Genomic DNA, 57,478 nt, shown 5'->3' with positions numbered 1-57,478 from the left:
ACCGCTGGGGCCGTTTTATTCGGAATCTTCTCATTGGTCTACTTCCACAGTGCCTTAACCGGCATGTCCATGCTGGTCGGAATTGCTTCCGGGCTGTGCTGGTCAGTTGGTCAATTTGAACAATTCCAGTCCATGAAGTTCATTGGGATTTCACGGACTGTGCCCATCTCCACCGGGTTACAACTCGTGGGGACGGCGCTGGCCGGGGTCTTACTGTTCCACGAATGGAAGACCACTAAGATGATCACGATGGGCACGATTGCCGTTATCGTTTTGATCATCGGGGCTGCCATGACGTCCTTGCGTGACAAGCGCGCCGCAGCCGGTTCGAGTCAACCCGTTGAAGCGGGTCGGGGCTCAGTTGCCATCGTGATTTCTACGATTGGTTACGTGCTGTACACGGTTATCGTGACGGCATCTGGCTTGGACTCCAAGACGATTCTCTTCCCACAATCTTTGGGAATGATCTTAGGTGCCTTGATTTTCGTGATGTTCTCTCGCCAAAAAGTTTGGCACAAGGCAACCGCCAAGAACGTCATCACCGGTTTGGTCTGGGGTATTGGGAACTTCTTTATGTTCATGTCCATTCCAACGGTCGGCTTGGCCATCAGTTACTCCCTGGCACAATGTGGGATCGTTATTTCCACGTTCGGGAGCATCTGGTTACTGGGTGAAAAGAAGACTGGACGCGAAATGGTCTACATCACAATTGGCTCTCTGTTAGTTGTTGCTGGTGGGGTTACGCTCGGTTTAATGAAATAGTTATAAGGGACGGCTAACGTGGGTTGGCGTCCCTTTTTATTTTCTTAAAAAGTGTGGACTAGACCATTTACTTTTAAGGGGAATGCGTTATAATGGACTAGTCAAAACAATAAAAGTGAGGTTATCTAAATATGGCACATATCGCCTTCGATCGTTCCAAACTTGATCCGTTTATTCATGACAACGAACTTGGAGAAATGCAAGCGCTTGTCACCGCTGCAGACTCTGAATTACGCCAAGGTACCGGAGCCGGTAGTGACTTCCGTGACTGGTTGGCACTGCCCCATGATTACGACAAGGAAGAATTTGCCCGCATCAAGGCTGCAGCAAAGAAGATTCGTTCTGATTCTGAAGTCTTGATCGTGATTGGTATCGGGGGCTCTTACCTGGGTGCCAAGATGGCCGTGGACTTCTTACACGACACCTTCTTTAACTACTTACCAGCAGAAAAGCGTCAAGGACCCCAAGTCTTCTTCGCTGGGAACTCAATCAGTCCGGACTATGTTCATGACCTGATCAACTTGATCGGTGACCGTGACTTCTCCGTGAACATCATCTCGAAGTCTGGGACCACGACGGAACCTTCCATCGCCTTCCGGATCTTCAAGGACATGTTGATCAAGAAGTACGGTGCCGATGGGGCCAAGAGCCGGATCTACGCCACGACTGACAAGCAACGGGGGGCTTTGAAGACTGAAGCCGACGCTGCTGGTTATGAAACGTTCGTCATTCCTGACGGCGTTGGTGGCCGTTACTCCGTCTTGACTGCCGTTGGTCTGTTGCCAATCGCCGCTTCTGGCGCTGACATCGACGAATTGATGAAGGGGGCCGCTGACGCCCAAGACGCCTACACCAACCCTGATTTGACGAAGAACGAAGCTTACCAATACGCTGCCTTACGGAACATCTTATACCGCAAGGGTTACACCACTGAATTGCTGGAAAACTACGAACCACGTCTGCAATACTTCGCAGAATGGTGGAAGCAATTGATGGGTGAATCCGAAGGGAAAGACCAAAAGGGTATCTACCCATCATCCGCGAACTTCAGTACCGACTTACACTCCTTGGGTCAATACATCCAAGAAGGTCGCCGGAACTTGATGGAAACGGTCATCACCGTCGACAAGCCACAAAACGACGTTGACGTGCCTAGCGAATCAGATGACTTAGATGGCTTGAAGTACTTGGAAGGCAAGCAAATGAGCTTTGTCAACACCAAGGCTGGCCAAGGGGTCGTCTTAGCCCACACCGATGGGGGTGTCCCTAACATGGGCGTCCACATCCCTGACCAAACGCCATACACGTTGGGTTACTTGATCTACTTCTTCGAAGTGGCCGTTGCCATTTCTGGTTACCTGAACGGGATCAACCCATTCAACCAACCCGGTGTTGAAGCTTACAAGGTGAACATGTTCGCCCTGTTAGGCAAGCCTGGTTTTGAAAAGTTGGGTAAGGAATTAAACGCTCGGCTCTAAACTTAAAACTTAAATGAAAGCATCGTTGCGAATTTCGTGGCGGTGCTTTTTTGCAGCCGTGATGAAATTGGCTTACCGGTCTAGCCCTGAACGTCTAACGACCCATCAGTAGCCGTTTTAGTGTCCTAGGACGCGTTTGCCAGGTGAAAACGTCTGACTATACCATTTTTCACATGCGACGCTCTCACGGCGATTTTAGACGCTATTCTGGGCTGGTGGTGAGGGAGAGTGGATTTTGAACAAGTGGACCGGTGAATTGTGAATAGATACGCGAAAGATAAAATCCGTGGGTCTTTGGTAGGGTAAATTGCCAAGGACCAACGGATTTTTACGTTGAAAATAAAAAAGTTGCTATTTTATTTAGCGGATTAAGCCAAACGACATAATGTGACATCCCCATCGTGTATGATTACGAGTGTCTGGTGAAACGGTACCCAGACAGTTGTGCCGGCAATCGGGGGAACCCGAATTGTCGGGCGAAGGAGGATGTACATATGGATATAGTGAAAGGCGGACTCGCCGGCTTGCTGGTCGCGTTGAGCTTAGGCGGGGCCTTAGCCACGGTATCAACGACGGCCCAGGCCAAGCCACAGCCAGTCCAGGCCACAGTGACGGAGGTCAATGGCCAGAAAGTTGTCATGTATAACGGCAAGCAATACACGCTGAAGCAGGGTGTTGAGCTGGGCCTTACCAGTGATAGCAGCGTTAAGGCCAAGGAAAATCGCTGGACGTATAAGCTGACGAATGTTAAGGCCAAGCGAACCAAGTCTGGCAAATCGGTCAAGGTTAGTGGTAAATTGACCGTCACCAACATTCCGTTGAGCGTGTTTACGCCGGCTAAGAACGTGCAAATCGTGACGGCTAACGGCGTCAAGCTGGCAAAGGTCACGAAGCAGTTAACCTTTAGTCAGGTCGTGAAAACCAAAGCTAAGAAGCTGACGCTACAGGCGGGCTACAACGGCAAGGCCAAGGGTCACCAGGCATTTTTCGTTTTATCGGCCAACAAGAGTTTCAAGGTCAAGGCTTACAAGTAACACCTAATCTAAGTGAGAACAACAAGTTCTAGAAAGTGGGATCAGAATGAATAAATTGATGAAGACGGGGCTGTTAGCCGCCCTGAGTATTGTGTTAGTTGCCCCGAGTTTGACGACACCAGCCAGCGCGAAGAGCAAGGTCAAGGTGTTGTCGACCAGTAAGGTTGCCCACAAGACCTATCACGGGAGCATGGGAAATATTTACAGTAGTGCCAAATTGACGCACCGCAAGTACAAGATGAGCAAGTACCGTTATACCACCTGGACCGCCACCAAGAAGGCCGTTATCAAGAATCACGGTAAGAAGGGGACGCTGGCCTACATTAAGTCCGGTAGTAAGTCTGGTTGGATCTACAAGAAGTACCTGCGTTCTGGGAAGGCACCATTTAACAAGCAGAAGCGGTTGAATGATACCTATACGGCTTACTTGAAGGCATTGATGCCAGTTAATCGTACTGATAAATACACCCCAACTGAACGTAGTTACGATGCATTGGCAAGTTCAATCGAGAACAGTTGGGGAGATAATGGTTACAATGGTGAAGACGAGGTCAAGGTAGCAGCTAAAGATAAAGACGCTTTGATTAACGCGTATGCTGTGTTCAAAAACCGTTTCTCTGGCTCCCAACGGAAGAACTTAGATGCCATGGCTAAGCAGTTAGATAATCTGGAACCCATTACGGATAACTTGGATGAAGTTGGCTCAACTATGGGAACGTTTGCCCAAGCCTTGAGCACGGCCGTTGGTGATTTGAGCTAGGAAAGTTATCATCTTCTGGGATAGTTTGATCACATGCAAAGGAGCAAAACCAAAAATGAAGTTAATGAAAATCGTCAGCGTAGTGATGGTCGCCACGACCATGGGTACCGCGGTCGTGGTTGCCACACCAGGCGTGACGGCAGACGCCAAGGCTAAGAAGTCGTTGAAGACTTTCCCGAAGTCCTTGCGGCGTACCTGGTATCACTATGAAAAAAATGATAACGGGAAGTTCACGTACAGCAAGCTGACCTTTACCGCTAAGAGCCTAACCATGAAATGGGCCGGGTGGGGAACCACCAAAGTCAACAAGGCGGATAAATACGTGCTACACCAATACAACCCAGCTAAAAAACTGCAAAAGGGCAAAGATAGTTGGATCTTTGCTTATAAGGCCGGTAAGTCGACTAAAATGGGCGGTTGGAACACCACTAAAAGTGCAATGACGGCTAAGGATGCCCTTTCAAGCTACAAGGTCGTCACGGCTAAGGTGAACGGCAGGAAGGTTAAGGTGCTGCATGATAAGCATTTGACTTCGTTACCCGTTGATATCCCGTACTACTACACCAGTAAGCAACTGGCTAAGCAAACGAATCCTAAAGGTTACAACTACACCAACGCATATGGCGCGAAAAAATAGGCTGTAAAGCCATTGCCACTTTCACCTCCAGAGAAAGTGGCAATGGGGGCTGTTGGCTTGTGAGCTGATGGTGAAAGGGGATGTTCCCCGACTGCGGTCTTTCTACACAAAAGTTCCCTGGAGTCGGGGGATGTTCCGGAAATCAAGAAAAATACGTCTGGTTATTTGTCCTCTAGGGCAGGTAGTCAGGCGTATTTTAGGATCGACAGCTTTGAGCTGTTTGAAGACAAGAAGGGCAATGTCATGCAGGAAGTATCAAACAACTAAACCAATCAAGCACGATTGTTATTAGTTGATGAGAATCGCGGCAATTCGTTTACAAGACCCTGAGTCAGCAGGTATACTACCGGTAGTCGTTAAGACGCAAGTGAGAGGGGCGAGAGCCGTTGACCGATGTGTTCAAAATTGTTAATTGGTTTAGAGTGACCAGTAATGCAGAGATGCGAACGATTCAAGCCGATGAGTTAACACAGATGAAGGTCATGAAGCTGCTATATTACGTTCAGGGAACGTATTTAGCGGCTTATGGTGAAAAGGCTTTTGCCAAAGACATTCTCGCTTGGCAGTTTGGACCGGTGGTGCGTGAGGTCTACGAGAAATATCAGGGCCGACGGGGAATCGTTGGGAATCTAACTGACGATACAACGGCAGTCGATGACTATCAGAGTATTTCTGAATATTCCCAATTAGGTATCGTATTGGCAGCTGTATGGACAGCCTTGGGGGACCAATCAGCAACTGAGCTGATGCGGCGAACACATGAGGAACGGCCGTGGCTGGAAACACCTCAAAATACCGTCATCAGTCCTGAGCTAATGAAAGACTTCTTTATTGCTGAGGTTGTTGCTCAGTGACCAAACTTCGGTTGACATCCAAGTACGAGAAGTCTGCGAGAAAAAAGGTCGAGTTGCGAAAGCGAAAAATTCTTAACTTTGAGCCGGATCGATTGGCGTTTAACTTTTCCTTCATCACACGAGATAGAAAGTATGGCTTTGATGGTAAGGGATTTACCAAAGTCGTCAAGGGCCAAATGTTTGATAAAATGGTTCGACTCTCGTCAGAACGCTACAATGCGATTCTTGGATGGCCTAAACGACTTGGATTAGAAAATTTGCCGGAGAAAGAAGTTGCGGTAGCTGTTCATCCTGATTTTACGCGATCGTTACGACACTTAGACTGTCTACCGGGTTTTTGGATTTTTCGTATTTCAGATACGGGACGAATTATTGGGAGAATTCAGGAGAAAACGTTTTATATTCTCGCTGTGGACACAAAATTCAAATTATATAAGCATTAAAAAATGGACCAACTCGTTTAACGGGCTTGGTCCATTTTAATTAGCACTAAGAAGCCACAGAAGCCGAGCTGGCCACCACAGTAAAGTGGGTGACCACAAATTGTTTACGTTGGTTCAGATGCCCATAAAGCGCAACCTGTGCCCCAGAAGTAGCCTGGTACAGGAAGTTCAACCCGTGCTGATGAATCAAACAGTTGTGAACGTTACCGACCTCGTCGACAACCTTGGCAAAGATGAGTAGGGGACTGAGCTTGAGGACTTTCGGGTCAGCCATTATTTTTCCGTTGAATGCGCGTTGTTCCATGATCATCACCTCAAATAGCATTATACGAACAAACGTTCGATAATGCAAGCAGAAATTTTTTCAGCTGATTGCGATTAAGAAATAGCAAATTTTAGCCGCATTCACTTGTTCAAAGGTGAACAGAATAAAATTCTACCGCTCGCCTTTGCTAAGATAGAATTGCCAGTAAAAATGGTAATACTTAGAAAAGGTGGGTGTCAATTTTGAATGGATTTATCGGTGAGTTTTTTGGGACCATGGTTTTAATCCTTCTCGGAGCCGGCACGGGTGCTGGGTTGAACCTGAATAAGTCCTATGCTAAGGGATCAAGTTGGCTGTTTGTCTGCACTTCCTGGGGATTGGCCGTGACGATGGGGGTCTATGTGGCCGGCGCATTGGGTTCAGATGGACATTTGAATCCAGCCGTCACGATTCCATTTGCCCTGTTTGGTCTCTTTCCCTGGTCACATGTTTTGCCTTACTTAGCCGGTCAATTTCTCGGTGCCTTTGTGGGTGCGGCAATCGTCATCTTGCAATTTGCCCCCCACTTCAAAGCCAGCAAGGGTGAAGCGGAAGGGAACACGGTCGGCATCTTTGCAACGCGGCCAGCGATTAAATCGCCATTTTATAATTTTATTTCTGAAACGGTTGCGACCTTTGGGTTTGTCTTTGTTCTGCTGAACCTCGGGAACTTTACCCAAGGACTGAAACCATTCATCGTCGGAACACTGATTCTGGTCATTGGGACTGGCCTCGGGACGACCACGGGCTTCGCGATTAACCCTGCCCGTGACTGGGGTCCACGGTTGGCATACACGATTTTACCAGTGCCAAATGGTGGCAGTGGTGAATGGTGGTATGCCTGGGTACCAATGTGTGGCCCACTGTTGGGTGGCACGATTGCGGCAGCGATTAAGGTTGCCCTTTGATGTAATTAGGTTAGACAGACAGAAAACTATCCATCGGCAGTTACTTACCGGTGGATAGTTTTTAATTTGGCTAAATTACGGATTAAGCGGCTGAACCCGAACATAATTTACGAGACGCGACTCGTATAGATCCATTGAATCACCGCGTTATTGGCACTGACAATATTGCTGGATGGCTGCGTGGGTTGATGGCAGTTAACCGTGTAGAGCCAACCCCGCGACCCGGAATCTGTTAAGGGCCCAATTTGGTTGACATAGGGGTAGCCATTCGTGGTCTGCATGGAGAAGTCACAGTCTAATTGTTTGAAGTAGCGGCGGGAAATATCAAAGATGGTATCTTGATCGTTCCAAGTTAAATCACGGGGAATGGTCAAGACCTTTTGAACGGCCGCGTGGCTTCGACGATAGGCCAGGGGGGACATGCCAGTCGCACGTTTGAAGACTTTGGAGAAGTAACTATTCTGGGCACAACCGACTTGTCTGGAAATGACGCTGACTTTATTGTTGGTGAGCATTAAGTATTTGCAAGCGATGGCGACCCGTTGGTAGTTGACATAGTCGATGAAATTTACGTGAAGGTACCGCTTAAAAATCCGACTGAGATAGGATGGCGAGAGGAAAACGTTCTGTGAGACTGATTCCAGGGAAATCGGATTACGAATATTGCTTTGCACGTAGGCCAGAATGTCATCAATGCTCGAGGTCTTCTTGATGGTCAGGGGATGCGTGCGATTGGTGGCCGGCTGTTGATCAATCCGATTGAGGGTTGGTTTGAACAACAGAGCAAATTTTCTCATCTGAGAGACGCTATGGGCACTGAGTGGGTTGAGAATCTTTATGTGGGTATGCAGTAACTTTCCTAAAGTATCGTTGGAGATGCTCTCTATGTAAGTCTTGGCCAGGTGGGCACGTTCTTGGGAGACCCCGGTCGCGTCACAGATGACAAAACCGATGATATTGTCGGCAGCAATTACCGGAAACAGGAGGGTGATTGCCGAATCCTTCAAAATGAGATTGTGTTCAACCTCACTTATCCCGTGATAAACGTGACCATCTTTTAATAACGTATCGCTGAAGTCATAAAAGGAGGTCCTTATTTGACTTATTTTTGAAAATAGTTGAATCGAATCAGATAATCCAGTGTAATCGATAGTGACGGGAGTACTAATAGGCATAGTGATCTTCCTTCCGAAGGTATCCAAGTTTCGAAAACATTATTAGTAGAATCTTATCTATGGGTAATTTTAAACGGGTTATCAAGAAAATGCAAGGAAGCGCTTACAATTTCGTTTCATTCTTGTCATTTTGGAAAAAACTTACCTTTTATCAGTGAATTATTGCATACTTTGTGAATTTGTTCATTAAGATAATGACGGTCGACTTCTCTATAATGAAGGTGTTTTAAGAATAACAGGCAGCTTCAAACCGAATTGAAGCGGCTTGATTCTATACTTTATGGGAGGTCTCACCTTATGGAACAAGAAGCATTAGGAATGATTGAAACCCAAGGGTTAGTCGCTTCAATCGAAGCAGCCGATGCGATGGTTAAAGCTGCCAATGTATCCTTGGTTGGCCAAGAAAAGATTGGTCACGGGTTAGTCACGGTAATGGTTCGTGGAGATGTTGGTGCGGTTAAGGCATCTGTTGACGCAGGTGTTTCAGCAGCGGAAAACATTGGCGAAGTTGTTTCCAACTACGTCATTCCACGTCCACACACGGATGTTGAGAAGCTGTTACCTAAGCAAGCAACTGACGCAGCCAAATAAGGATTAGTGGTTGATAAAGATGGCAGAAAATAATGAAGTGATTCAGAAAGTTGTTCAAGAACTTTTGAAGCGCGGTATCAATATCGATCCTAAGGAAGCAATGAGTTCGTTGGGAGGAAAGAAAATGGAAACCAAGGACCTTTTGAACTCAACGAGTGTCGTTCCTGAGTTTGTCGGGACCCGAGAAATCGGGGACACCATTGGGATGGTGATTCCAAGTGTTGATCCATTATTACTTGATCAATTGCATGTATCCAAGAAGTACCCCGTTTTGGGGATTCTAAGTGCCCGCTCTGGTGCGGGTCCTCACATCATGGCCATTGATGAAGCGGTTAAGCAAACGAATACCGAAGTTATTGACGTTGAATTACCTCGGGATACCAAGGGTGGCGCTGGCCATGGTTCCTTGATCATTGTCGGTGGTAACGACCCATCGGATGCCCGTCAGGCGATCAATGTGGCGTTGGATAATTTGAGCCGGACGTTCGGGGATGTTTATAACTCCGCCGCCGGACATTTGGAATTCCAATTCACTGCCCGGGCTTCAGGTGCCTGCAACTTTGCTTTCGGTGCACCTGAAGGTAAGGCTTACGGCCTGATTTGTGGGGCACCTGCCGGAATTGGTGTTGTGATGGCCGATACAGCCGTCAAAACAGCTTCCGTCAACGTTTTATCATTCGCGTCACCAGGTCACGGAACGAGCTTCTCAAACGAAGGCATGGTTCACATTAGTGGTGAATCAGGTGCCGTTCGTCAAGCTGTCATGGCCGGACGTGAAGTTGGTTTGAAATTATTAGCCGAATTAGGCGATAAGCCAGTCAATGATTTTCCATCATACATTAAGTAGTTGGGAGGATGATTTTAATTGAAGCGGCAAAAACGATTTGAAAAGCTTGAGAAGCGTCCAGTACATTTGGATGGATTTGTTAAAGAATGGGACGATGAAGGTCTGGTTGCGATGCACAGCAAGAACGACCCAGATCCAAGTCTCAAAGTTGAAAACGGTGTCATTACCGAACTCGATGGCAAGAAGCGCGAAGACTTTGACTTAATTGACCAGTACATCGCTGAATATGGGATTAACATTGCCAACGCTGAAAAGGCTAACGCAATGTCCTCACAATCCATTGCGAAGATGCTGATTGACCCCAACGTTTCTCGTTCCGAAGTTGCCAAGGTCACGACGGCATTGACGCCAGCCAAAGCTTCCGATGTTATCAATCAATTGAACTTCGCTGAAATGATCATGGCGGTTCAAAAGATGCGTCCACGGCGGACACCATTTACCCAAGCACATATTACGAACACGTTGGATAATCCAGCAGAAATTGCGGCCGATGGTGCCGAAGCTGCCTTGCGTGGCTTCCCTGAACTTGAAACGACCACGGCGGTTGCCCGTTACGCCCCATTAAATGCGATTTCATTAATGGTCGGGGCGCAAGCTGGTCGTCCCGGGGTTATCACCCAATGCTCCGTTGAAGAAGCGGTTGAACTGGGATTAGGGATGCGTGGTTTCACGGCCTATGCTGAAACGATTTCCGTTTACGGGACTGACAAAGTCTTCACTGATGGTGACGATACGCCTTGGTCCAAAGGCTTCTTGGCTTCCTGCTATGCTTCACGTGGCTTGAAGATGCGGTTCAGTTCCGGTTCTGGTTCTGAAGTGCTGATGGGCTACACCGAAGGGAAATCCATGCTCTACCTTGAATCTCGTTGCATTTACATCACAAAGGCTTCTGGTGTTCAAGGCCTGCAAAACGGGAGTGTTAGTTGTATCGGGGTTCCTAGCGCGGTTCCAAGTGGTCTGCGTGAAGTCTTAGGTGAAAACCTGATGTGCATGATGATGGATCTGGAATGTGCTTCCAGTAACGACCAAACGTTCTCACACTCTGATATTCGTCGGACTGAACGGATGTTAGGCCAATTCATCGCCGGGACTGATTACATCTCTTCTGGGTATGCCGGTGAAGAAAACTCTGACAACACCTTCGCAGGTTCTAACATGGATGTCTTGGACTACGATGACTACGAATCCATGGAACGTGACTTAGCGGTTGACGGTGGGATTTTGCCAATCACTGAAGATCAAGCTATCAAGATCCGTCAAAAGGCTGCCAAAGCGGTTCAAGCGGTCTTCGATGGTTTAGGATTACCAGAAATCACTGATGAAGAAGTTGAAGCTGCAACCTATGGGAGCACGTCAGACGATATGCCAAAGCGTGACATGACCCAGGATATCAAGGCAGCGCAAGACCTGATGGATCGTGGCGTCACGGTTTCCGACATCATCAAGGCGTTGGATGACCATGGTATTGACGATACTGCCCAAGCCGTCTTCAAGTTGGCCCAACAAAAGATCTGTGGGGACTACCTGCAAACCTCTGCCATCTTCGACAAGGATTGGAACTGTATTTCTGCGATCAACGATAACAACGATTACATGGGTCCAGGAACTGGCTACCGTGTTTGGGAAAACAAGGACCAGTGGCAGAAGATCAAGGATATTCCTTGGGCCTTGGATCCTCAAAAAGTTGACTTCTAGTATCAGGTAAGGAGGTAAGTTCAGTGAGTCAGGAAATTGATGAAACTTTACTCAAGAGCATTGTTCGCGATGTTCTTGGAGAAATGAAGAGCGCTGATACCCCAATTTCATTTAAGGGCGGGGAAGTTGCAACGGACGGCCCCAGTCAAGAAAGTAGTGTCGATTGGTTCAAGCCAATGGGCGTTGCGAAGCCAGGACGGTCTAAGAACGAAGTGGTCATTGCCGTTGGACCTGCATTTGCAACGGTCATGACCCAAACCATCATCAAGCAATCACACAAGGATGTCTTGCGGCAACTGATTGCCGGGATTGAAGAAGAAGGCTTGAAGGCCCGGGTCATGAAGGTTTACCGGACTTCAGACGTTTCCTTTATCTCAGCCGAAGCCGATAAGCTCTCCGGTTCCGGAATCGCCATTGCGGTGCAATCCAAAGGGACGACCATTATTCACCAGAAGGATCAAGATCCACTGAATAACTTGGAATTGTTCCCACAAGCACCTGTTCTGACGCTGGATACGTTCCGGGCAATCGGGAAGAACGCGGCTCAGTATGCGAAAGGCATGTCCCCAAGCCCAGTACCAACGGTTAATGATCAAATGGCTCGGCCACGTTACCAAGCACTGGCAGCTTTGATGCACATTAAAGAAACGAAGCAGGTTGTGGTTGGTAAACCAGCTGAAGAAATTGATGTGAACTTTAATTAACAAGTACGTGATTGGAGGCAGTATTGATGAGTAGTGAAGTAGACGATTTAGTTGCCAAAATTATGAAAGAGTTAAACGGCAACGGTGGGACAGCGACTAAGGCACCAGCTCAAGACACGACTAGTGCTGATCCTGATTTGACGGCCAAGGACTTCCCACTGTTCAAGAAGCACCCAGACTTAGTTAAGTCACCATCTGGCAAAGAATTGAAAGCGATTACGTTCCAAGACATCGTGGATGGCAAAGTGGATTCGAAAGAATTACGGATTGCTCCATCAACGTTGAGAATGCAAGGGAAAATCGCTGCTGAAGCCGGTCGTTCACAGATTCAAAACAACTTCCAGCGAGCAGCTGAATTGACCAGTGTACCAGATGATCGGTTACTTGAAATGTACGGGGCTTTGCGGCCATACCGGTCTTCCAAGCAGGACCTGTTAGACATTGCCGATGAACTGGCAGACAAGTACCACGCACCCATTTGCTCCAACTGGTTCAAAGAAGCCGCAACCAACTACGAGAAGCACAATAAGCTGAAGGGTGACAATTAGACAAAGGTAGGGGTTTTAGCATGACACGTGTGATTGGTGTAGACATTGGTAATTCCTCGACTGAAGTTGCTTTAGCGGATGTGTCAACGGACGGCAAGGTTAACTTTCTTGGTTCTGGAATTGCGCCGACAACGGGAATTAAGGGAACGAAGAAAAACTTAATTGGGGTTAAGGATGCGATTCATCGCGTGATTGCGACCACGAAAACGGACTTAAAGGATGTTGATTTGATTCGCATCAACGAGGCCACTCCAGTGATTGGCGATGTTGCCATGGAAACCATTACGGAAACGGTGATTACCGAATCAACGATGATTGGGCATAACCCGGGAACTCCTGGTGGCGTGGGAACTGGTTCTGGTTATACGGTTGATTTACTACATTTGCGAGAGCAGACGGATAAACAGCGTTCTTATATCGTGATTGTGTCGAAAGAGATGGACTTTGCGGATGTTGCCCAGCTGATCAATGCCTATACTGCTAACGGCTACCATATTACGGCGGCGATTCTTCAAAGCGATGATGGGGTCTTGGTTGATAATCGGTTAACAACGAAGTTACCGATTGTCGATGAAGTTGCCCGGATTGATAAGGTGCCACGTCATATGCTGGCTGCGGTTGAAGTTGCGCCGCAAGGGCAAGTGATTTCGCAATTGTCCAACCCATACGGGATTGCTACGTTGTTTAATTTAACCTCGGAAGAAACGAAAAATATTGTTCCTGTTTCGCGGGCACTGATCGGTAATCGGTCGGCTGTCGTGATTAAGACGCCTAAGGGTGATGTTAAGGCGCGGGTCATCCCAGCTGGGGCGATTACCATCGCCGGGAATAAGGGCCACCAAAAAGTCAACGTGGCGACGGGTGCGCGAAGCATTATGGATAAGATCAACGTCTTTGATCAAATCGATGATATCACTGGTGAAGCCGGCACCAACGTGGGTGGGATGCTCGAAAAGGTTCGGCAAACCATGGCTGATTTAACCGGCAAGACGAACAAAGACATTGCCATTCAAGACCTGTTGGCGGTGAACACGTCCGTGCCCGTCAAGGTACGGGGCGGGTTAGCCGGTGAATTCTCAATGGAACAGGCGGTCGGGATTGCCGCGATGGTTAAGTCAGACCATTTGCAAATGCAATTGATTGCTGACTTGATCAAGAAGGAACTCCGGATCCCCGTTGAAATTGGGGGAGCTGAAGCGGAGTCGGCCATTCTGGGGGCGTTAACGACGCCCGGAACGACCAAGCCGCTGGCTATCCTTGACTTGGGTGCCGGCTCGACCGATGCGTCCATTGTGAATAAGCAGAATCAGAAGGTCGCGATTCATTTGGCCGGTGCCGGAGATATGGTCACGATGATCATCAACTCCGAGTTAGGGCTCGACAACATTTACCTGGCAGAAGATATCAAACGTTATCCGCTGGCCAAGGTTGAAAACCTCTTTCAACTGCGGCACGAGGATGGGTCGGTTCAGTTCTTCGAGGATCCATTGCCCGCAGAACTGTTTGCCCGGGTCGTTGCCCTGAAGCCTACCGGTTATGAACCCATTCCGGGAAACTTAAGCATTGAAAAAATCAAGCTGATTCGGCAGACGGCTAAGAAGCGGGTGTTTGTGACCAATGCACTTCGGGCCTTACGCCACGTCAGTCCAACGGGGAACATTCGCGATATTCCGTTCGTAGTTATCGTGGGTGGCTCGGCGCTTGATTTTGAAATTCCTGGATTGGTCACCGATGAGCTGTCGCACTATGACTTGGTTGCCGGGCGCGGGAACATTCGGGGCATTGAAGGTCCCCGGAACGCCGTCGCAACGGGACTGATTCTCTCGTACGCTGATGAAAGTAGGCGACAATGACCATGGCTGAAGATTTAGATCGTCCAGCAATCGACATTGCCCTCCTGCCAGAGGATGGCACCACCTTACCGGAACGGTTGCAGCCGTTGTTGTTGGGAATAGAAGAGGAACAGATTCCTTTTCTATTTCTACCGAGTTCTGATCAGACGTCGCCAGACCTGGTCACACGGGCTTATGATGCCGCGGTTGCCTCACGGTTGTCGGTAGGCATTGCCTACAGTCACGACCAGATCGTGGTTCATTACAAGAATCTGGCACCGGACGCCCCGCTCTTTACAGAGGACGTGACCACGGCCAAGGCCATCAGAATCATCGGTGCCAATGCCGCTCGGTTAGTGAAAGGTGTGCCATTTAAGCTGTAAGGTAGGTGAACGAAATGGAAGCAATTGGATACGTTGAGGTGATTGGACTCACCGATGCCATTATGGTGGCGGATCACATGTTAAAGGCCGCTTCGGTAGGCATTAAGAACATTGAGAACGCGACCGGTGGGTACATTACCGTTTCCGTGACGGGGGATGTGGCTGCGGTTGAAGCCGCGATTGACGCCGGAACGGCTGATAGTCGGGTGAACGTCGTCAGTACCACCGTCTTGGCCAACCCAGCCGAAGGTGTTCCTGAACTGGGGCAGACGGATGCGTTTAGCAACGATTTGCCAGAAAGTGAGTCTGGGGACGCCGTTGCTCAGCCCCAAAAACCGGTAACGACGCAGAAGGTTGAGACGGCCCCGGCCGTTAAGAAGCCACAGGTCCCAGCCGTGCAAACGACCAAGGCTAAGGCAACACCAACGACCACAAAGTCAACGACCACGAAGTCAACGACCACCAAGCCGGCCACCAAGAAGCCGGTCAGTCGTCGGAAACCGAGTCGCAAACCAACGACTAAGCGACCAGCACCAAACAAGTCGCAACCAAAGAACAAACCTGAAAGCTAACCTCGATGAGAGCTTGGCGCCAGGCAGCAAAATTAGGAGGAATGAATGATGAACAATGCACTTGGAATGATTGAAACTAGAGGCTTAGTTGCGTCGATTGAAGCAGCGGATGCCATGGTCAAAGCTGCCAATGTTTCCATGATTGGGCAAGAAAAGATTGGGAGTGGACTGGTCACGGTCATGGTTCGTGGTGACGTGGGTGCCGTTAAAGCCGCAGTGGATGCAGGTGTGCAAGCTGGGGGCAATGTCGGTGAAATCGTCAGTTCCTACGTCATTCCTCGTCCACATTCTGAAGTTGAAGGTATTTTACCAAGCGGTAAATAAGCTGAAGAGATTGGATGATAACTTATGGAATTGACTGAAGAAAACTTACGGACTTTAGTTCGCCAAATTGTGACTGAATGTGCCAGCGCAGTTGCCGATCCAAATGCGATTCCAATTGGCATTTCCAACCACCATATTCACTTAACTCAAGCGGACTTCGATAAATTATTTCCAGGACAAAAAATGGAAAAATTTAAGCAGCTGAAGCAGCCCGGAGAATTTGCCTCTAAGCAAACGTGTGATGTGATTGGTCCCAAGGGAACCCTGGAGCATGTGCGGGTCTTAGGCCCATGCCGGTCGCATTCACAGGTTGAAATCGCAAATTCTGAAACCTTTAAGCTAGGCGTTCCGGCACCCATTCGGTTGTCAGGTGATCTGGCGGGGGCCCCATCGGTTAAGCTGCGCACAGCGGCTGGTGAGGTGACCGTTCAAGGGGTGATTGTGGCCAAGCGACACATTCACATGAGTTTAACGGATGCCCAACGATTTGGCGTCAAGCTGGGTGATACCGTGACTGTTGAAATTAACTCAGCGGGCCGTCGAACCATTTATGATGATGTGATTGCCCGGCCACGGAAAGACTTTACGCTGGAAATGCATCTCGACACGGACGAAGCTAGCGCCGCGAACGTTCAGTCGACCACGGTTGCGCACATCATTCCGAAAGTTCAGTCAACATTTTAAGCATGAAAGTTGGTGACGGTGAATGGATCGGGTGATTGCCGAGGTACTTAAACGAATTCAAGAGCGCCAAACTAAAATGAAAGCGATTCCTTATTCGGAACAAGCGCCAGTTCCCAGCGAACGACTCCTGATTGATTTTGGTCAGGTCACGCTACAGGGCATGACGATTGACTTGCTGTTAAATCTATACCAAGTTAACGAAGCGAATGCCTGGGTTGCCTGGTTGCTGAAGGGAATGAGTTACGATGTACACTTTACGTTTCAACTTAATCGCAATCTAATCAATTTCATCCCGCTCAAAATGCTGCGGGATTGGCCGGTCACCTTTGAGGTCGGATCCGCGCAGGTCGTGAAGGCCGACTACCAGAGCAGCATTGGTCGGGCGGAGATTGCTGCATTACCGGATCAAGCGATTCTGATTGTCTCACCCAAGCAACGGTTGACGGTTGAGGCTGTGACTGCGATGGCCCAAAAGCACATCACGAAGCAGGTAAGGACTGATGAAGATTGTATATGGCAAAAGTAATTGGTAGCGTTGTTGCGACGCAAAAGGACGCCTCACTGGTCGGTCGCAAGTTAATGATCGTGCAACCCATTAACGCGGACGGCAAAGCGATGCGCTCCGAAGAAGTTGCGGCCGACATGGTTGGTGCTGGGATCGGCGAGCGCGTCTTACTGGCGCGTGGTGCTGGTGCGCGGCACGCGACGGTGAACAATGTACCTAACGATGTGAATGACTGTTCAATCGTTGGCATCATCGACAGCGTGGATGTCTAGCAGTGGGAGGTGATTGCCATGCCAATTTATACCAAAGGCGGCGACAAAGGGTCGACGAGTTTGTACGATGGGCAACGGGTTTCGAAGGATTCATTACAAGTTGAGGTCTACGGCACCTTTGATGAGCTGAACGCAAATGTGAGCCTGGCCGATAAGTTCTGTCAGGTCCCCAAGAATGTCGAATGGTTGCAGTGGGTCGAGTATCATATGTTTTTCCTGCAAGGAGAACTAGCTACGCAACACGCAACCACCTTCCAGCAGAACAGTCGCATGATTACTGAGGAAGACATTCAGTTCTTGGAGCACGTCATTGATGAATACACCGCCAGTCTACCAGCCGTCGACAGTTTTATTCTGCCGGGTTCAAGTACGGCCGGCGCCCAGTTACACGTTTGTCGGACGGTTTGCCGCCGGGCAGAGCGGTTGCTAGTTAAATTCATGCAGACGCACTTTGTCCGACCGGAGATTGAAAAATATGTCAATCGGCTATCAGACTTCTTCTACATCATTGCCCGCTCAGAGGATCACGAACATCAGCTGCGCGTCATTGAAGATCAAGTCATCAAGCGGTACTGCCAAGCAGTGAAGGGGGATCAATAGGATGGATGCACAACAGCTAAATCAGATTGTGAAGGATGTCCTGTCTAAACAGGATGCCGCCCAACCGTTTGAGCGCAAAAAGATGGAGCGCGTGATTGACGCGGCGGTTGCCAAGGCGGACGACCTCGGGGTTGGCGTCACCATTTGCCTGATGAATCGCGCACGGATCGTCCAAATGCTGTATCACATGCCGAATGGCAATTTAGTTGGCTCGTTGCTCGCGCCGAAGAAGGCGTGGTCAGCAATCGCCATGGAAGAGCCCACTAAAGACATTAGTCGTGATATTCAGCCGGGCGGCCCCTTGTATCAAATGGAAACGATGCTTGATGGCAAATTGGTGTCGTTTCCGGGTGGCATCCCAATCGTGGTCAATGACAAAATCATCGGAGCGATTGGGGTCAGTGGTGGCCTGGTCGAGGAAGATCAAGCCATCTGTGAAGCGGCCATTCGGGAATTTTTAAAGGAAGTGTGACGAAGATATGCAGACCGATGAGTTAGAGACAAAAATCAGAGAGATTTTACACCAAGAATTAGCGAAGCAGGCGTCCACTGACGCCGAACCGTCACCACAGCTGGCCCAACCAGAGGGCTTAGGCAACGGGATTTTTCAAACGGTCGATGCCGCGATTGCGGCTGCTAAGCAGACCCAAGTTGCCTATGCGGACAAGCCCTTAGCCTTTCGGAAAAAGGTCATCAAGGCGATTCAAGACGGTTTTGGTCCCCACCTGAAGGAAATTGCCCAGGCAATTTGGGATGAGACCGGCATGGGAACCGTTGAGGCGAAGAAAACTAAGCTGAAAGATGCCCTGTACAACACGCCTGGCGTTGAGATGCTGGATCCCGAGGTTCAAACGGGTGACGGTGGGATGACCATGTATGAGTACACGCCATTTGGTGTCATTGGGGTCGTTGGACCAAGTACGAACCCCGGTGAAACGGTGATCAACAACTCAATCATGATGCTATCCGGTGGGAACACCTTATTCTTCGGGGCCCACCCAGGTGCTAAGAACATTACGCGTTGGATGATCGAACATCTCAATAAGTATGTTGAAAAGGCAACGGGGATGAAGAACATGGTCGTTTCCCTGGACGTCCCTTCAATTGAGTCCGTCCAAGAAATGATGAAGCATCCAGACATTGCCATGCTCGCGGTTACCGGTGGCCCAGCGGTGGTCCATCAGGCGTTGATCAGCGGGAAAAAGGCTGTCGGTGCCGGTGCTGGGAATCCACCAGCCATCGTTGATGAAACGGCCAACCTGGACTTAGCTGCCCATGATGTGGTCACCTCTTGTGCCTTTGACAATAACATCTTGTGTACTGCTGAAAAGGAAGTTGTCGTGGAAGCCAGCGTCAAAGATGACTTGATTCAAAAGATGCAGACGGCGGGGGCCTTCTTAATCACCGATGCCGACCAGATTGCCACGTTAACTAAGATGACGATTCAAGAGAACGGCACGCCAAGTCGGACCTACATTGGGAAGGATGCCACCGTGATTCTGGATGCGGCCAAGATTCCTTACACGGGCAAGCCGAAAGTGATTACCTTTGAAGCTAAGAAGGACCATCCTTTAGTCACGACTGAAATGTTAATGCCAATTCTGCCAGTGGTTTGCTGCCCAGACTTTAAGTCCGCGTTACAAACGGCGGTTGAAGTTGAAGGCGGGCATCACCACACGGCCTCAATTCATTCCGAGAACTTGCCACACATCAATCAAGCCGCTCACCGGATGAACACCTCTATCTTTGTGGCTAATGGTCCAACATTTGCTGCAACCGGGGTTGGCGACAATGGCTACTACACGGGAGCCGCTGCCTTTACGATTGCGACCCCAACTGGTGAGGGGACCACGACGACCAAGACCTTTACCCGTCGTCGTCGGTTCACGAGCCCCGAAGGATTTTCACTGAGAAACTGGGAGGTTTAGACCATGGAAGAATTTCAAATTCCAACCAAGATTTTTTCCGGAACAGATAGCCTTGATTGGCTGAAACAGCTGTCTGGTAAAAGTATCTTAATGGTCTGCGATGCCTTTTTGCCAGGAACCCCTACGTTAAAGGGGATTCAAGAGCGGATTAACCAGTCTAACCAAGTCAGTCTCTTTTCAGACGTTAAGCCTGATCCACCGCTGAAAACGATTATGGCGGGGGTTGCCCAGTTTAATCAGGTCAAACCCGATGTGATGATTGGCATCGGTGGGGGCTCAGCGATTGATACCGGTAAGGCCATTCGCTTCTTCGGTGAAAAGCTCAATCAAACACAGCTCAAAGCGTTTATCGCCATTCCAACGACCAGCGGGACCGGGTCAGAAGTGACCAGTTTCGCAGTCGTCTCTGATACCGAGAACCACACGAAGATTCCGTTGAGCGAGCCTTATTTGACACCGGATGTGGCGTTGCTAGACCCGCAGTTGGTCATGACGGCGCCCAAGAGTGTCACCGCTTACTCCGGACTGGATGTGTTAACCCATTCACTGGAATCGTTAGTATCCAAGGGTGCCAACACGATTACGGATGCCTTTGCCGAGAAGGGGATTGACGTCATCACCCATGATTTAGTCGATTGTTATCAGCATGGGGACGATGTTGCCAAACGCCAGACGGTCCACGAAGTTTCGTGTGCGGCCGGGATGGCCTTCACCAATGCGGGCTTAGGCATTTGCCACGCCTTGGCGCATCAACTGGGCGCTAACTTCCAGGTGCCGCATGGCTTAGCTTGTGCCATGTTGTTGCCACATGTCGTGGCGTACAACGCGGCGCATTCCGAGCTGGCACTGCATAAATATGCCGAGGCCATTCGGAAGGCGGGTTTAGCCTCTCGTGGGTTGAGTGATCGGTTAGCGATTCAACGCCTGCTGTCACGCATCCGGCAGATGATGCTCCAGATGGATTGTCCCCAGAATTTGCGGGCATTTGGCGTTGATGTTAAGGACGCCGAAGCCAAGCTGCAGGTCGTGGTGGATGATGCCAAATTAGACGCAACGTTTGCGGGGAACCCGGTTGTGCCAACTGATGAGGATTTAAAGGCGATTTACCGTAAAGTGATTCGGTAAATCAGTTGATGATAGAAGGAAAGATGACGTATGCCAAAGATTTTATCCGTTAACGCGGGGAGCTCCTCGCTGAAATTTAAATTGTACGCCATGCCAGCAGAGACCGTTATTATCAGTGGCTTGGTTGATCGCATCGGCCATTCTGATGCCGTCTTTACTTATAATTATCAGGGAACGCACTACAAAAAGGCCCTAGCGGTTCAAAACCATACCGAGGCCGTCCAACTCGTCACGGATGCCCTGTTGGCCAGTGGGGCGGTTCGCGATAAGCAAGAGATTGTTGGCATCGGCCATCGGGTGGCGCATGGTGGTCGTGAATATACCCAAACCACCAAGATTACGCCAGTTGTCCAACAAAAAATTGCGGATTTGGCAACGATTTCGCCGCTGCACAATCCGGTTAACTTATTGGGGATTGAAGCGTTTGAAAAATTGCTGCCAAGTGCTAGTGAAGTCGCGGTATTCGATACATCTTTCCATAGTACGATTCCGCCAAAGGCCTATATGTATGCGCTACCATTTGAGTATTATGCTAAATATGGGATCCGGCGGTACGGCTTCCATGGGCAATCTCACCAGTACATCTATAGCGAGGTTAACCGGCGCTATGATCAAGACTTTTCGCGGAAAATCATTTCCTGTCACTTGGGCAACGGCGCCAGTGTTTGTGCCATTCGGGACGGCAAGTCGGTGAACACCTCGATGGGGTTCACGCCACTGGCTGGCCTGGTAATGGGGACCCGTTCTGGGGATGTGGATCCCAACGTTCTGCCATTCATCGCGGAGAAAGAGAACTTTAGCGCTGCTGATATCCGGCAGCTGCTCAATCATCAATCGGGATTACTAGGGATTTCCGGTGTGTCCAATGATGTTCGTGATGTCTTACAGGCAGAGGCTGATGGCAACGACCGCGCGAAGTTAGCTTTACAGATCTACGTGCACCAGATTCAGTCCTACATTGCCGCCTATACGGCCGACCTGGGGGGCTTACAAACGTTGGTCTTTACGGCTGGTGTGGGCGAGCATTCCGCGCCGATTCGTGAACGGGTCTGTGCCGCCTTTGGTTACCTGGGCGTCAAGATTGATGCCGAGGCGAATCAGGACAATGACCTGGATATTTCGGCCGCTGACAGTCGCGTCAAAGTTCTGGTCATTCCGACAAATGAGGAACTGGTGATTGCCCGAGAGACTGAGAAGGTTTTGGATAGTTAGGAGAAGGTGAACGGAATGGCTCGCGATATTGCACGTTCAATTCAAGAGTATGTGCCTGGTAAGCAGGTGACGCTGGCACATATTATTGCCAATCCCACGCCAGATATCTACGTGAAACTGGGTATCCAGACGGATCGCAATGCACTGGGAATCTTGACGATTACGCCCAGTGAAACGTCCATTATTGCCGGCGATATTGCAACCAAATCTAGCAATGTGGAATTGGGATTTATTGACCGGTTTAGTGGGTCGGTCGTCATCGTCGGCGAGGTCTCAGAGGTCGAGGCGGCGTTGCGGCAAGTGGTGACCACGCTGAGAGACTTGTTGGGATTCGATGTCACCAATATTACGCGGACATAGTGGTGTGGTGAGAAATGATGAAGCAACAAGCGTTACCATTAGTAGGCGCGGTGAACGTCCGCGACTTGGGTGGCCTGGAGACGTTTGACCACCGGCGCGTTCGGACGCATCGGTTGCTGCGGGCGGATAGCCTAGCAAATTTAACAGTGGCTGATCAAGAGAAGCTCGTGGCCTACGGCATGACAACGGTGATTGATACGCGTTCTCGTGCGGAGTGGCAGCAAGCACCAGATCGGCTACCCGAATGGATTCAGCTGACGCACATCCCGCTGTTTGATAACGATGAGACTGAGAGTGTCCAAACGATTCAACGACTCAACCAGTTCTATGCGAGTGACGCTCACAATGGGTACCGCAGAATGATGCGGGTGTATCGCCGCTTGGTACTGAACGCCCAACCGCGGCAGGCCTATCGGCAGTTCTTTGACCTATTGACGCAGGACAAGCCGCAGACGGTGGTGTTCCACTGCACCGCTGGTAAGGATCGCACTGGTATGTGTGCGCTGCTGCTTCTAGGGGCGTTGGGCGTGCCCATTTCCCAGATTAAGCAAGACTATTTGCGCACAAATCGGTACTGTTTGGCTCGGGTCGTGCGGCGACTCATCGCGGCGCGTGACTATCAAATGAATGCCAATTTTCAGTCCTCAATTATTGACCTATCGATAGCTTCACCCGATTATTTTGACCAGGCCTTAACCTTGATTGCTGGTGAATTTGGGAGCATCAGTCATTACCTGGTCGACTTTGTGGGGGTATCTGCGTCAGTGATTCGACGGTTACAGCAAATATACTTAACATCAGAATTGGGTTAAAAAGATCCCCGATGACTAGGTATTTTGGCACCTAGGTTGTTGCGGATTTTTTTGAGAAGTGTGGGTCATTAGTGAAGGAGGCACGATTCTTTTGAAACGAATTGGGTTATTAGCAGGGAGTCTCCGGGCGGAATCCTATGCACGAAAAGTTGTCCGCAATTTAGGCTTGATGGGCCCCAATACCGTCATGATTGAGCCGATTTCACTGGCCCACTTACCGCTGTTACATGATCAAATGAGTAGTCGGGAACAGGCAATTTGTCGAGCGTTCAAGGCACAAATCAAACAATTAGACGGCTTTTGTCTCGTCACGCCGGAAATTAACCGGGGGATGCCGGGCTGTTTAAAAAATGCCTTGGATATCGCTTCGGTTTCCGATGACGGTAATCTCTGGCAGGGCAAACCCGCCTTAATTGCCTCGGTCTCGACCGGTAAACTGGGCGGAATGAGCGCGAATCAGCAGCTGAAACAGTTAGCTTTGGTGTTGGGGATGCAGGTCATTCAACCCTCAGAAATCTATCTTAGCGACGTGGAACAGTTATTTGCCAAGCATGACCTGCTAACGGATGAGCAGACGGTGACGTTTTTGAAGCTAGCGATGGCACGGCTGGTTGCGGCGGTTCAAGGTGCTGAGCCGACGTCACCGGCGTTAACATTTGCCTTTAGTCCGGACGACATTCAACTACAGCAGCAGGGGCAAACCATTGGTCAGGCGACCTTTGATTGGAGCACGGGCTTGCTAGTGATCACTGAGGTCACCATTGAACCGGACTTTGCCCATCAGGGGCTGGCGGGTCAGTTGATGCTAAAATTAATTATGATGGCACGATTATTTGATCTAAGTATTGTGGCGGGGTGCGGCTATTCACAGGCATTCTTTAAGCTGCATCCGGCAATTGCCCAACGATTATGTCTGCATTAGTGAAGTCACTTGATGATGAGGTGTTCAGTATGATTGCGGAAAAACAAGATTTAGTCACGACGGCGAATCAAAAACTTGATCAGTTTGCGCAGGTCGTTAACGGCGATCAAGCGACGCGGCCAGTGACGGATCAGGAAACGCTAAAGGTGGGCGTCGACTTAGGAACCTCGTCCATCGTGATGGTGGTTTTAGACCATGACGATAACGTGCTCTATGGAAATTTTGAATATGACCACGCGGTTCGTGATGGGTTAGTGGTTAATTTCATGGATTCCGTGCGGATTTTAATGCGGTTGAAACAACAGGCAGAAGAGATCCTGGGTGTTTCGTTGGCGACCGCTAGTGGGGCCATTCCCCCTGGCACGGGTGAGGGTAGTGCCAAAATCGTGGCCAACGTGATTGAATCGGCGGGCTTCACTTGCAGTGCGGTGGTCGATGAACCCACGGCTGCGGCTAAGTTTTTACACTTGGAAAATGGCACGGTCGTTGATATTGGTGGTGGCACCACGGGAATCAGTATTTTTAAGGATGATCAGTTAACCTATGTGACGGATGAAGCGACGGGGGGCTCGCATATGACCATGGTCTTAGCGGGGCACAATCACTGGGACATGGCCCAAGCCGAGGCCTTCAAGCGCGATACCACGAAGGAGCTGGAAGTCTTCGCAACCATCCGGCCGGTTGTCGAGAAGATGGCGGCGATTACGCGTGCGGCGACGCAGGGCGAGCCGCAGGAACCCGTCATCGTGGTTGGCGGGGCGATTAACTTTAAGGACTTCATTAAGACGTTCAGTCAGGCACTGGGAGCACCGGCAAGTAAACCGGACTTTCCGCAGTTTGTCACCCCAATTGGCATTGCCATGTATGATTAGCGTTATGATGTGGTGAAGGGAGGTTGGTTTGCGATGAGAAAAGCCATGTTTGTTGGTGCCATCGGGTGCGGCAAGACTACCCTGATTCAGCGCCTGCATCACGAGAAGATTAGCTATGATAAAACCCAGGCGGTGGAGTTTCGGGGAGAGATTATCGATACTCCCGGCGAGTTCGTTGAGCACCGCTACCTGTACCCGTCACTGATGACGATGTCGACCGGGGCCAAGCTGATTGTGGCGATTCAGAGCGGGCTTGATCAGCGGGCGGTCTTCCCACCGGCCTTTACCACCATGTTTCCGGTTCAAACGATTGGCGTCATCTCTAAGATTGACGTGGCAACGCCGCAACAGGTCGACTACGCTCGAGAGCAGTTGAAAAATGCCGGTGTGCAGCAGATTTACTTGTTGTCGGCGGTCACGGGCGAGGGTGTCGCTGAATTTGAGCAGGAGCTAAATCGCTTAACGGTGAAAGATCCAGCTAAATTGTAAGACAAAAAAGAACGGTTGAAGTTCCTTTGATTGGTCTAGTCCACGAACTTTTACCGATTTTTTGTGTCCGGAAATTTTGTGCAAAGAAAAAGTCCACAAACGTTGTTTTATCAACGTTTGTGGACAACTGATAGCCCGTACGGGGCTCGAACCCGTAGCTCCGCCTTGAGAGGGCGACGTCTTAAACCAGTTTGACCAACGGGCAATAATCCCTACTAGCAATATCTAATTTAACCTATTCGCTAAAAAATGTCAATCCTTCTTTGCATAAAATTACATTGAAGTGGGACTTCATGCAAAAATTCGCTTTTTTAGGTGAAACTGGTTGACACCAAAAGCGGAACAAGTTAAGATTAAATAGTTGTCCAGGCAACAGAAGTCTTATTGGGTATTCGCCAAATGGTAAGGCAGCGGACTCTGAATCCGTAAGTTACTGGTTCGAGCCCAGTATACCCAATTTCATCATTCGGTTAGCCGTTAGTAAGACGTGAAAACGTTGAGCTAGCGGCTTTTTTGTTGCCCTCAATTTCTGAGGACACCCTAGTGATACCGGATAAAATGCACCACGCGTGCACCACGAGATGCACCACGGCCGAATTGTTACAAAATGCCTGAGAATAGCGTTAATTGGTCTATCTACTAGTTAATGACGGATTACATATCCATATATTTTTCTAACTTAGTTGCCGCTTCAAGTTTCTGTTTCTTAGTAACGTGGAGATAAATTTGCTGAGTAATCCTTAAATCAGAGTGCCCCAGCGTTTTAGACACCTCATTCAAGGTTGCTCCCGCTTCAAACGACAACGTGCAGAACGTGTGCCGGAAAGCGTGTATCTTAATACGGCGTAAATTGTAGGCCTTACAGATACTCCGATTCCAGTGGTCAGGAGCACTAGGCTGGAACAGTTCGTTGTACTGGTTGGAGAAAACTAATTGTTGATCGTTACGGGTATTGAATCCCAACTCAAAATATAGTTTAGTCTGATTGAGTCGCCACTTTTGTAGCCAGTGCATGGTTCTCGCGTCCACAGTGATGGTTCGGCTGCTAGTTTGGGTCTTTGGTGTCTGGATGACTAAACGGCCTCCAGCACCCTTAGATTCGGTCTTATTGATGCTAACCTCATTGGTAGTGAAGTTAATATCACCCCACGTTAATGCTAGGGCCTCACTCTTTCTCATCCCCGTAAAGGATAGCAACCGGAAGAAGGTAAATGGTTCCATGCTGTCATAAAGGTAAGCGGCATGTAGGAACTGAGATAACTCTTCCTTTTCGTAAAAATCGAATGTGGTTTCTGGCTGACTATCCCGGCGTTTGGGGATGTTCGTTTTCTCCATGGGGTTTCTGGTAATAAGTTCCATTCGGATACCGTAGTTCAGGACAGCAATAACGTTGGTTCGGAAACGGCGGTAATGCTTGAAGCCATTATTGAACCAGTCATATACCACAGACTGGCATTTAGATACTGTCAGTTGCTTAATCTGGATTGTTCCTAGCACTGGTAGGATATGGATCCGGAAAACATCCCCAGTTTTAGCCCAAGTGGACTCTTTAACCCCTTGCTGGTAGTCAGTGAACCACTTATCATAGAGCGCCTGAAACGTAATCTCATTGGTAACCATGACGCCTTGCTTCTCAAATTCAACCTGCACGTTGGAAGTCCACAGTTGGGCTTCCTTTTTTGTTTTAAAGCCACGCTTGTGGACGCGCTGACTCTTACCGATAGAGTCTCTACCAAGGGATGCAAAGGCCTCCCAGTAGGTGCTACCGGCCCTAGTTTGATACTTGCGATACGTTGCCATTACTAACAGTCCCTTTCATACCGCGCTGGCGGGCACTGATATGTAGAAACTATTTTTTCATTTGTTCTAAAGCGACATCTATACTCTTGTCGATTGCTTCAAGCGTATGTGTAAGTTGAGCAGAGTCATAATACGGATGATCATTTGTAACGCCCACTCCTTCAAACAAAGTACCTGAAAATTTATCGATTAGGCCAATAAGGTGAGCCATAACTAGGCCACGTTGAGTATATTCTTTTTGCATATTAGATATACCAGAATGGCTCACTTGTTCATGAGTAGGTTTAGTGCTTAAAAGTGAGAAGATGTCCTTGTAGTTATTCATTGATCGGTATAGATTGGCTTGCACTTCTTTATTTTCAATATTAGGAAAATCATCTTGATATTCCTCTTGAAATTTTTGGGCAAAATAATCAGTCATACTTTTATCGGTATCTTTTTTCCATTCTTCAAAAGTTCGTCCTTTAAGTACCTCTTTACGTATTTGTTCGCCAATGTTCTTATAGGGACTAACCCCTTGTAAATATGGTACAGAAACTTCTAAAGCATTAGAGAACTTTTTCCACATTACCATTTTAGGCTCCCGGTCACCGCGTTCATATAGGCTGATAGCTTGTCTGGAAGTACCTAAAAGCTTGGCTAATTCATTTTGACTAAGACCTTTTTCCTTTCTAGTCTCCCGTAATCTATTCATATTTTTTACACCTCTTTCCCCAATAGTAAGGGAAAAACGCTTGATTTGCAACGAAATGTTGCATTAACTTTTAAAAAATGCTACCCTTATCTTGTCAACAAAATGTTGCTTTTTGGAAGGAGAATTTACATGGCAGTATCATCGGAAAAGCTAGTTAGCGCCCTAGGCCGCAAGCGTGGTGAACTCAATCTATCTGTAATTGAATTATCCCGACAGACCGGGGTTAGCCGCTGGACTCTTGATAAGATTCTAAAAGGGGAGGCAAAACGGATTAACCCTAGTACGTTAGCTAAGTTAGATAACTGGTTGTACGTCCACATTTAGAGGAGGCCCTACAAATTGACCTACGAGACTAATCAAGCCTACCTAGCTAGTTTCATCCCCAATCGTAACAAGGTACGGCGATTGTACCAGCGTATATCCAAGCTGAATGCACGGCTAGGTGTACCAGCCTCAGCGCCACTGACGGGGATGCCTACTGGTAGTGGTGGTGCGCGGCATGATTTTGGCGACACAATTGCTGAACGTGACCGGCTTCAATCCCAGCTAAAGTATCTAGTTGATGAAACTACAACGATCCGGGCGGCAATTCAAGCTGGCTTAAAAGGCCTATCTTACAATGAGTCATTACTAATCAATTGCCACTACCTACAAGGTACTTCAATACCAGAACTGATTGAGTCAGTGACTGCAAATGAAACGACTATCCGAAAAGTGTTGGATAGCGGTATCAGGAATATTAAGTTACCTGTGAAAGGTGGTACTTCCAATGAATGACAACTTACAGCACGTCTCAGGCATCTATTCGGGGATGGAATCTCTAGAGAATAAGATTCTAGACCTAGAGCACGTCTTACTAGGTGCCGGGACTACAGGGGCTGAGATGAGTTACCTACAGTCCCTGCTAGACCAGTGCCATGATGTGAACGCTGAGTTACTGACTATTAAGGCCAGTGTCAGCGAGCTACAAGCATCCTTAGAGAAAGGAGGTGAGTAGCAATGGCAGAAGTATCTGTATTACTGGATGGAGAGCAAGCACAATCACTCCGGGACTATGTATATACGATCGTTTCAGACACACTAGAGACGGCTAAACGTGATGCTGGTGTTAGTCAACGCTGGTTACGCAAGCATCAAGCGGCTAACTATGCTGGCGTTTCTGATACCACATTTGGCCTGTGGGTGAGTCAAGGCGGCCTACCCTGTCACTTGATTAAGGGAATCCAATTATTCAGTAAGGACGACATCAATCATTTCATTTTGAATAACGGAAGTATGAAATAAATCAGAGCGCTGGCGGGTACTGATTGAATAATAGCTTATTGTTTTATTGGCCTGAATTTTCGGGTGAGTAATTGTTGGAAATTGTTGGAGAACAGATTATGAATGAGAGCATAAAAAAAGTCCGTGCTATTAATAACTTTGGCGAGTTCAGCACGAACAAATGGTGTATATGGGTATAACTTTTATGCTTCCATTTTAACATAGAAATGAGGCTAAGTAATGGATTTAGAAGAAGTGTTAGGTGCAGTTATCGAAACTAAGGCATTGGCGTTTGCTAACGGGGAAATGCTAGAGAGCTTAAATCAAACCGCTACTGATTATGAGAACGGCAGTACCCTAGATAAGCTGACAGCAGAGGAACTTGTCAGGGTTAGCGATAGTATCACTACGGTTGGCTGGTTAGTCTTAGAACGGCTTAATCAGATTGAAGATAACTTAGGTGAACTGACAGACAGGGCCGCCCAAAACAGTTAGTGATTGGAGGTACACAGCATGAGTGTTTTAGAGAAGGCCTTAGAGCTTGTTAACCAAGGGTACTCTGTTTTCCCGCTTGCTACCGGTACTAAGATACCGCCTAAGGGACACCATGGTTACCTAGAAGCCAGTAAAGACCCTCAGCGAGTTTCAGAGTGGTTTAACAATAATCCCACTTGGAACCTAGGCCTCAGTTTAGCAGCAACCGGGTTGATTGTGGTTGACGTTGATTTGCATTCTACGGATAAGAACGGGATGCAGTCTATTAAAAAGTTAGCAGCTAAGGGCAACATCATCCCCGGAGACACATATATTGAAAAGACACCTCACAGTGGGTTGCACTATTTCTTTAAGACTACAGGGGATGATACCCTAACTAGCCAAGTGAACGCATGGCCGGGAGTGGATCTGATTACAAACTTTACCGTAATGGCACCTAGTGGGATTGATGGTACTGAATACACTTCGATTGTTACTGGTAAGCTGTCGGATGCTTTATATCTACCAGACTGGTTAGCGGCTAAGTTAGTACCTGAGAGAAGACATTTTAGTCCTAGCAAGCGAGTTAGAAACCACACGGGTAAGTTGTTGGATGATATGGCAACAGGGGTTACAGGTAAAGGTACCCGTGATAATTGGCTAACCTCAATCGTTGGTCGAATGGTTGCCGCTGGTGCATCCCCTGAGAGCGTATACCAGCTTGCTTGTACTGTAAACGATGAGTATATTTCCCCACCGCTTGAAGGCAGGGAGGTAGCTAAAATATTCAACTCAGTGTTAAGAAAGGAGGCCCGGCAGTTTGGGAAAGAAAATACCAGAAGATGTTAAACAAACGATTGCGGACTACAAGGAACAAGCAACGTTACCTGTGGATGCCACTAACGACATTAACGAGGGATTAACTCCTTATGATGTGTCAGCAATGCCTAAGACGGATTACCCGCAAGCAGACGACCCGGACGGTTTAAACGATGCCAACCAGAAATTAGCCGCAACTACCCCATCATGGTTGGATGCATACTTCATTGAGAAAGGCCCGCAACATGGACACTATATCCAACTAGTAAGACGTTTCAACGAGGTTGCGCTGGGAAATGCCATCATGGAAATAGACACGCTTATTAGCTTTCCTGTTTTACCAGACGGGGCTATTTACCAACCTGGTACTGGATCATGGCGAGTTTTCCGTACTAAAAATAGTGGCAGTGAATATTTAGACAGTAGGGTTACTGAGGTAGTTACGCCGTGGGGTGTTTATGAGGACAGGCAGGTATCTAAGACTAGTCGCTATGTTCTTAGAACCGTTAGTCAACCTAATCTGCATGGAAACCCCTTTGAAGAATCGGACCCCGCTAAAGTTGCGTTTAAAAATGGCACCTACAACATAGATACTGGCGAGATAGAAGGAAAGTCACCTGACAACTATATTCTAAGTGCTCACAACTACGATCTAGATACCTCAGGCACTTCCACTCCAGAGATAGAATCACTATTAGAGGAAATGTTGGGGGATGCTGCCACGTTCTTTATGGAATGGATTGGTTACGGGTTCTACCGTAGCTATAATATCTTTAATTACATGGTTTTCATCTTAGGTGCTGGTGGTGAAGGAAAAAGTACCCTGCTTCGTTATATAACACAGCGTATTTACGGGGCTGACAATGTAGCAGCAGTTACCCCGGCGGAACTTGCCAATCCACAGTTGCGATTTAAGCCATCCGAATTATACGGTAAGGATGCTGATATTGTTGCAGATATTGGAGCTGACTTTTTACGTAAGCCAGATACGCTTAAAAAGCTAACTGGTGGAGACGCGCTTAGTGCTGAGTTTAAAGGTGGCCAAGGCTTTACGTTTACAAGCTACGCTAAGCTGTTATTTAGTGCTAACGAGTTGCCTACCTTCTCAGATGATTCTAAGGGGATGCAGAGACGTTTAATAGTCTTAGAGTTACAGAACGGTGATACCAGGGGTACTGACTTCTGGACACGGCATAACATGGATAAGGTTTTGGCAGAACGTTCAGCCTTTGCGTATAAGTGTTTACGAATGTTTGCAGACGCTAAGAAACGGCACAAGCTATTACTAACACCACAGATGGAAGCTGCATCTAACGAGTGGATAAAAGCTAACGATCACTTTGGCCAGTTTCTGGATGAGGCTTGCGAGATTGGTACGGCAATAGCGGGTGGCGAGAGTTCTCAGGTAGTTACTACAGAGTACGCGGCTTTCTGTAGGCAAAACAATTATTCGGACAAAACCACCACACAAACCATTACCAACAAGCTAAAGGCTAGAGGTGTCGAAAAGATTAAAGGTACCCGGGGGTTCGATGAACAAAATAATATCAACCGTTATATGGGGCTGAAGTTAATTAAGTCATTCATATCCCCAAGCCGCATTTAAAGTATTTCTAGAAAGATTTCCAGAAGTTTCCTAGAAAAAAGCCTTATGTACCAGTCGTTTTCTTGAATTTTCAGAAATAATTTATATGTTTTAATTAGGGAAAATAAAATATAAATTATATGTATATGTAAGGGATACAGAAAAAACTGGAAATTCTAGAAAATCAGGGAAAGCACTGTTATATCAAGGCCTAAAACTTCCCAGAACTTTAATCATTTCCAGAAAGTCTAGAAAAAGTAAGGAGGCAACTCATGCTACAGATTAAAACGATAACAGCCAGACAGCCTAGTGAACTTGATCAACGAGTAAACGCGTTTCTAGGTGGTACGATGTACTCCATGATAAAGGACGTAAGACTAACCACACCGTACGATCAGGAAAACTATACCTCTGATTATATTGCTATGATCATCTATGTGGCCTGATAGTAATCGAATAATGTTTACGGGGATGCATTCTGTGGGTGCATCTCTTTTGCTATGCCCCCCCCAGTTCAAAATACTTTTAGCAGCATGGGAAGGATAGGTTAGCATAGGGACACACGTGCAGTTCTCAGGGATATTAAGACCTAAGGGGGTGTTTTCCTCATTACTGCGTACCCGTAATGGGGACGCTGGCTGTCATGCTAATTAATGCTAAGAGTCTCCAACGTTTGAACACAAATACAGAGGGGACTGCCGCTGGTAGGGTGGTGTTCTATAGCTGTGTGGCAGCCCCTCCTATTAGCATGGTCCAGTGGAACGGCTTAGAACATCCGTGTAATATGCTGGTAGTTATTTGCCGTGAGGGGGGAGATCACTCAGCGTAGGGAGGAACGAATTGTTACCCCCTAGGGTGTCGTGAATTGCGACTCCCTATCTCGGGGTTATAGTCATTTAAAGTGACTTGTAATTAGGACTTGGAGGGGAGTTGCCACGGCTATGTGGACAAGTTGAAAAGGGAGATACTTAATTTTGAACAGGCCTTATTGCCAGTATTTGACAGACAGGCTACCGTTCAATATGGATAACCATGTTTGTTTTAATTATGGTTCAATGGTAGTAAGTGAAGTATGTTGATATGACACCTCTAAGCTAATGCACCAAGTTAGTGCATCCCTATTGGTCAGAATGGGAGTGCTGTGGACGTTGATATTAACGCCCTAAGTTTAACTTAGGAAACACATAAAACCTCAAATTTTGTAAGCGATTGAAAACCTGTTAAAACCTGTTTTGTATCTCAGAAAGATTCAGGCAGTTTACTACAAACTACTACAGTTGAACCTGCAAAAACCTGCAAAGTCCTATAGAAATCTGAGAAAACCTGAGTAATTGTGTGTAGGATAGAACCTAGCAAAACCTGACATTTTGAAAGCTATGAAAACTTGTGTACAGAACCTCAGAAAACCTCAATGTTTTACTACAAAATACTACAGTTGAACCTGTAAGAGCCTTAACTCATTACCCAACAAAACCTAACATTTCCGTTACACTAATACCATGATCATTGCCGCTGTTGCAATCCTAATCACCTTGCTGGATAATGGAAATGTTACCTAACCCACACTGGTAACGGTGGGGAGGTGAATGTGTTGTTGCAAGTATTCTTTGCCCCGCTTGTGGTTGGACTCCTAGTAGCCCTGTTTACAGACTGGTTAGACCGTAGACGCCACAGGTAAAACAATATTAGGTAACATCTAACCCGCCCGTTTATTTACATAGACGTATAAAAAAGCCCTTGACTACCACAAATAGTCAGGGGCTTTGGTGAACGTATTGTTCAAGTATTCTTTGCAGAATCATTATATCACGATTCGTGTTAAAACAACACGTTTCGTGTGATAAGCGAGCCTGCTAGACATCATACCTAATCATAGCCTAGCATGAGATAATATGGTTACAAACTAAAAAGCCATCCCCAGTAAGAATGACTTTCTTAGTGCCCGCCAACGGGTGTTATTTATATAATATAGAGGTAAAGTGCACCACCAAGTGCACCACGGGTTAATTTAAGCAGTTATTACCGCCTGTAAATGCTGGTGTTAAGCGATTCCTATGTGTATCTGGTTTGAACCCAGTATACCCAATAGTAGTTTTGCATTAGTCGCTATTAGACCTCACGGGGGTTGATATGGCGGCTTTTTTAGTACATTGGGCTTTGCATTGGTTTCTGTGGATAACCACAAAACCGGAGCCAAACCGGAACCAAACCGGAACCAAAACCGGAACCACTTTTTGTAGTCAGAAACGTAGTCACTTTTCAGACAACCGAAACGCCGGGCAACTTTCCTGCTTGCACCGTTTTGAATCACACTTTCGTGGACAAGAGGCTAGAACTATACAGGGCGGCAATAGGGTAGCTAAATTATTCTTCTAGCTTGCGTAAAAATCTCTCCCTATACCCAAACCAATAACAACATTAAACAGAAAATAGTTATTCTAATGATGTGGTGTTTTAAATGGAAATTATTAATTGCAATTCCATGCATAATGGCAGCACCGATAAGAATAATAGCGGCACAAGTGACAGCAATTTTAATTTCCGTTGAAGTGCCTAGAAAAAGAAATACAGCAATAAGTAATGGGCTGAGCAAATTCAAAGCTCCGGACACCTTCAACCAGCTATTACCACTGACATACGCCTTAAAGTTTGCTAATGTTGCAATCCCCAACAAAATTGAAAATATTAGAATTGCGTACTCAGCTACAATAGGTAACATATAAAGACCTCCTCATCGCTATGAGCAGAATGCCATTTTCAGCCAATAAGCCAAACGCTACTAAACATTACAAAGAGTATACCCCAAATCACAGAAATCACTGGAATAGTGGCTCCTGGTTAGGAAACCAAATAAAAAGACCATCAAAGGGCCTAAACAGCAACCTTCAATCGCCTGTAAAATAAATAATATCGTGATCCAAAAATTATAGCTTAAATAAATGAGGCTTGCCGTAGTACCAGCCTTGACGCAGGTCCAGTTCTAGGTCGTTAGCCATTTCGTCTTCCTCGGCGTTTTCCACACCTTCAAGAATGAGCCGGAGCTTATACTCTTGGGCAATCTTCTTCCAAAATTTTAAGTGTTCTGGAATTTCATCGGCACGGCCCTCTGCCCGGAAATTTTGCATGGCAAATTTAATCTCACTGGCGTAGGGGAGGACTGGCTTCAAATGCTCGTAGGAGTTGACCCCGGTACTGATGTCGTCCAGACTCAGTTGAATGGCGTGGTCATTGAAAAAGTGAACTTGCTCGATCAGTTGTTCATTGGAAACGGCCTTGTCAGTCTCTTCCTCGGTCACTTCGAGAATCAAGTTCACGGGGTAGATTTGTTGTTGGGCAGCGACAATGGCTTTAGCAATCGTGCAATCGATGAATTGGCGCTGATTGACATTAAATGAAACGGAGCCAATCTTAAGCCGCAATTTTTGCGCGGTTCGTTTCATCAAGTCGGCCTGAATGTCGATGGGAATGGATTCGAAGTCTTTGGGTAGGACCCATTTGTCATCGACCTGTTGGCGAATCAATAATTCGTAACCAATTAACGAATTGTTGGAAACATCTAGCTGTGGTTGAAGAAAATAACGGTACATAGTGCTAAGGTCCTCCTTCCAAAGTGTCTGCTCCTATCATACTTTATTTTGACGAAAACGGATAGGGGCGATTTACAAAATTAACCGATAGGGGCTGACTACAAAAACCGCTAATCGTTCAACCCGTGATATATTTATTTATATAAAGCCCTATGGATTTATTATATAAAATGTTCTATAGTGGGTGCTATGAATAAATTATTGCGTTATACTTAAGCGTAAGATAATTTATCAGCAGAGGCTGGCTTGGTTGCCAGTTAATTCATTGAAAACAAGGAGACTGATTCCATGTCATGGACTATGTGGCTAGTGCCGCCGATCATTACTAGTATTTTCTTTGTCTTGGGAATCATCACTCTCTACTGGTCCATCTTCACCTGGGTGACTGCCAAGGTGGAGTCGAGCAGTAAGCCCTATAACTTAAAACGGGTTCAGGTGCTGTTGGGGACGACCTGTGCGGTGGTCTCCGTCTTTGCCCTACAGCTGATTGTGCGGGACACTCACCTGTCGTGGACGTTCACCAATTTCCAACTCCTACTGCTAATCTTCGTCGCGTACTTCCTACAATTAAAAATTCCTAACTGGCTAATCTTGCTGGCGGGGGTCGGGTTCATGTTGATGAATGGTAATGTGACCGCCATCCTTTCTTGGGGATACACGTTCCTGTTTGTCTTTTTCTACATGATTTCCTACCAACAAAGTACCCATCTGTGGCGTGCACCGTATACCCGCTACATTACAGTGGCATTGGGCTTTGGGATGGCATTGTGGTTATTTGTTAAATTCCGGTTCCATCTTCCATGGGGCACGTATTGGATTGAAATTGCGGATTACGCCGTACTAGCGTCATTAATGTACGGGTACTTCCGGATTCAGGACAAGGACCGTCGTATCAAGGATCGGCTGTTCCAGTCCGCCAATTGGGATGCACTAACGCATGTTCAGAATTACGCGGCATATGACCACGCGATTGGGTACCACTTCCACCAAAGTGTTGCCCACAAGAAAAATTTGGCGATGGTCATGTTTGATATCGATCATTTTAAACGGGTGAACGATACCTACGGGCATTTAGCCGGTGATGAAGTCTTGAAGCAGGTGGCCAGCACCGTGGCCAGCACGATTAAGAGCATCAATCCGGAGATTATTCTCTACCGGACCGGGGGCGAGGAATTTAATATCCTCTTGCCAGGCTACGACATCAATCGGAGCCGACCGGTGGCCGAGGCAGCGTTTGACGCGGTCAAGGCGCTTAAAATTCCATATAACGAAGAAATTTTACAGGTAACCATTTCCGTTGGGGTTTCCGTACTACACGAAGGTGACCATAACCCGTTGGACTTTTACAAGCGAGTCGATGCCAACCTGTACCATTCTAAGAAGAATGGTCGGCAACAGATTACCATTGGTTAACGAATTCAGATAAGCGAGCGTCTCTACAATAGGTAGGGGCGTTTTTGGTTTGGTAGCGGTTAGGGTCCTTTACAAATATTTAAATATCAAATCCATGCGAACCCAAATAAAATCGTGTAGAATACGATTTAACCGGGGTTTCCCGGGCAGAATGGAGCGATCATCGTGATCTTTTTACTATTACTATTGTTACTACTATTTCCCGTCTTACGACTGGTCTTCGGTTTGGCCGGCTGGTTATTAGGTATCGTGGGAACGTTAATTATCGGCGCCATTGTCCTGGTAGCCTTTGCGGCCCTGTTCCGTTTCTTCATCGTCGCGGTTCTGGTCGTCGGTGGCGGCCTCTGGGCTTCCCATGCGTTATTTAGCTAGTTTATGTGTGCGTTGCGCCTGCGGCAGTTCAGGAAGGCCCACCTGTGGGGAACGGTTGAAGCCAAAGAGCGGTCTTCGACCTCGTGGGTGAGCCTTGAAAAGCACAAGTCTCACCCACGTCCCGTGCTGTAAGGCCGGGTAAAAACTCCCGACCAACAGCACCGACACAGGTGGGCCTTCCTGACTGCCTCCGGCTACACTCATATTAGCTGAGTGCACTCACCCTGTGATGGTTGAATATTGAATCATTCAGTTTAATTGCGGATAATGACAGTAAAAGGTGATTAGAGCGTCACAACTAATTAACAAACAGTGTTATGACGATAACAGAAAGAATGATGGCATGACGGGTTAAACGCGTGTCAGCCGCAGGGCTGGGAAAATTGGGCCGGTCGTGGAAGTGACCAGAGGCGAGCCAAGATGGCCGGCTTAGTCCATGGGAAAACTTTGAGACCGCAGCCCATTTCACTCGTCTTAGCCACACTCAGACTGACTAAATAGCGTCGCAACTAATTAACAGATAATGTCATAACGATAACAGAAAATGACGAATGGCATTATGGGCTAAACCCGTGTCACCAGCACGGAGGCGCGGACTACACACGTTTAGCCCAATGAAGACAAAACAAAAACGGATGACCAGCTGGTCGTCCGTTTTTCAATACGTGCGTTATTCAAATGACATCTCCACCAAATACGTCTGCTCAGCCGGAATGTGGCTGGTCGTGATCCAGACTTCCCGATAGTCTAGTTTAGAACTGCGGGTCCGCTCGAAGAAGTCGTTGAGGAGGTCGCCGTTCATTGCCAAGAAGTCATCGTCCATCCGGTTGACCAGCAGGTGGCCAACGGGGAAGTAGAGCTCTGGATTGGCCACGGAAACCGTGTCCGGCACGCCAATCGCGATGACGTTGCTGTTGCGCTGCTGGATAAAGCGCACCCGGTCTTGGTGGCGATGGATAAAGGTTAGGACGTTATAGATTGAATCTGAGTTGCTCGCCATTATCTTTCTCCCTTCGGTGACCCCATTGTAACAAATTCTGCGACGTTTGCCAGTCTCAAACGCTTGTCAGAAGGGGCTTTTCTCGGCAATCCGAGCGACGACAATCGAGCAAAAGTTTGCTAGGACGTGAATGAAAGCGGATACGAGCTTTCTATAAAAATGATGATTGAGCGACAATAAAAATTTTAATTTCCCATACTGAACTTACCGTGGTCGCGGATGGTGGGCAGTAACTTGGTAAAAGGTGGGGGCGGTGAGGGCTTAACTACCGTCACTCAGGGAACACCAGTGGTTTCCGACCAGTTAAAATTTGCGAAAATCATTTATTGCAAACCTATTTCAGGCGAGTATAATTATCGCATATGCAATTTTGATGTTTTATAGAGTAACCTTAGAAGAAAGAAGGCCAAATTTCCTATGATGCGACTTGCCCGAAAACACTTGGACTGGTGGGCAGTAGCCCTTGCTGTTGGGTTTATGATTATACAAGTTGCCTGTGACCTTTCCTTACCGACGTTGACTTCGGACATCATCGATAAAGGAATCGCCAACAACGATATCGGCTACATCTGGCGGACTGGTGGGCAAATGCTCCTCTTGAGTTTTATTGGGGTGTTAGGTGCTGCCGGGAACGTTTACTATGCGTCGACCCAGTCACAAAGAATGGGTCAACGAATCCGGACCGATTTATTTAAGAAAGTTACGTTTTCTTCCACTGAAGAGTTTGAAACGGTGGGGAATGCTTCCTTAATTACCCGGACGACCAACGACGTGGTGCAGATTCAAAACGTCATGGTCCAAATGTTACGGATGATGCTAATGGCGCCAATCATGTTGGTTGGTGCGGGTGTCCTGGCGTACGTCAAGAGTCCCCGGCTGACCATGGTCTTCCTCGTGGCGCTGCCAATCTTGGCGTTTTTTACCGGCTTGATCATGTACTTTGCGGTGCCGCTGTTCAAGAGCCTGCAAAAGAAGATTGACCGCATCAACTTGGTTTTCCGTGAAGGACTAACTGGGGTGCGGGTCATTCGGGCCTTTAACCAGGACCAATTTGAACAGGACCGCTTTGAAGGGGCCAACCAGGACTACACCAAGACTGGGATTAAGGTCTTCATGATTGTTTCCTTAATGTTCCCGGTCATCACCTTGATTGTCAGTGGAACCAATATTGGGATCGTTTGGTATGGGGGTCAATTGATTGGCCACCAAGCCATGGAAGTGGGTAACTTAGTTGCCTTCATGACATATGCGACTCAACTGTTAATTAGCTTTATGATGGTTTCCATGGTCTTCGTTTTTCTCCCTCGGGCACAAGCCTCTGCGGCACGGATCAATGAAGTCATGGACCTCAAGAGTAAGATCAACGATGCAGATCAACCACTTGATTTGAACACCGACGCAGCCAGCTTGACCTTTGATCACGTGAACTTCCGGTACACCGGCGCTGAAAAATTAGCGTTGACGGATGTGAACTTCACGGCAACGGCTGGCCAAACGGTGGCTATTATCGGGGGGACCGGTTCGGGTAAATCCACGCTGGTCAACCTAATTCCGCGGTTATTTGATCCCGAAAGTGGTCAGATTAAGCTGAATGGCACGGCATTGACGGCGATGAGCCAAAAGGCCTTGCACGATGCCATTTCTATCACGCAACAAAAGGCCGTTCTATTCTCTGGAACCGTGCGGAGCAACATGCTCTTTGGGATGCCGGATGCGACGGATGACCAGATTTGGCACGCGTTAGACGTGGCCCAAGCCAGCGACTTCATTAAAGAAGAGGGCGGCTTGGACGGGGTCGTTGAACAAAACGGGGACAATTTCTCCGGTGGTCAACGACAACGGCTGGTGATTGCGCGGACCATTTTGAAGCGCGCCAGTGTCTACATCTTTGATGATTCCTTCTCCGCCTTGGACTTCAAGACGGATTCCCTGTTACGGCAGGACTTGCGAAAGGATGAACAGGTTCAAAATGGGGTAACCGTTATCGTTGCCCAACGGGTCTCCACGGTTGCCGATGCCGATTTGATTTTGGTTATCGACGGTGGGAAGATCGTTGGTCAAGGGACCCATGACGAGCTGAAAGAAAGTAACGAGACTTACCAAGAAATTCTCGATTCACAACTGCGGAAGGGGGATACCGTCGATGCGTAATGGACGTGGTGCCGCAACGAAACAGCGGCCACAAAAATTCTGGGGAACGACGATCCGGTTGTTCCGCTACATGAAAGCTTGGATCCCCGGTATCCTCGTTGTCTTGGTCTTCGCCATCGTTTCGGTAGTCTTGCAAATCAAGACACCCAAGATTTTAGGTGAAGCCACGACGGAACTGTTTAAGGGTGTGATGAAGGGGACGGCCGAACTGAAGGCCGGGATTCCGATTCACAACCTCCCCGTCGACTTTGGTAAAATTGGCCACATTCTGTTGGTCGTCGGGATCATGTATGCCGGTGCCGCAGTGTTTGGCATCGTGCAACAACTGATTATGAGTTGGATTTCCCAAAAGGTCGTTTACCGCTTACGGCGCGACCTGAAGGAAAAGATGCAACGTCTGCCAATCAGCTACTACGATACCCATAGCAACGGGGACTTAATGTCCCGGATGGCCAACGATATGGATAACATCGGTGGGACGCTGCAACAGACGCTCTCCCAAATGGTGACGAGTTTTCTGACGTTCTTCGGTGTGCTTTACATGATGCTGACCATCAGTGGCTGGCTGACGCTGGTTGCCCTGGTATCCGTGCCACTGAGTATCTTAGTGGTCGGAATCGTGGCCCCCAAGTCACAACGCTTCTTTGCTAGTCAACAGAAGAACTTGGGGCTCTTAAACAACACAGTTGAAGAAACGTACGCCGGCCATACCGTGGTCAAGACATTTAACCGTGAAGGTGCCACCCAAGAAGAATTCGAAGAACACAACCGGAAGTATTACCAATCGGCTTGGAAGGCACAATTTGTTTCCAGTCTGATCTTCCCCTTGATGAACTTCGTGAAGAATCTGGACTACCTGGCTGTCGCCGTTATCGGTGGGATTCAGGTCGCCAACGGGACGGTTAGTTTGGGGAACGTGCAGGCCTTCCTGCAATACACCAACCAATTCTCCCAACCCATCACGCAGATGGCCAACCTGACCAACACGATTCAGGCCACGATTGCCTCCGCCGAACGGATTTTTTCCGTGCTGGACGAAGACGACATGACCGACACCGCTACGGCTAAATTGCCAGAGCAGACGGCTAGTGAAGGCAACGTCATTGAATTTGATAACGTGGCCTTCAAGTACGTACCAGACAACCCCTTGATTGAAGACTTCAATCTGAAGGTCAAAGCGGGCGAAATGGTTGCCATCGTGGGGCCAACCGGTGCCGGGAAGACGACCATCATTAACCTGTTGGAACGCTTCTACGACGTCGACGCGGGTCAAATCAAGTACCGTGGGCAAGACACGCACGCCGTTGGGCGGAATGACTTGCGTCGGCACTTTGCGATGGTTCTCCAGGATACCTGGCTGTTTACCGGAACGATTTTTGATAATATCAAATACGGTCGGGAAGATGCGACCGAAGAAGACGTCTACTCGGCGGCTAAGGCGGCACACGCGGACACCTTCATTCGGCAGTTGCCTGACGGTTACGACACGATTCTGAACGAAGCCGCCACCAACATTTCTCAGGGGCAACGGCAATTGTTAACGATTGCCCGGGCCTTTGTGGCTGACCCAGATGTTTTGATCTTGGATGAAGCCACGAGTTCTGTCGATACCCGGACGGAAATGTTGATTCAACACGCGATGAAGCGGTTGTTGGCTGGGCGGACTAGTTTCGTGGTTGCTCACCGATTATCCACGATTCAGAATGCCGAAAACATTGTGGTGATGAACCATGGGCACATTGTGGAAACTGGGAATCACGACAGTTTGCTGGCGGCGGACGGTTTTTACGCCGACCTCTACAACAGTCAATTCACCGGCAACGACTTGGCTTAGGGTTTGATCGTTGTTGGCGCCTCCGGGCTGGTGAAAATTGGACCTGGTCGCGTCCGTTCCCGGCGGCGCGCTCAAGGCGCCCTGCTGTGGGGCCGGTTCCAGCCGAAGAGCGGGCTTCCACCTCAACTTTGAGCCTGAGAAGCGGTCTCAAAGGTTGTCCCATGCTCTAAATAGAGAAAATCACTCTATTAAGACCATCGACACAGCTGGTCACCTTGGCACGCCTCTGGTCACTGCCACGACCGGTCCAGTTTTCCCAGCCCTGCGGCTGACACACGTCTAACCCGTAAGCCGAGTGGTTGTGTTCATTGGTCGCTTGCTCGGTGGGTGTTAGGTTTGTTTTGGATTTCCAAATAAAATTATTAGTGCTCTATCCGTTATGGGTGGGGCACTTTTTTTGAGGATTAGGTCTGGTCGCGTCCGTTCCCGACGGCGCGCTCAAGGCGCCCTGCTGTGGGGCCGGTTCCAGCCAAAGGGCGGGCTTCCACCTCAACTTTGAGCCTGAGAAGCGGTCTCAAAGATTGTCCCATGGACTAGGCTGGGAAAATACCCCAGCCAAGGCCATCGACACAGCCGGGCACCTTGGCTCGCCTCTGGTCACTTCCACGACCGGTCCAGTTTTCCCAGCCCTGCGGCTGACACACGATTAACCCGTTAGCCGAGTGGTTGTGTTCATTGGCTGCTTACTTGGGCTGTGTGTCTGGTGTAAATTAGATGTTTGACTGAAATTATTAGTGCTCTGCCCATTTCGGGTGGGGCACTTTTTGTTTTGGATTGCGCACAAGTCCGTGCCTATTCAGTGATTGTCCAAGTCTTAACCGAATCTTGGTTTGCCAAGGCGAAAGCCAAACGGGTACAATGGAGGCTAGTAGAGAAGAGAGAGGTGCGGTCCATGACGTATACGCAAACGAAGGCGGCCCTACAGCGGCTAGTTCAGGAAAAAGTGGTGCCGGGGGTCAGCTTTGCACTGATCGACGGCGACCGGGTGGAAACGGGGCAGTACGGGCAGGCCGCGCTGGTGCCCGCTCCCGAGCCACTGCGGCCGGGCATGCTGTATGACGTGGCTTCGTTGACTAAAGTGGTCGGCACCCTAAGTGTGGTTTTACAACTGTTGGCGGAGGGCCGGCTACGGCTAGCGGACCGGGTCAGCGACTATCTACCCGAGTGGCAGGACCCGCGGGTCACGGTTCAACACCTGTTGACGCACACCTCTGGCATCACGGGTTACATTCCCAACCGAAATCAATTAGCCGCCCCCGAGCTGACAGCCGGATTGTTGGGACTGCACGTCGGTCCAACTTTTAATCGTCAAATGGTGTACGCTGACGTGAACTATATTTTCCTGGGCTGGATTGTTGAAAAGATTCTTGGAGACCCGATTCAGGTGGTTGCACAACGCCGGGTGCTGACGCCTTTAGGCATGGTTCACAGCACGTTCACACCAGCCAACCCGTTGGCCTGTATTCCAACGGCCCAAACGGTTGAACGCGGGCTCGTACGCGGTGAGGTCCACGACCCTAAAGGCTACGTGTTACAGCGACGGTGTGGGTCGGCGGGGTTATTCAGTACGGTGGACGACTTAGCCCGATTCTGTCAGGCCTATTTTCAACCGGAAAAGGTCGCCGCGGTCTTGCCACCGTTGCTGGTTAACCATTTGGCCCATGACCTGACGCCCAACGGTCATGCCGGGCGCTCACTGGGGTGGGCACTGACCGCAACCCAGTGGCCGACCCCACACCGCGTAATCTGGCATTCGGGTTTCACGGGAACGTACTTGGTCATCGACCAGGCCGCCAAGCAAGCCATGGTTTTCCTGACCAACCGGGTCCATCCGGTGGCGCCCAATGAACCGTACCTGGACCAACGCAACGCGGTGATTGGCACGTATTTGGCAGAGAAGAGCCGTTACAACGCCCGCGATTTTAGTCGTTAAATGAAAATATGGGAGGGGTTTATCCGTTCCCGGCGGTGTATTCAAGGTTCCCTGCTATGGGGCCCGGTTCCAGCCTGAGAGGCGGTCTTCCACCTCGCCTGGGAGCCTCGCTTAAGAACACAAGTCTCCCAGGTCGGCCCATGTTCTAGGCTGAGGAAGGGCAATTCAGCCAAGAACATCGACACAGCAGGAAACCTTGATCCACCTCTGGTCACTCAGATTAGTCGTATCGTTGATTGATAATGATTGTCAGTTTTTAACTGGTTTAGTGGGGACCACTCTGCAAGATAGCGTCATGAACTAGACCACAAAAATAGCGTCCCACCAACATCCATATCACATAGATGTTGGTGGGACGCTTTATTTAATCAGTTAGAAAGTTGCGGGAATTGGCAAAGCTGCCTGTTGACTGAAGTCAGCGTCCGGATATTTCCGTTGCAACGCTGCGACCAGCAGGTGCTTAGCGATGTCGCCGTTCCGGGTCAGAATTGGGCCATGGAAGTAGGAGCAATAAACGTTCTTGTAAATCGCGCCTTCCGTACCGTCCTCACCGTTATTTCCCTTACCGGAGACGACGTTGCCCAGTGGGCGTTCGTCCTTCCCCAGATAGGTTAACCCTTGATGGTTTTCGAAGCCGTGGTAGGTCTCGCCAGTTTCCTGGTTTTTGATGACGATGTTGCCGATGAACCGGTTGTGGTCCTGGGCCAGCGTGTAGTGATCCAGCGCGCCGATACCGGGCAGCTTTTCGCCGTCGGCCCCGATGTAGTAGTGGCCGAGCAGTTGGAAACCGCCACAGATGGCCAGCAGGGGACCGTCGGATTCGATAAATTTCGTCAGTTCAGCCTTTTTCGTTTGGATATCTTGGGAAACGATGGTCTGTTCAAAGTCTTGACCACCGCCAAAGAAGGCGAGGTCGTAGTCGGCTGACTTAAAGTCCTCTTCCAGACTAACGACCTTAACGTTTAGGCTAACATCCATTTGTTTGGCATAGTAGTTCAACGCCAGAATGTTCCCGACGTCACCGTAAGTGTTCATCAGGTCGCCGTACAGGTGGGCGACGTTTAGTTCGTAGCTCATAGTCCGAGTCCCTCCTTGACGTAGCCTTTATCGGCCAAAATCTTGCGCATCTGGAGCATGGCGGTATAGGTCGCCAGTACGTAGACGCGGTCGGTCGAGACCTTCTTGATCTCATCGACCACTTTTTCCAAATTCGGTTCCACGATATGCCGGTCGTCAGGAATCCCCGCGACCTTCAGCCGGAACGTGATGTCCTTGTAGCGCTCACCACCGGTAATCACCGTTGGAATGTCGCGGTCGGCCAGCTGTTCAAAGTCGCCGTCCCAAATCCAACTGGTATCGATCCCGTCGGCGTAGTTGGCATTTAACAGCCCAACCAGGGAGAACGGATGCGTGTCGGTGCCAATCATATGGAGCACTTGGTCCAGCCCCACGGGGTTCTTGACCAGGATAATCGTGACCCGCTTGCCATCGACGTCGATGACTTCTTGGCGACCGAAGACCTGTTGGTTGGCGTTGAACGCGTTGCTGATCTGCGTAGGGGTGACGCCCATGAAGCGACCCACAGCGTAGGCTGCCAGCGCGTTGTAAATGTTATAGGTCCCACCAACTTGAATCTTGAAGGGGTGACCGTCGATTTCAAATTTAGACGAGGTCGGCGTTTGTTCCCCCAATTTGGTCAGGCGGTAGGTCAGCTCTGGCCGGGAGAACCCACAGTTCGGGCAGAAATACTTGCCTTGGTTACTGTAGGTCAGGGAATGATAATGCAAAATGTGCTCACAGTTGGGGCACAGCACGCCATCCGTGTTAGGCTTGGCCTTCATGTCCGTGTCGGGCTGGTCATCGAAACCGTAATATTCAATCGGGTTCGGTAACTCTTTGGAATGAAAAATAGGAGAATCCCCGTTGGCAATAATGGTTGCTTTAGGTGCCAGCGCCACCCCATCCAAAATCTTTTGATAGGTGGTGTAAATTTCACCGTAGCGGTCCATTTGGTCCCGGAAAATATTGGTGAAGACAAAGGCTTTAGGCTCAATATATTGCGTGACCTTGATAACGTTCGCCTCGTCAACCTCCAGCACGGCTAAGGGGCGGCCGGTCTTGGGGTTCTTAGCGTTTAAGAAGGTCGTGACGATTCCCTGTTCCATGTTGGACCCGGTGGGGTTCGTCAGGATAGCGGGATACTTTTCGTGCAAAACGGAGACGGTCAATGCCGTCGTCAACGTTTTCCCGTTGGTTCCCGTGATGACAATGACGTCATACTTGGCGCCTAACGTGCGTAAAATGTTGGGGTCGAGCTTTAACGTAATTTTTCCGGGGAGAGAACTTCCCCCGTGTAGAAACGTGTGGAGAAACCAGTAAGAGGATTTCCCCGCGAAGGTGGCAACGCCGCTTCTGAATGACATGCAATTCGCTCCTTAATCGCGACAAGATTTTTTTAATGTCGGTTTCCTGAATATTCAAGCCTTAATTTTAGCATTTTTTAAGCGTTTAGGGGAGTCCAACGCCCCATCTTTCCCAAAACGCAAGGAACACTGGGGGTTGGCCGCTCGGTTTTATGCTGTCTTAGTGATGGGGTTGCGGGTGATTTGCCGCCTGCGGCTTCCAGGGCTACGCCTGCTGTGGGGCACGGCTCCGGTCTGAGGAGCGGTCCTCCACCTCGCTTTGAAACCTCGCTGAGGGTCGCGAGTTTCCAAAGTCGTCCCGTGGTGTAAGGCCGAGAAGCCCACTCGGTCTAACGCCACCGACACAGCCGTCTCCGTCCTGGCTTCCTCCGGCTCTAGGTTGCGGATCGACCACTAAGTTGGTGAGGGAGCGGTCAACCTCAGTGTTGATTTGCGCTGGTTATATTGTCTTGGTGATTTGGATTGTGGATGATTTGCCGCCTGCGGCTTCCAGGGTTGCGCCTGCTGTGGGGCCGGTTTCCGCCGAAGGGCGGGCTCCCACCTCACCTTTAAGCCCTGCTGAGAAGCGCAGGTCTCAAAGGTTGTCCCATTCTGTAGGCCGGCAAGAAACGCCGACTAACAGAATCGACACAGCCGTCTCCGCCCTGGCTTCCTCCGGCTCTAGATTGCGGGTCGACCACTAAGTTGGTGGGGGAGCAGGCAACCACAGTGTTGGTCATACTGCGTTGCAACTTGTTGCTTGTGTGTGACACTAGAATATGAGGCAGAAAACCCCACGTGAATTTAAACAGCGTGTCGCTCCGAGCGGATGTTTTCATTCGTGGTCAGTGTTAGTGACCAGAGGCGGATCAAAGTGGACAGCTGTGTCGGTGGTCTTGGTTGGGGTTCTTTCCCAACCTAGACCACGGGACGATCTTTGAGACCGGTCTTGGGGCTCAAAGTCGAGCTGGAAGACCGCTTCTCAGGCTGGAAGCGGTCCCCACAGCAGGGCGCTTTGAATCCGCCGCCGGGAACGGGACGGAATCACCGAAGTAAACCATCCCGGAGGCGCTGACAACGACTGTTTAATTTTCTAGGGGAATCGGCTATAATAGATAGAAACTGTCAAAAAGGTGGGAGTAACGTGGCGCAGCTATTTTTTCGGTACGGCGCAATGAATAGCGGGAAGACCATTGAAATTTTAAAGGTCGCCCATAACTATGAGGAACAAGGCAAGCGAGTCATCATTATGACCAGTGGTTTGGATACGCGTGACGGGGTGGGCCAAGTTGCTAGCCGCATTGGGCTCAAGCGCACGGCGCACCCAATTTATAAAGACATGAACTTGTACGATGAGATTCAACGCTTGGATGCCCAGGCAAACTGTGTACTGATTGACGAGGCCCAGTTCATGACCAAGGACCACGTGTTCCAATTGGCCAAGGTCGTGGATGAGCTGCACATTCCCGTGATGACGTTTGGACTGAAAAATGATTTCCGTAACGAACTGTTTGAGGGTTCTAAGTACCTTTTGCTGTACGCGGACAAGATTGAGGAAATGAAGACCATCTGCTGGTTCTGTACCAAGAAGGCCATCATGAACTTGCGGTTCCATGACAACAAGCCGGTCTACGAGGGCGAACAGGTCCAAATCGGCGGTAACGAGGCCTATTACCCCGTTTGTCGGCGCCATTACTTTAATCCGCCATTGGATCAGATTGGGAAGTCCCGGCCAAAGTAGCGACCTGGTCAGCACTAACCCGTTACAGTGACCGCTAGCTATGGTACACTGTAAGTTCTGGTCGAGAAATGACTGGGAACTTTAATTTAAACTGAAATGGTGTTGGCTGATGTGTGTTTCGCACGATATCGGTAAGGCAACGGTGTTTTTTCAAAACAACCGGTCAACAGCACCAATTAAACGCGCACGCTAATTTGAAACGAGGTTAATATCGAATGGATGAAATGTTTGACAAGCTCCAGGCCGTGGCCGACCGTTACGACGAGCTGAACGAATTGATCAGTGACCCTGAAGTCATTGCCGATACGCAAAAATTTATGAAGCTTTCCAAAGAAGAAGGGGAACTGCGGGAAACGGTGGACAAATACCACCAATACCAAGACGTGACCCAACAAATCGCCGATGACGATGAAATGTTACGTGAAAAGCTCGACGACGACATGGATGCGATGGTTAAGGAAGAATTGAAGGACCTGACCACGCAAAAGGAACAGCTGGAAGACGACATCAAAGTCTTACTGTTGCCTAAAGACCCCAACGATGACAAGAACATCATCATGGAAATCCACGGGGCCGCTGGTGGGGACGAAGCCAGTTTATTTGCGGCGGACCTCTTTAGCATGTACTCCAAGTACGCTGAACGCCAGGGCTGGAAGATTGAAATCGTTGACGAGAATGCCACCGAAGTTGGTGGGTTCAAGGAAATCGTTCTGATGATCACCGGTGACAAGGTTTATTCCAAGCTGAAGTATGAAAACGGCGCGCACCGGGTTCAACGGGTACCCGCCACGGAATCTGCTGGCCGGGTCCACACCAGTACCGCCACGGTGGGGGTCATGCCTGAAGAAGAAGACGTGGACATCGATATCGACCCGAAGGATATTCGGACCGACGTGTACCGGTCATCTGGTGCCGGTGGCCAACATATTAACAAGACCTCTTCTGCCGTGCGGATGACCCACTTGCCAACCGGTATCGTGGTTGCCATGCAAGATGAACGGTCACAACAGCAAAACCGCGCCAAGGCCATGACCATCTTACGGGCCCGGGTCTACGATTACTACAAGACCCAAGAAGAAGACGCCTACAACGCCGAACGGAAGTCAGCCGTGGGGACCGGGGATCGTTCCGAACGAATCCGGACCTACAACTACCCGCAAAACCGGGTCACTGATCACCGTATCGGTTTGACGTTAAACAAGTTAGACCGCGTGATGAACGGAGAATTGGACGATATCATTGATGCTCTGATTCTGTCCGATCAGGCCGCCAAGCTTGAAAATTTAAAGAATAATGGCTAAAACGACCACCATTTTGATGGCGTTACGGGCTGCCGAGCAACAGTTAGCGGTGGCCGGCCAAGCGACCAGCGTTGCCCAGTATTTACTACAAGAGGGGCAAGGCTGGTCCTTTACCGAACTGGTCCAACACTACCGTGAACCGGCTACTCCAGTGTTCCTAGCGACATATCAGGCACAGGTGGACCGTGTCTGTGCGGGAGAACCGGCCCAGTATGTGCTAGGTCACGCACCGTTCTTTGGCCGGGAGTTTCAGGTGACTGCGGCCACACTGATTCCCCGCCAGGAGACGGAGGAGCTGGTCGAATGGATCTTAGCATCCGTGACGACACCCATTCGTCTGCTAGACGTGGGAACCGGGAGCGGTGCCATTGCGGTGTCGTTAAAGGCTGAACAACCCGACTGGACCGTGACGGCGACGGATATTTCCGCCGCGGCGGTCGATGTCGCCCGGGCCAATGCACAAGCGCTGGCGGCCCCGGTAACGTTTGCGGTGGGCGACCTGTTGGCACCAGTCAGTGGGCAACGGTTTGACGTGATCGTGTCAAATCCTCCCTACATTGACCACTCGGAATTGCCAGAGATGGATGAGTCCGTGAAACGGTTTGAACCCCAAGGGGCGTTATTTGCGGCGGACCACGGCTTGGCCTTTTACCGACGATTTGCGGCTAGTATCGGTGACTTTTTAGTCCCGCATGGCCAGTTCTTCGCTGAGATTGGCTATCAACAGGGACCGGCCGTCAAGGCAATCTTCACGACGGCCTACCCGCAAGCCACGGTAACCATTAAGGCGGACATCAACGGTCACGACCGGATGGTGCGCGTGCAATTGTGAATTTAGGATGGGAGCGTAGAAATCAGTATGGAAACAAAGATTTTTCAACCAAACGAAATTGATGAGGCCGCGGCCGCGATTCGGGCGGGGCAGTTAGTGGCCTTTCCCACGGAAACCGTCTACGGCTTAGGAGCCGATGCGACCAATGAGGCCGCTGTTAAACAGGTCTACATCGCCAAGGGACGTCCGAGTGACAACCCCTTGATTGTGCACGTGACCGGTGAAGACACGGTCAAAAAGTATGCCGAACCACTGTCAGACAAGGCTGAGGCATTGATCAAAGCCTTTTGGCCCGGTCCACTGACGCTGATCTTTAAGCTCCAACCGGGGGCCTTGTCCAAGGCCGTCACGGGTGGCTTGAATACGGCCGCCTTTCGGAATCCCGCGAACCAGGTCACGCTAGACCTGATCAAGTCCGCTGGTGTGCCTTTGGTGGGACCATCCGCTAACACGTCAGGTAAGCCCAGTCCAACCTTAGCTAAGCACGTCTATCACGACTTGAATGGCAAGATTGCCGGTATCCTTGACGACGGTCCAACCAAGGTCGGGGTCGAATCGACCGTGCTGGATATGTCCACGGACATTCCCACTATTTTGCGGCCGGGTGGCGTGACCGAGGAACAGCTGGAGGCCGTCATCGGCACGGTGCAATCCAACCATCACAAGGTCGGCAAGGGTGAGATTCCCAAGGCCCCAGGGATGAAGTACAAGCACTACGCGCCAAACGCACAGGTCACCATCGTGGATGACGAAGCCGATTGGCCAGCTGCTTTAGCCTGGGCCGCACAACAGCCAGGCACGATTGGGGTTATGGCCCTTGACCATACATTGGCTAACGAAACATTGCCAGCCAACACCGAAGCCTTCTCGTTGGGCGCCGACATGGCCAGTGCCAGCCACCGCTTGTTTGCGGGACTGCGGCACTACGATTTGGAATCACCCGTGACCGGCATCTTAGCCCAAGGCTTCGCAGCCGAAGGATTGGGTGCGGCCTACATGAACCGGTTGAACAAGTCAGCCGGGCAACAACACTTTGAAAAATAAATTTTGATTTCTTGGCTCGAGACGCGATAAACGTTTCGAGCCTTTTTTGTACACATTTCTAAGTTAGTTGGGCGGCTATCAAAACCAGGAGCGAGCAGTTGTTTCCTGAGCGGGGAGAGCTTACGCTGATGATTGGGCGTTGCGGGTGAATGAAGTCGTTAGTCAGGTCACACTTGCCAGTGGGCAGAATGCCGCGTTATAAAATAATAAATAGTGCGAAGTAGTCCCGCTGGCGGTCAAAGTTTGGTAGAATAAAAACAATCACAGTTCAGGAGGGAACGCCATTGAATTTTAAAGAAAAAGATCCAGAATTATGGGGCGCCATTGCGAAGGAAGAAGAACGTCAAGAAGATACCATTGAGTTGATTGCTTCCGAAAACATCGTGAGTGAGGCCGTCCGGACGGCGCAAGGCTCCGTGTTGACCAACAAGTACGCCGAAGGTTATCCGGGCAAGCGTTACTACGGTGGCACACAGTACATCGATGTTGTCGAACAATTAGCCATTGATCGTGCGAAGAAGTTGTTTAATGCTGAATACGCTAACGTGCAGCCTCATTCTGGTTCCCAGGCCAACCAAGCCGTCTATGCGGCCTTCTTAAAGCCTGGCGACACCATTCTGGGGATGGGCCTGGATGCGGGGGGCCACTTGACGCACGGCGCCAAGGTCAACTTCTCTGGAAAGATTTACAACGCCTATAGTTATGCCCTCAATCCAGAGACTGAACTCCTGGACTACGATATGATTCGCGACCTGGCCAAAGAGGTGAAGCCACAGATGATTGTGGCCGGTGCCTCAGCCTACTCGCGCATCATTGACTGGAACGCTTTCCGTGAAATTGCGGATGAAGTCGGCGCCTACCTGATGGTCGACATGGCCCATATTGCGGGGTTAGTCGCTGCTGGCCTGCACCCGAGTCCCGTGGGCATTGCCGATGTGGTGACGACCACGACGCACAAGACCTTGCGGGGCCCTCGTGGGGGACTGATCTTGTCGCAAGCCGAAAACGCTAAACGCATCAATTCTGCCGTCTTCCCTGGGACTCAGGGTGGTCCGCTGGAACACGTGATTGCCGGGAAGGCCGCGGCGTTCTTTGAAGACCTCCAACCAGACTTTACCGATTACGGCAAGCAAATCATCGAAAATGCCCATGCCATGGCCGATGAATTCAGCAAGGCCCCAACGGTGCGCGTCGTTTCTGGGGGTACGGACAATCATTTGATGACCCTAGACCTCTCAGCAACCACACTGAACGGGAAGCAGGCACAAGAATTGTTGGATAGTGTCATGATCACCACCAACAAGGAAGCCATTCCTAACGAAAAACTAAGTCCATTCAAGACTTTCGGGATTCGGTTAGGGACGCCAGCCGTGACGACCCGTGGGTTTAACGCTGACGAATGCCGCGAGGTAGCCCGTTTGATCGTGCAAACGGTCTTACATCCAGACGATGAAGCCAGCCTGCAGGATGTGCGCGAAAAGGTTCACGCTTTGACCAGTGCCCACCCGTTATCAGTTTTAGACTAAAAAAATGCAATAAAAACGTTTTCATTTCAAATTAGGCGTTTTGGTAGCGGAAATCCATGGTACAATTGTAAGAAATCATAAAGGAGCGCTCATTCATGGGAAAGTTTCAAGTACTTGACCACCCGTTGATTCAACACAAACTGACAATTATCCGGAACAAGGACTGCGGTACCCGCAGCTTTCGGGAGGTTGTCAACGAAATCTCGACCTTAATGGCGTACGAAGTGTCACGCGACATGCCATTGAAGGATAAAGAAATCGAGACACCAATGGGCAAGATGACTGCCAAGGAACTTTCAGGAAAGAAAGTTGCCATTGTTCCAATCTTACGTGCCGGTATCGGGATGGTTGATGGAATTTTGGAATTGATTCCAGCTGCTAAGGTTGGTCACATCGGGATGTACCGTGACGAAGAGACCCTGCAGCCTCATGAATACTTCTTCAAGATGCCTTCTGACATCAATCAACGGCAAATCTTTATCGTTGATCCGATGTTAGCAACCGGTGGCTCAGCCATGATGGCAATTGAAGCTTTGGAAAAGCGTGGTGCCGATCCTAAGAACATGAAGTTCGTGTGCTTAGTCTCCGCACCAGAAGGGGTCAAAGCCTTACGTGAAGCTCACCCAGACGTTGATATCTATGCTGCAGCGTTGGATGATCACCTGAACGAAGATGGCTATATTGTCCCAGGTCTCGGTGATGCCGGTGACCGCCTGTTTGGAACGAAGTAAACGTCAAAGAGATTCGGCCTTTTGGGCTGAGTCTCTTATTTGTTTGGAAGAGTGCGGAACGAGCCGCTTAGATGCTGAGCATTAACGTAGCTAAAGGAATAACCCCGGGCTTGGGTTATTTTTTTAGCTGGGTTAAGCGCAGGCATCTGGCTTGTGTAGCACGTTTCAGAAGAGGCCAGGACCGAGGATAGTAGGCGCGGAGAACTAGTTTAATGCTCTAAAGCAGTACATCTCGAACTGTTTTTAGCTAGGCTAGGTCCCCAGCTCATAGGCCACGTTTCATCGGTCACAGCAAAATGAATCCACCTCAGAAACCAAACAGCCTAAAATAAGCGCCAACGGTCCACACCCAAATAGCCCTAAGAACGTCGCTAAGCGATTTCACCCGTAACACCTACCATTATGGAAGAAACTGGCTAAAAGCGTCAGTTAAGCCCCACAACTGCTCTGGACACGATGTCCATCAGTTTAAGAAGACTCAGCGACAAGTTGCGCCTTCTTATATGGTAGAACGGTGATAGAATTGTTTATTTGGCGAGTCATTTAACGACTAGATCCAGTCGGTCCGCTGAAGCGACTGATTGGCAAATAGTTTTGGGAGAAAAATGGTCTAACCAGAATTTTTTTTATCCTGGCGAGTGCGCACGCAACTACACGGTGAAACCGATATCAATCCTTTTATAGTCTGACTCACAGCTTATTTCACATGAATGTTCAGAGTATGAAAAATTGTTTTGTCTTTTATCTGAATTGGTGGTATCATTTCCAGTGTATTTGAATGGAGCGCTCGCTTCGTTCACTATTCCGCGTTTCTTGCGAGATACCCGGCTTTGTCGAGGGATTTAGCTGAGGAAATGCGTTCATATAGTGTGGAAAAGAGGTGATATTCGGTGAATGGTGATCCAGTTTCGACCTTCCAATTTTTGGGGCTGACATTTAGCACTGCCAACGTTGTATCCGGCCTTATTGTTTTTGCGCTGATCGTTGCAGTTGTTTTTTTCTGTTCCAGAAAATTGGCCATGAAGCCATCCAAAGGGCAAAACTTCTTGGAATGGCTGATTGATTTTACCAATGGAATTTTGAAGGGGTCCATTCCAGCCGACGATGTCGGTAAGTTTGGCTTGTGGGGATTCACGTTATTCTTCTTCCTCTTCCTGTCTAACGAATTGGGATTATTCATCCAAGTGGCAACGCGTGGGGGTGCGACGATCGTTCGTAGTCCAACGTCTGACCCAATTGCGACATTGACGTTCTCGTTGATGACCATGATGGTTGCGCAATTCGCAGGTGTTTGGAAATTAGGATACAAGCGACACTTCACAAACTACCTGAAACCTTTCGTGTTCTGGCTTCCTATCAGTATTTTTGAGGAATTCACGAACTTCCTGACGTTGGGTCTCCGTATTTTCGGGGTTATCTTCTCTGGTGAAATGCTATTAGGGGTAATCTGGGATCTGGCAGCTTCACACGGTATTGCAACGATGGTGGTTGCGGTGCCAATTGAAATGGCTTGGCAAGGGTTCTCTGCTTTCTTAGGGGCTATCCAAGCGTTCGTTTTCGTTACGTTGTCATCAGTTTATATTTCTCAAAAGCTTGAAGTCGAGGAATAAGTTTTATCTAATTTAAGGAGGAAACACAGATTATGGGAGCTATTGCAGCTGGTATTGCTATGTTTGGTGCCGCCGTTGGTGGTGGTATCGGTGACGGTATCGTTATTTCAAAGATGCTTGAAGGTATGGTTCGTCAACCAGAATTATCAGGTCAATTACGGACGAACATGTTTATTGGTGTTGGGCTGGTTGAAGCCATGCCTATCATTTCCTTCGTTGTTGCTTTGATGGTTATGAACAAGTAGTCACAATCACAACGAACAACCGGTAAAAATTGTAATTATCTGATAGCAAAAGGAGGTGTCAATAGATGCTCTCACATTTAGTGATTGGTCAGGCGCTTTATTTTGGAGATTCACTTTTCTACATTGTTACGTTCTTACTTTTGATGTGGATCATTAAGATTTTTGCTTGGGGTCCAGTGACGAAGATGATGCAGGATCGGGCTGACAAGATCAGTAATGATATTGACTCAGCTGAACAATCCCGTAACGATGCCGCTGACTTGGTGCAACAACGCCAAGCAGCCTTAGCAAATTCTCGTTCAGAGGCGCAAACGATTGTGAACGATGCGAAGACCAATGGTCAACAACAACGTGAACAAATTGTCACGGCTGCGCAAGCGGATGTTCAAACAATGAAGCAAAATGCCCAAAAGGATATCGAACAAGAGCGTCAAGACGCTTTGTCCAATGCCCGGAACGATGTGGCGGATTTATCTATTGAGATTGCTTCCAAGATCATTCAACGAGAATTAAAAGGTGACGACCAAAAGGCATTAATTGATTCTTATATCGAAGGGTTGGGGAAGCAACATGAGTCTTAATAGGGCAACGGTAGCAAAGCGCTACTCCAAAGCATTATTTGAATTGTTGTCCGAAAAAGACCAACTGGAGTCAGGCTACACAGAGCTCGAAGAACTTCGGCGTATCTTCCAGGACAACCCACAGTTGAGCACGATGCTCTCAGACGCTAGCCTGCAGGTTGCTGAACGTCAAGCCTTGATCCAACCATTGTTGGACCAGGCTTCACCGTACATCAAGAACCTGATTCAGATGGCTTACGACTACGGTCGGATGGAAAACTTAGTCGATATCATCGACGCTTTCCAAAAGCTGTATGATGAGGCCCACAACACGGTCTATGCTGAAGTGACGACGGCAGTCGAATTGACGGCTGATCAGAAGTCACAGATTCAATCCGTCTACGCCAAGCGCGTAGGGGCTGACAAGGTGATCTTGAGCAGTAAGATTGACCCCGCCGTTATTGGTGGCGTCGTGATTAAATCTGCTGATAAGGTTCTTGACGGTAGCTTACGAACTAAAATTAATCGTTTACGGCAGCAACTGCTAGCATAACGAATTCGGTGATAAAGAGGTGAAACTTTCATGAGCATTAAAGCTGAGGAAATCAGTGCTCTAATTAAACAACAATTAGAAAGCTATAAGGATGAAATCTCAGTTGAAGAAACTGGTACGGTTACTTACGTTGGTGATGGTGTCGCTCGGGCCCACGGTCTGAACAACGCTTTGCAAGGTGAGTTACTGTTGTTTGACAACGGGGTTTATGGAATGGTCCAAAACCTCGAAGCCAGTGACGTTGGTATTGTTATCTTGGGTGATTTCACTGGAATCACTGAAGGCGATACGGTTAAGCGGACTGGCCGAATCATGGAAGTTCCCGTTGGCGATCAACTGATTGGCCGGGTTGTTAACCCATTAGGTCAACCAATTG

The 57,478-nt window shown here is 48.9% G+C and carries 63 protein-coding genes and 2 tRNA genes (2 of these 65 cut by a window edge); 55 read left to right on the top strand and 10 right to left on the bottom strand.

All coding sequences use genetic code 11. The features are described from left to right. The 7 genes from JUF22_RS10735 to JUF22_RS10705 form a co-directional block, all read left to right on the top strand. Positions 1–762: the 3' portion of a GRP family sugar transporter gene (locus JUF22_RS10735; protein WP_203646180.1), read on the top strand. It extends 102 nt beyond the left edge of the window; only the last 762 of its 864 coding nucleotides appear in the window; its start codon lies off the left edge, out of view; it ends in the stop codon at positions 760–762. Between the two features lie 131 nt (positions 763–893). Beyond that, positions 894–2,240, top strand: coding sequence for a glucose-6-phosphate isomerase (locus JUF22_RS10730; protein WP_203646179.1), 1,347 nt, complete (start codon positions 894–896; stop codon positions 2,238–2,240). A 494-nt stretch (positions 2,241–2,734) separates the two neighbouring features. Then, on the top strand, positions 2,735–3,274 hold the full coding sequence (locus JUF22_RS10725) for a hypothetical protein (protein WP_203646178.1): 540 nt from the start codon (positions 2,735–2,737) through the stop codon (positions 3,272–3,274). 46 nt (positions 3,275–3,320) lie between these two features. Then, positions 3,321–4,034 (top strand): hypothetical protein, encoded by a 714-nt coding sequence (locus JUF22_RS10720; protein ID WP_203646177.1) that lies wholly within the window; start codon positions 3,321–3,323, stop codon positions 4,032–4,034. Positions 4,035–4,089: 55 nt separating this feature from the next. Then, positions 4,090–4,671, top strand: coding sequence for a hypothetical protein (locus JUF22_RS10715; protein WP_203646176.1), 582 nt, complete (start codon positions 4,090–4,092; stop codon positions 4,669–4,671). 422 nt (positions 4,672–5,093) lie between these two features. Then, the gene (locus tag JUF22_RS10710) at positions 5,094–5,525 is read left to right on the top strand and encodes a Panacea domain-containing protein (protein ID WP_236000769.1); all 432 of its coding nucleotides are present in this window, start codon (positions 5,094–5,096) and stop codon (positions 5,523–5,525) included. A gap of 53 nt (positions 5,526–5,578) precedes the next feature. Beyond that, entirely contained in the window at positions 5,579–5,968 is a 390-nt protein-coding gene (locus tag JUF22_RS10705) for a hypothetical protein (protein WP_236000768.1), read from the top strand. Positions 5,969–6,014: 46 nt separating this feature from the next. On the opposite strand, the gene JUF22_RS10700 is transcribed toward JUF22_RS10705, so the two are convergent. Next, the gene (locus tag JUF22_RS10700; RefSeq protein WP_236000767.1) at positions 6,015–6,272 is read right to left on the bottom strand and encodes a hypothetical protein; all 258 of its coding nucleotides are present in this window, start codon (positions 6,270–6,272) and stop codon (positions 6,015–6,017) included. Positions 6,273–6,475: 203 nt separating this feature from the next. Here JUF22_RS10700 and JUF22_RS10695 point away from each other — a divergent pair, with 203 nt between their 5' ends. Further along, complete coding sequence (locus JUF22_RS10695) at positions 6,476–7,180, top strand: MIP/aquaporin family protein (RefSeq protein ID WP_125765622.1); 705 nt, start codon at positions 6,476–6,478, stop codon at positions 7,178–7,180. A 107-nt stretch (positions 7,181–7,287) separates the two neighbouring features. Here the strand turns inward: JUF22_RS10695 and JUF22_RS10690 are convergent, their stop codons facing one another. Further along, complete coding sequence (locus tag JUF22_RS10690) at positions 7,288–8,355, bottom strand: helix-turn-helix domain-containing protein (RefSeq protein WP_203646173.1); 1,068 nt, start codon at positions 8,353–8,355, stop codon at positions 7,288–7,290. A 297-nt stretch (positions 8,356–8,652) separates the two neighbouring features. Here JUF22_RS10690 and JUF22_RS10685 point away from each other — a divergent pair, with 297 nt between their 5' ends. The 22 genes from JUF22_RS10685 to JUF22_RS10580 all read left to right on the top strand — a co-directional run bounded on the left by JUF22_RS10685 (position 8,653) and on the right by JUF22_RS10580 (position 25,632). After that, positions 8,653–8,946, top strand: a complete 294-nt coding sequence (locus tag JUF22_RS10685; RefSeq protein ID WP_203640091.1) for a BMC domain-containing protein — start codon at positions 8,653–8,655, stop codon at positions 8,944–8,946. A gap of 19 nt (positions 8,947–8,965) precedes the next feature. After that, the gene (gene pduB, locus JUF22_RS10680) at positions 8,966–9,793 is read left to right on the top strand and encodes a propanediol utilization microcompartment protein PduB (protein WP_125766235.1); all 828 of its coding nucleotides are present in this window, start codon (positions 8,966–8,968) and stop codon (positions 9,791–9,793) included. A gap of 18 nt (positions 9,794–9,811) precedes the next feature. Further along, positions 9,812–11,488, top strand: coding sequence for a propanediol/glycerol family dehydratase large subunit (locus tag JUF22_RS10675; protein WP_203646172.1), 1,677 nt, complete (start codon positions 9,812–9,814; stop codon positions 11,486–11,488). A gap of 23 nt (positions 11,489–11,511) precedes the next feature. Next, positions 11,512–12,192, top strand: coding sequence for a propanediol/glycerol family dehydratase medium subunit (locus JUF22_RS10670; RefSeq protein ID WP_203640092.1), 681 nt, complete (start codon positions 11,512–11,514; stop codon positions 12,190–12,192). A 26-nt stretch (positions 12,193–12,218) separates the two neighbouring features. Beyond that, positions 12,219–12,740 carry a diol dehydratase small subunit gene (locus JUF22_RS10665; RefSeq protein WP_203646171.1) on the top strand — a complete coding sequence of 174 codons (522 nt, stop codon included), beginning with the start codon at positions 12,219–12,221 and terminating at the stop codon, positions 12,738–12,740. Between the two features lie 20 nt (positions 12,741–12,760). Continuing rightward, positions 12,761–14,593, top strand: a complete 1,833-nt coding sequence (locus JUF22_RS10660; RefSeq protein ID WP_203646170.1) for a diol dehydratase reactivase subunit alpha — start codon at positions 12,761–12,763, stop codon at positions 14,591–14,593. Positions 14,594–14,595: 2 nt separating this feature from the next. Beyond that, positions 14,596–14,955 carry a glycerol dehydratase reactivase beta/small subunit family protein gene (locus JUF22_RS10655; RefSeq protein ID WP_203646169.1) on the top strand — a complete coding sequence of 120 codons (360 nt, stop codon included), beginning with the start codon at positions 14,596–14,598 and terminating at the stop codon, positions 14,953–14,955. Positions 14,956–14,969: 14 nt separating this feature from the next. After that, entirely contained in the window at positions 14,970–15,527 is a 558-nt protein-coding gene (locus tag JUF22_RS10650) for a BMC domain-containing protein (RefSeq protein ID WP_203646168.1), read from the top strand. A gap of 48 nt (positions 15,528–15,575) precedes the next feature. Further along, a complete protein-coding gene (locus JUF22_RS10645) occupies positions 15,576–15,851 on the top strand; it encodes a BMC domain-containing protein (protein ID WP_125766228.1) in 276 nt (91 codons plus the stop codon). A 30-nt stretch (positions 15,852–15,881) separates the two neighbouring features. Then, a complete protein-coding gene (locus JUF22_RS10640) occupies positions 15,882–16,535 on the top strand; it encodes a phosphate propanoyltransferase (RefSeq protein ID WP_203646191.1) in 654 nt (217 codons plus the stop codon). A 22-nt stretch (positions 16,536–16,557) separates the two neighbouring features. Next, positions 16,558–17,061, top strand: coding sequence for a PduM family microcompartment protein (gene pduM, locus JUF22_RS10635; RefSeq protein WP_203646167.1), 504 nt, complete (start codon positions 16,558–16,560; stop codon positions 17,059–17,061). Next, the gene (locus JUF22_RS10630) at positions 17,043–17,312 is read left to right on the top strand and encodes a EutN/CcmL family microcompartment protein (RefSeq protein ID WP_125766226.1); all 270 of its coding nucleotides are present in this window, start codon (positions 17,043–17,045) and stop codon (positions 17,310–17,312) included. The genes pduM and JUF22_RS10630 overlap by 19 nt, the downstream gene beginning before the upstream one ends. Before the next feature lie 18 nt (positions 17,313–17,330). Further along, positions 17,331–17,912 (top strand): cob(I)yrinic acid a,c-diamide adenosyltransferase, encoded by a 582-nt coding sequence (locus JUF22_RS10625; protein WP_203646166.1) that lies wholly within the window; start codon positions 17,331–17,333, stop codon positions 17,910–17,912. 1 nt (position 17,913) lies between these two features. Further along, complete coding sequence (locus JUF22_RS10620; RefSeq protein WP_203646165.1) at positions 17,914–18,384, top strand: GlcG/HbpS family heme-binding protein; 471 nt, start codon at positions 17,914–17,916, stop codon at positions 18,382–18,384. A gap of 7 nt (positions 18,385–18,391) precedes the next feature. Continuing rightward, complete coding sequence (locus JUF22_RS10615; RefSeq protein ID WP_203646164.1) at positions 18,392–19,840, top strand: aldehyde dehydrogenase family protein; 1,449 nt, start codon at positions 18,392–18,394, stop codon at positions 19,838–19,840. Positions 19,841–19,843: 3 nt separating this feature from the next. Continuing rightward, entirely contained in the window at positions 19,844–20,965 is a 1,122-nt protein-coding gene (locus tag JUF22_RS10610) for a 1-propanol dehydrogenase PduQ (protein ID WP_203646163.1), read from the top strand. Positions 20,966–20,995: 30 nt separating this feature from the next. Then, positions 20,996–22,177, top strand: a complete 1,182-nt coding sequence (locus JUF22_RS10605) for an acetate/propionate family kinase (protein WP_203646162.1) — start codon at positions 20,996–20,998, stop codon at positions 22,175–22,177. Positions 22,178–22,192: 15 nt separating this feature from the next. Beyond that, positions 22,193–22,537 carry a BMC domain-containing protein gene (locus tag JUF22_RS10600; RefSeq protein WP_125766220.1) on the top strand — a complete coding sequence of 115 codons (345 nt, stop codon included), beginning with the start codon at positions 22,193–22,195 and terminating at the stop codon, positions 22,535–22,537. 14 nt (positions 22,538–22,551) lie between these two features. Further along, a complete protein-coding gene (locus tag JUF22_RS10595) occupies positions 22,552–23,349 on the top strand; it encodes a tyrosine-protein phosphatase (protein WP_203646161.1) in 798 nt (265 codons plus the stop codon). Between the two features lie 91 nt (positions 23,350–23,440). Continuing rightward, positions 23,441–24,271, top strand: coding sequence for an NAD(P)H-dependent oxidoreductase (locus JUF22_RS10590; RefSeq protein WP_203646160.1), 831 nt, complete (start codon positions 23,441–23,443; stop codon positions 24,269–24,271). A 29-nt stretch (positions 24,272–24,300) separates the two neighbouring features. Continuing rightward, positions 24,301–25,143, top strand: coding sequence for an ethanolamine utilization protein EutJ (gene eutJ / locus JUF22_RS10585; protein WP_203646159.1), 843 nt, complete (start codon positions 24,301–24,303; stop codon positions 25,141–25,143). A gap of 33 nt (positions 25,144–25,176) precedes the next feature. After that, positions 25,177–25,632, top strand: coding sequence for a EutP/PduV family microcompartment system protein (locus JUF22_RS10580; protein WP_203646158.1), 456 nt, complete (start codon positions 25,177–25,179; stop codon positions 25,630–25,632). A 131-nt stretch (positions 25,633–25,763) separates the two neighbouring features. On the opposite strand, the gene JUF22_RS10575 is transcribed toward JUF22_RS10580, so the two are convergent. Continuing rightward, positions 25,764–25,836 (bottom strand) — tRNA-Glu (locus tag JUF22_RS10575). Between the two features lie 181 nt (positions 25,837–26,017). On the opposite strand from JUF22_RS10575, the gene JUF22_RS10570 reads away from it, so the two are divergent. After that, positions 26,018–26,089, top strand: a tRNA-Gln gene (locus JUF22_RS10570). Positions 26,090–26,286: 197 nt separating this feature from the next. On the opposite strand, the gene JUF22_RS10565 is transcribed toward JUF22_RS10570, so the two are convergent. Together JUF22_RS10565 and JUF22_RS10560 are read right to left on the bottom strand one after the other, a co-directional pair. After that, positions 26,287–27,432, bottom strand: coding sequence for a site-specific integrase (locus JUF22_RS10565; protein WP_203646157.1), 1,146 nt, complete (start codon positions 27,430–27,432; stop codon positions 26,287–26,289). Between the two features lie 49 nt (positions 27,433–27,481). Further along, positions 27,482–28,126, bottom strand: coding sequence for a helix-turn-helix transcriptional regulator (locus tag JUF22_RS10560; protein WP_203646156.1), 645 nt, complete (start codon positions 28,124–28,126; stop codon positions 27,482–27,484). A 129-nt stretch (positions 28,127–28,255) separates the two neighbouring features. Between JUF22_RS10560 and JUF22_RS10555 the strand changes: the two genes are divergently transcribed. From JUF22_RS10555 to JUF22_RS13910, 8 genes are all read left to right on the top strand, one after another. Then, positions 28,256–28,450, top strand: a complete 195-nt coding sequence (locus tag JUF22_RS10555) for a helix-turn-helix domain-containing protein (protein WP_203646155.1) — start codon at positions 28,256–28,258, stop codon at positions 28,448–28,450. Positions 28,451–28,465: 15 nt separating this feature from the next. Beyond that, positions 28,466–28,903, top strand: a complete 438-nt coding sequence (locus JUF22_RS10550; protein WP_203646154.1) for a hypothetical protein — start codon at positions 28,466–28,468, stop codon at positions 28,901–28,903. Then, positions 28,896–29,123, top strand: a complete 228-nt coding sequence (locus JUF22_RS10545; RefSeq protein ID WP_203646153.1) for a hypothetical protein — start codon at positions 28,896–28,898, stop codon at positions 29,121–29,123. Before JUF22_RS10550 ends, JUF22_RS10545 begins: the two co-directional genes overlap by 8 nt. A 2-nt stretch (positions 29,124–29,125) precedes the next feature. Continuing rightward, positions 29,126–29,410 (top strand): helix-turn-helix transcriptional regulator, encoded by a 285-nt coding sequence (locus tag JUF22_RS10540; protein ID WP_203646152.1) that lies wholly within the window; start codon positions 29,126–29,128, stop codon positions 29,408–29,410. 219 nt (positions 29,411–29,629) lie between these two features. Then, entirely contained in the window at positions 29,630–29,884 is a 255-nt protein-coding gene (locus JUF22_RS10535; protein WP_203646151.1) for a hypothetical protein, read from the top strand. An 18-nt stretch (positions 29,885–29,902) separates the two neighbouring features. Further along, positions 29,903–30,712 carry a bifunctional DNA primase/polymerase gene (locus JUF22_RS10530; RefSeq protein WP_203646150.1) on the top strand — a complete coding sequence of 270 codons (810 nt, stop codon included), beginning with the start codon at positions 29,903–29,905 and terminating at the stop codon, positions 30,710–30,712. Next, positions 30,684–32,288 (top strand): DNA primase family protein, encoded by a 1,605-nt coding sequence (locus JUF22_RS10525; RefSeq protein ID WP_203646149.1) that lies wholly within the window; start codon positions 30,684–30,686, stop codon positions 32,286–32,288. Before JUF22_RS10530 ends, JUF22_RS10525 begins: the two co-directional genes overlap by 29 nt. A gap of 1,561 nt (positions 32,289–33,849) precedes the next feature. Continuing rightward, complete coding sequence (locus JUF22_RS13910; protein ID WP_373306114.1) at positions 33,850–33,945, top strand: type I toxin-antitoxin system Fst family toxin; 96 nt, start codon at positions 33,850–33,852, stop codon at positions 33,943–33,945. Positions 33,946–34,662: 717 nt separating this feature from the next. Here JUF22_RS13910 and JUF22_RS10515 read toward each other — a convergent pair. Together JUF22_RS10515 and JUF22_RS10510 are read right to left on the bottom strand one after the other, a co-directional pair. Continuing rightward, the gene (locus JUF22_RS10515) at positions 34,663–34,986 is read right to left on the bottom strand and encodes a hypothetical protein (RefSeq protein ID WP_203646147.1); all 324 of its coding nucleotides are present in this window, start codon (positions 34,984–34,986) and stop codon (positions 34,663–34,665) included. Positions 34,987–35,191: 205 nt separating this feature from the next. Then, positions 35,192–35,854 (bottom strand): EAL domain-containing protein, encoded by a 663-nt coding sequence (locus tag JUF22_RS10510; protein ID WP_203646146.1) that lies wholly within the window; start codon positions 35,852–35,854, stop codon positions 35,192–35,194. A gap of 288 nt (positions 35,855–36,142) precedes the next feature. Here JUF22_RS10510 and JUF22_RS10505 point away from each other — a divergent pair, with 288 nt between their 5' ends. Together JUF22_RS10505 and JUF22_RS10500 are read left to right on the top strand one after the other, a co-directional pair. Continuing rightward, complete coding sequence (locus JUF22_RS10505) at positions 36,143–37,267, top strand: GGDEF domain-containing protein (RefSeq protein ID WP_203646145.1); 1,125 nt, start codon at positions 36,143–36,145, stop codon at positions 37,265–37,267. 186 nt (positions 37,268–37,453) lie between these two features. Continuing rightward, the gene (locus JUF22_RS10500) at positions 37,454–37,639 is read left to right on the top strand and encodes a hypothetical protein (RefSeq protein WP_236000766.1); all 186 of its coding nucleotides are present in this window, start codon (positions 37,454–37,456) and stop codon (positions 37,637–37,639) included. 670 nt (positions 37,640–38,309) lie between these two features. Here JUF22_RS10500 and JUF22_RS10495 read toward each other — a convergent pair. Then, the gene (locus tag JUF22_RS10495) at positions 38,310–38,639 is read right to left on the bottom strand and encodes a hypothetical protein (RefSeq protein WP_125766197.1); all 330 of its coding nucleotides are present in this window, start codon (positions 38,637–38,639) and stop codon (positions 38,310–38,312) included. Positions 38,640–39,056: 417 nt separating this feature from the next. Between JUF22_RS10495 and JUF22_RS10490 the strand changes: the two genes are divergently transcribed. The 3 genes from JUF22_RS10490 to JUF22_RS10480 all read left to right on the top strand — a co-directional run bounded on the left by JUF22_RS10490 (position 39,057) and on the right by JUF22_RS10480 (position 44,557). Further along, positions 39,057–40,790 (top strand): ABC transporter ATP-binding protein, encoded by a 1,734-nt coding sequence (locus JUF22_RS10490; protein ID WP_203646143.1) that lies wholly within the window; start codon positions 39,057–39,059, stop codon positions 40,788–40,790. Further along, positions 40,783–42,624: an ABC transporter ATP-binding protein gene (locus JUF22_RS10485; RefSeq protein WP_203646142.1), complete on the top strand. Its 1,842-nt coding sequence runs from the start codon at positions 40,783–40,785 to the stop codon at positions 42,622–42,624. Before JUF22_RS10490 ends, JUF22_RS10485 begins: the two co-directional genes overlap by 8 nt. An 892-nt stretch (positions 42,625–43,516) precedes the next feature. Continuing rightward, positions 43,517–44,557 (top strand): serine hydrolase domain-containing protein, encoded by a 1,041-nt coding sequence (locus JUF22_RS10480; protein ID WP_203646141.1) that lies wholly within the window; start codon positions 43,517–43,519, stop codon positions 44,555–44,557. Between the two features lie 372 nt (positions 44,558–44,929). Here the strand turns inward: JUF22_RS10480 and JUF22_RS10475 are convergent, their stop codons facing one another. Both JUF22_RS10475 and JUF22_RS10470 read right to left on the bottom strand, forming a co-directional pair. Continuing rightward, positions 44,930–45,634, bottom strand: a complete 705-nt coding sequence (locus JUF22_RS10475) for a type 1 glutamine amidotransferase (RefSeq protein ID WP_203646140.1) — start codon at positions 45,632–45,634, stop codon at positions 44,930–44,932. Then, positions 45,631–46,980, bottom strand: a complete 1,350-nt coding sequence (locus tag JUF22_RS10470; RefSeq protein WP_203646139.1) for a Mur ligase family protein — start codon at positions 46,978–46,980, stop codon at positions 45,631–45,633. Before JUF22_RS10470 ends, JUF22_RS10475 begins: the two co-directional genes overlap by 4 nt. Before the next feature lie 1,123 nt (positions 46,981–48,103). Here JUF22_RS10470 and JUF22_RS10465 point away from each other — a divergent pair. The 11 genes from JUF22_RS10465 to atpA form a co-directional block, all read left to right on the top strand. After that, the gene (locus tag JUF22_RS10465; protein WP_203646138.1) at positions 48,104–48,700 is read left to right on the top strand and encodes a thymidine kinase; all 597 of its coding nucleotides are present in this window, start codon (positions 48,104–48,106) and stop codon (positions 48,698–48,700) included. A gap of 215 nt (positions 48,701–48,915) precedes the next feature. Beyond that, positions 48,916–50,001, top strand: coding sequence for a peptide chain release factor 1 (gene prfA, locus JUF22_RS10460; protein WP_203639846.1), 1,086 nt, complete (start codon positions 48,916–48,918; stop codon positions 49,999–50,001). Beyond that, on the top strand, positions 49,994–50,833 hold the full coding sequence (gene prmC, locus JUF22_RS10455; RefSeq protein ID WP_203646137.1) for a peptide chain release factor N(5)-glutamine methyltransferase: 840 nt from the start codon (positions 49,994–49,996) through the stop codon (positions 50,831–50,833). The genes prfA and prmC overlap by 8 nt, the downstream gene beginning before the upstream one ends. Before the next feature lie 27 nt (positions 50,834–50,860). Continuing rightward, positions 50,861–51,877: an L-threonylcarbamoyladenylate synthase gene (locus JUF22_RS10450; protein ID WP_203646136.1), complete on the top strand. Its 1,017-nt coding sequence runs from the start codon at positions 50,861–50,863 to the stop codon at positions 51,875–51,877. 284 nt (positions 51,878–52,161) lie between these two features. Continuing rightward, positions 52,162–53,403, top strand: coding sequence for a serine hydroxymethyltransferase (gene glyA / locus JUF22_RS10445; RefSeq protein ID WP_203646135.1), 1,242 nt, complete (start codon positions 52,162–52,164; stop codon positions 53,401–53,403). 95 nt (positions 53,404–53,498) lie between these two features. Continuing rightward, positions 53,499–54,134, top strand: a complete 636-nt coding sequence (gene upp / locus JUF22_RS10440) for a uracil phosphoribosyltransferase (RefSeq protein ID WP_203646134.1) — start codon at positions 53,499–53,501, stop codon at positions 54,132–54,134. An 890-nt stretch (positions 54,135–55,024) separates the two neighbouring features. Further along, a complete protein-coding gene (gene atpB / locus JUF22_RS10435) occupies positions 55,025–55,744 on the top strand; it encodes a F0F1 ATP synthase subunit A (protein ID WP_125766043.1) in 720 nt (239 codons plus the stop codon). A 32-nt stretch (positions 55,745–55,776) separates the two neighbouring features. Next, complete coding sequence (atpE, locus tag JUF22_RS10430) at positions 55,777–55,989, top strand: F0F1 ATP synthase subunit C (RefSeq protein WP_125575374.1); 213 nt, start codon at positions 55,777–55,779, stop codon at positions 55,987–55,989. Between the two features lie 65 nt (positions 55,990–56,054). Beyond that, on the top strand, positions 56,055–56,570 hold the full coding sequence (atpF, locus tag JUF22_RS10425) for a F0F1 ATP synthase subunit B (RefSeq protein WP_125766042.1): 516 nt from the start codon (positions 56,055–56,057) through the stop codon (positions 56,568–56,570). Then, positions 56,560–57,102 (top strand): ATP synthase F1 subunit delta, encoded by a 543-nt coding sequence (gene atpH / locus JUF22_RS10420; protein WP_203646133.1) that lies wholly within the window; start codon positions 56,560–56,562, stop codon positions 57,100–57,102. The genes atpF and atpH overlap by 11 nt, the downstream gene beginning before the upstream one ends. 30 nt (positions 57,103–57,132) lie before the next feature. After that, on the top strand, positions 57,133–57,478 hold the start of the coding sequence (atpA, locus tag JUF22_RS10415) for a F0F1 ATP synthase subunit alpha (RefSeq protein WP_203639852.1). It continues 1,184 nt past the right edge of the window; 346 of the gene's 1,530 nt are visible here — the first part of the coding sequence; its start codon is at positions 57,133–57,135; its stop codon lies off the right edge, out of view.

Origin of the sequence: Levilactobacillus lanxiensis (assembly GCF_016861655.1) — a bacterium.
Taxonomy (GTDB): Bacteria; Bacillota; Bacilli; order Lactobacillales; family Lactobacillaceae; genus Levilactobacillus; species Levilactobacillus lanxiensis.
This window is presented reverse-complemented; position numbering and strand designations above follow the sequence as displayed.

Bases quoted from the DNA above. Each gene is read 5' to 3' on its own strand.
- JUF22_RS10730 (WP_203646179.1), top strand. From the start codon at position 894: ATGGCACATATCGCCTTCGATCGTTCCAAACTTGATCCGTTTATTCAT.
- JUF22_RS10725 (WP_203646178.1), top strand. From the start codon at position 2,735: ATGGATATAGTGAAAGGCGGACTCGCCGGCTTGCTGGTCGCGTTGAGC.
- JUF22_RS10720 (WP_203646177.1), top strand. From the start codon at position 3,321: ATGAATAAATTGATGAAGACGGGGCTGTTAGCCGCCCTGAGTATTGTG.
- JUF22_RS10715 (WP_203646176.1), top strand. From the start codon at position 4,090: ATGAAGTTAATGAAAATCGTCAGCGTAGTGATGGTCGCCACGACCATG.
- JUF22_RS10700 (WP_236000767.1), bottom strand. From the start codon at position 6,272: ATGGAACAACGCGCATTCAACGGAAAAATAATGGCTGACCCGAAAGTC.
- JUF22_RS10690 (WP_203646173.1), bottom strand. From the start codon at position 8,355: ATGCCTATTAGTACTCCCGTCACTATCGATTACACTGGATTATCTGAT.
- JUF22_RS10685 (WP_203640091.1), top strand. From the start codon at position 8,653: ATGGAACAAGAAGCATTAGGAATGATTGAAACCCAAGGGTTAGTCGCT.
- pduB (WP_125766235.1), top strand. From the start codon at position 8,966: ATGGCAGAAAATAATGAAGTGATTCAGAAAGTTGTTCAAGAACTTTTG.
- JUF22_RS10665 (WP_203646171.1), top strand. From the start codon at position 12,219: ATGAGTAGTGAAGTAGACGATTTAGTTGCCAAAATTATGAAAGAGTTA.
- JUF22_RS10660 (WP_203646170.1), top strand. From the start codon at position 12,761: ATGACACGTGTGATTGGTGTAGACATTGGTAATTCCTCGACTGAAGTT.
- JUF22_RS10655 (WP_203646169.1), top strand. From the start codon at position 14,596: ATGGCTGAAGATTTAGATCGTCCAGCAATCGACATTGCCCTCCTGCCA.
- JUF22_RS10650 (WP_203646168.1), top strand. From the start codon at position 14,970: ATGGAAGCAATTGGATACGTTGAGGTGATTGGACTCACCGATGCCATT.
- JUF22_RS10645 (WP_125766228.1), top strand. From the start codon at position 15,576: ATGAACAATGCACTTGGAATGATTGAAACTAGAGGCTTAGTTGCGTCG.
- pduM (WP_203646167.1), top strand. From the start codon at position 16,558: ATGGATCGGGTGATTGCCGAGGTACTTAAACGAATTCAAGAGCGCCAA.
- JUF22_RS10625 (WP_203646166.1), top strand. From the start codon at position 17,331: ATGCCAATTTATACCAAAGGCGGCGACAAAGGGTCGACGAGTTTGTAC.
- JUF22_RS10620 (WP_203646165.1), top strand. From the start codon at position 17,914: ATGGATGCACAACAGCTAAATCAGATTGTGAAGGATGTCCTGTCTAAA.
- JUF22_RS10615 (WP_203646164.1), top strand. From the start codon at position 18,392: ATGCAGACCGATGAGTTAGAGACAAAAATCAGAGAGATTTTACACCAA.
- JUF22_RS10610 (WP_203646163.1), top strand. From the start codon at position 19,844: ATGGAAGAATTTCAAATTCCAACCAAGATTTTTTCCGGAACAGATAGC.
- JUF22_RS10605 (WP_203646162.1), top strand. From the start codon at position 20,996: ATGCCAAAGATTTTATCCGTTAACGCGGGGAGCTCCTCGCTGAAATTT.
- JUF22_RS10600 (WP_125766220.1), top strand. From the start codon at position 22,193: ATGGCTCGCGATATTGCACGTTCAATTCAAGAGTATGTGCCTGGTAAG.
- JUF22_RS10595 (WP_203646161.1), top strand. From the start codon at position 22,552: ATGATGAAGCAACAAGCGTTACCATTAGTAGGCGCGGTGAACGTCCGC.
- eutJ (WP_203646159.1), top strand. From the start codon at position 24,301: ATGATTGCGGAAAAACAAGATTTAGTCACGACGGCGAATCAAAAACTT.
- JUF22_RS10580 (WP_203646158.1), top strand. From the start codon at position 25,177: ATGAGAAAAGCCATGTTTGTTGGTGCCATCGGGTGCGGCAAGACTACC.
- JUF22_RS10565 (WP_203646157.1), bottom strand. From the start codon at position 27,432: ATGGCAACGTATCGCAAGTATCAAACTAGGGCCGGTAGCACCTACTGG.
- JUF22_RS10560 (WP_203646156.1), bottom strand. From the start codon at position 28,126: ATGAATAGATTACGGGAGACTAGAAAGGAAAAAGGTCTTAGTCAAAAT.
- JUF22_RS10555 (WP_203646155.1), top strand. From the start codon at position 28,256: ATGGCAGTATCATCGGAAAAGCTAGTTAGCGCCCTAGGCCGCAAGCGT.
- JUF22_RS10545 (WP_203646153.1), top strand. From the start codon at position 28,896: ATGAATGACAACTTACAGCACGTCTCAGGCATCTATTCGGGGATGGAA.
- JUF22_RS10540 (WP_203646152.1), top strand. From the start codon at position 29,126: ATGGCAGAAGTATCTGTATTACTGGATGGAGAGCAAGCACAATCACTC.
- JUF22_RS10535 (WP_203646151.1), top strand. From the start codon at position 29,630: ATGGATTTAGAAGAAGTGTTAGGTGCAGTTATCGAAACTAAGGCATTG.
- JUF22_RS10530 (WP_203646150.1), top strand. From the start codon at position 29,903: ATGAGTGTTTTAGAGAAGGCCTTAGAGCTTGTTAACCAAGGGTACTCT.
- JUF22_RS10515 (WP_203646147.1), bottom strand. From the start codon at position 34,986: ATGTTACCTATTGTAGCTGAGTACGCAATTCTAATATTTTCAATTTTG.
- JUF22_RS10510 (WP_203646146.1), bottom strand. From the start codon at position 35,854: ATGTACCGTTATTTTCTTCAACCACAGCTAGATGTTTCCAACAATTCG.
- JUF22_RS10505 (WP_203646145.1), top strand. From the start codon at position 36,143: ATGTCATGGACTATGTGGCTAGTGCCGCCGATCATTACTAGTATTTTC.
- JUF22_RS10495 (WP_125766197.1), bottom strand. From the start codon at position 38,639: ATGGCGAGCAACTCAGATTCAATCTATAACGTCCTAACCTTTATCCAT.
- JUF22_RS10490 (WP_203646143.1), top strand. From the start codon at position 39,057: ATGATGCGACTTGCCCGAAAACACTTGGACTGGTGGGCAGTAGCCCTT.
- JUF22_RS10485 (WP_203646142.1), top strand. From the start codon at position 40,783: ATGCGTAATGGACGTGGTGCCGCAACGAAACAGCGGCCACAAAAATTC.
- JUF22_RS10480 (WP_203646141.1), top strand. From the start codon at position 43,517: ATGACGTATACGCAAACGAAGGCGGCCCTACAGCGGCTAGTTCAGGAA.
- JUF22_RS10475 (WP_203646140.1), bottom strand. From the start codon at position 45,634: ATGAGCTACGAACTAAACGTCGCCCACCTGTACGGCGACCTGATGAAC.
- JUF22_RS10470 (WP_203646139.1), bottom strand. From the start codon at position 46,980: ATGTCATTCAGAAGCGGCGTTGCCACCTTCGCGGGGAAATCCTCTTAC.
- prfA (WP_203639846.1), top strand. From the start codon at position 48,916: ATGGATGAAATGTTTGACAAGCTCCAGGCCGTGGCCGACCGTTACGAC.
- prmC (WP_203646137.1), top strand. From the start codon at position 49,994: ATGGCTAAAACGACCACCATTTTGATGGCGTTACGGGCTGCCGAGCAA.
- JUF22_RS10450 (WP_203646136.1), top strand. From the start codon at position 50,861: ATGGAAACAAAGATTTTTCAACCAAACGAAATTGATGAGGCCGCGGCC.
- upp (WP_203646134.1), top strand. From the start codon at position 53,499: ATGGGAAAGTTTCAAGTACTTGACCACCCGTTGATTCAACACAAACTG.
- atpE (WP_125575374.1), top strand. From the start codon at position 55,777: ATGGGAGCTATTGCAGCTGGTATTGCTATGTTTGGTGCCGCCGTTGGT.
- atpF (WP_125766042.1), top strand. From the start codon at position 56,055: ATGCTCTCACATTTAGTGATTGGTCAGGCGCTTTATTTTGGAGATTCA.
- atpH (WP_203646133.1), top strand. From the start codon at position 56,560: ATGAGTCTTAATAGGGCAACGGTAGCAAAGCGCTACTCCAAAGCATTA.